Annotated in this window: 62 protein-coding genes and 2 pseudogenes (1 of these 64 running past the window's edge); 57 read left to right on the plus strand and 7 right to left on the minus strand. The window is 42.9% G+C overall.

Annotation, left to right across the window (positions count from 1 at the left end):
• Positions 1 to 228: 228 nt before the first annotated feature.
• From DXD06_RS03645 to DXD06_RS03735, 19 genes and pseudogenes are all read left to right on the plus strand, one after another.
• A complete protein-coding gene (locus DXD06_RS03645; protein WP_117830695.1) occupies positions 229 to 1,524 on the plus strand; it encodes a substrate-binding domain-containing protein in 1,296 nt (431 codons plus the stop codon).
• 67 nt (positions 1,525 to 1,591) lie between these two features.
• The gene (locus tag DXD06_RS03650; protein ID WP_022045918.1) at positions 1,592 to 3,100 is read left to right on the plus strand and encodes a sugar ABC transporter ATP-binding protein; all 1,509 of its coding nucleotides are present in this window, start codon (positions 1,592 to 1,594) and stop codon (positions 3,098 to 3,100) included.
• 15 nt (positions 3,101 to 3,115) lie between these two features.
• Entirely contained in the window at positions 3,116 to 4,762 is a 1,647-nt protein-coding gene (locus tag DXD06_RS03655) for an ABC transporter permease subunit (RefSeq protein ID WP_117830696.1), read from the plus strand.
• Between the two features lie 142 nt (positions 4,763 to 4,904).
• On the plus strand, positions 4,905 to 6,509 hold the full coding sequence (locus DXD06_RS03660; RefSeq protein ID WP_117830697.1) for a response regulator: 1,605 nt from the start codon (positions 4,905 to 4,907) through the stop codon (positions 6,507 to 6,509).
• Positions 6,490 to 8,295: a cache domain-containing sensor histidine kinase gene (locus DXD06_RS03665; RefSeq protein WP_117830698.1), complete on the plus strand. Its 1,806-nt coding sequence runs from the start codon at positions 6,490 to 6,492 to the stop codon at positions 8,293 to 8,295. Before DXD06_RS03660 ends, DXD06_RS03665 begins: the two co-directional genes overlap by 20 nt.
• Position 8,296: 1 nt before the next feature.
• Positions 8,297 to 9,265, plus strand: a complete 969-nt coding sequence (locus DXD06_RS03670) for a sugar ABC transporter substrate-binding protein (RefSeq protein ID WP_117830699.1) — start codon at positions 8,297 to 8,299, stop codon at positions 9,263 to 9,265.
• 14 nt (positions 9,266 to 9,279) lie between these two features.
• Positions 9,280 to 10,323, plus strand: coding sequence for a galactose ABC transporter substrate-binding protein (locus tag DXD06_RS03675; RefSeq protein ID WP_117830700.1), 1,044 nt, complete (start codon positions 9,280 to 9,282; stop codon positions 10,321 to 10,323).
• Positions 10,324 to 10,354: 31 nt separating this feature from the next.
• Entirely contained in the window at positions 10,355 to 10,534 is a 180-nt protein-coding gene (locus DXD06_RS17015) for a maltose acetyltransferase domain-containing protein (RefSeq protein ID WP_055263282.1), read from the plus strand.
• 61 nt (positions 10,535 to 10,595) lie between these two features.
• A complete protein-coding gene (locus DXD06_RS03685; RefSeq protein WP_330378121.1) occupies positions 10,596 to 10,841 on the plus strand; it encodes an acyltransferase in 246 nt (81 codons plus the stop codon).
• Between the two features lie 51 nt (positions 10,842 to 10,892).
• Positions 10,893 to 11,027, plus strand: a pseudogene (locus DXD06_RS17405) (DUF6061 family protein); the annotation flags it as partial.
• Positions 11,028 to 11,148: 121 nt separating this feature from the next.
• The gene (locus DXD06_RS03700; protein WP_117830702.1) at positions 11,149 to 12,306 is read left to right on the plus strand and encodes a hypothetical protein; all 1,158 of its coding nucleotides are present in this window, start codon (positions 11,149 to 11,151) and stop codon (positions 12,304 to 12,306) included.
• 97 nt (positions 12,307 to 12,403) lie between these two features.
• Positions 12,404 to 12,550 (plus strand): hypothetical protein, encoded by a 147-nt coding sequence (locus tag DXD06_RS17020; RefSeq protein WP_158569480.1) that lies wholly within the window; start codon positions 12,404 to 12,406, stop codon positions 12,548 to 12,550.
• A gap of 19 nt (positions 12,551 to 12,569) precedes the next feature.
• Complete coding sequence (locus DXD06_RS03705) at positions 12,570 to 13,121, plus strand: hypothetical protein (protein WP_147343603.1); 552 nt, start codon at positions 12,570 to 12,572, stop codon at positions 13,119 to 13,121.
• A 151-nt stretch (positions 13,122 to 13,272) separates the two neighbouring features.
• Positions 13,273 to 13,710 carry an Rrf2 family transcriptional regulator gene (locus DXD06_RS03710; RefSeq protein ID WP_117830704.1) on the plus strand — a complete coding sequence of 146 codons (438 nt, stop codon included), beginning with the start codon at positions 13,273 to 13,275 and terminating at the stop codon, positions 13,708 to 13,710.
• Between the two features lie 179 nt (positions 13,711 to 13,889).
• Complete coding sequence (locus tag DXD06_RS03715) at positions 13,890 to 14,285, plus strand: pyridoxamine 5'-phosphate oxidase family protein (protein WP_117830705.1); 396 nt, start codon at positions 13,890 to 13,892, stop codon at positions 14,283 to 14,285.
• 78 nt (positions 14,286 to 14,363) lie between these two features.
• On the plus strand, positions 14,364 to 14,972 hold the full coding sequence (locus tag DXD06_RS03720; RefSeq protein WP_117830706.1) for a 4Fe-4S binding protein: 609 nt from the start codon (positions 14,364 to 14,366) through the stop codon (positions 14,970 to 14,972).
• Between the two features lie 2 nt (positions 14,973 to 14,974).
• Positions 14,975 to 15,919, plus strand: coding sequence for a Sir2 silent information regulator family NAD-dependent deacetylase (locus DXD06_RS03725; RefSeq protein ID WP_117830707.1), 945 nt, complete (start codon positions 14,975 to 14,977; stop codon positions 15,917 to 15,919).
• Positions 15,916 to 16,695 (plus strand): protein-ADP-ribose hydrolase, encoded by a 780-nt coding sequence (locus DXD06_RS03730; protein ID WP_117830708.1) that lies wholly within the window; start codon positions 15,916 to 15,918, stop codon positions 16,693 to 16,695. The genes DXD06_RS03725 and DXD06_RS03730 overlap by 4 nt, the downstream gene beginning before the upstream one ends.
• Before the next feature lie 48 nt (positions 16,696 to 16,743).
• Positions 16,744 to 17,418, plus strand: coding sequence for an HAD family hydrolase (locus DXD06_RS03735; RefSeq protein ID WP_022045928.1), 675 nt, complete (start codon positions 16,744 to 16,746; stop codon positions 17,416 to 17,418).
• Here DXD06_RS03735 and DXD06_RS18075 read toward each other — a convergent pair.
• Positions 17,415 to 17,525, minus strand: a complete 111-nt coding sequence (locus tag DXD06_RS18075) for a hypothetical protein (protein WP_117830709.1) — start codon at positions 17,523 to 17,525, stop codon at positions 17,415 to 17,417. The two genes, DXD06_RS03735 and DXD06_RS18075, sit on opposite strands and share 4 nt — an antisense overlap.
• Before the next feature lie 42 nt (positions 17,526 to 17,567).
• Here DXD06_RS18075 and DXD06_RS03745 point away from each other — a divergent pair, with 42 nt between their 5' ends.
• From DXD06_RS03745 to DXD06_RS03765, 5 genes are all read left to right on the plus strand, one after another.
• Positions 17,568 to 18,227, plus strand: a complete 660-nt coding sequence (locus DXD06_RS03745; RefSeq protein WP_117830710.1) for a sugar O-acetyltransferase — start codon at positions 17,568 to 17,570, stop codon at positions 18,225 to 18,227.
• Positions 18,228 to 18,279: 52 nt separating this feature from the next.
• Complete coding sequence (locus DXD06_RS03750; RefSeq protein WP_117830711.1) at positions 18,280 to 18,591, plus strand: hypothetical protein; 312 nt, start codon at positions 18,280 to 18,282, stop codon at positions 18,589 to 18,591.
• 64 nt (positions 18,592 to 18,655) lie between these two features.
• Positions 18,656 to 19,312, plus strand: a complete 657-nt coding sequence (locus DXD06_RS03755; protein WP_117830712.1) for a hypothetical protein — start codon at positions 18,656 to 18,658, stop codon at positions 19,310 to 19,312.
• 53 nt (positions 19,313 to 19,365) lie between these two features.
• Positions 19,366 to 20,259, plus strand: coding sequence for a hypothetical protein (locus tag DXD06_RS03760; protein ID WP_330418140.1), 894 nt, complete (start codon positions 19,366 to 19,368; stop codon positions 20,257 to 20,259).
• Between the two features lie 51 nt (positions 20,260 to 20,310).
• Positions 20,311 to 21,087 (plus strand): sulfite exporter TauE/SafE family protein, encoded by a 777-nt coding sequence (locus DXD06_RS03765; protein ID WP_117830713.1) that lies wholly within the window; start codon positions 20,311 to 20,313, stop codon positions 21,085 to 21,087.
• A 41-nt stretch (positions 21,088 to 21,128) separates the two neighbouring features.
• Here the strand turns inward: DXD06_RS03765 and DXD06_RS03770 are convergent, their stop codons facing one another.
• Genes DXD06_RS03770 through DXD06_RS03785 form a run of 4 tightly spaced genes read right to left on the minus strand, consistent with a single transcriptional unit; the run spans position 21,129 to position 24,050 of the window.
• Positions 21,129 to 21,434, minus strand: a complete 306-nt coding sequence (locus DXD06_RS03770; RefSeq protein ID WP_117830714.1) for an AzlD domain-containing protein — start codon at positions 21,432 to 21,434, stop codon at positions 21,129 to 21,131.
• Entirely contained in the window at positions 21,431 to 22,177 is a 747-nt protein-coding gene (locus DXD06_RS03775) for an AzlC family ABC transporter permease (RefSeq protein WP_117830715.1), read from the minus strand. Before DXD06_RS03775 ends, DXD06_RS03770 begins: the two co-directional genes overlap by 4 nt.
• 20 nt (positions 22,178 to 22,197) lie before the next feature.
• Complete coding sequence (locus tag DXD06_RS03780) at positions 22,198 to 23,148, minus strand: serine O-acetyltransferase (RefSeq protein WP_117830716.1); 951 nt, start codon at positions 23,146 to 23,148, stop codon at positions 22,198 to 22,200.
• Positions 23,145 to 24,050 carry a DMT family transporter gene (locus DXD06_RS03785; protein ID WP_117830717.1) on the minus strand — a complete coding sequence of 302 codons (906 nt, stop codon included), beginning with the start codon at positions 24,048 to 24,050 and terminating at the stop codon, positions 23,145 to 23,147. Before DXD06_RS03785 ends, DXD06_RS03780 begins: the two co-directional genes overlap by 4 nt.
• Before the next feature lie 213 nt (positions 24,051 to 24,263).
• Here DXD06_RS03785 and DXD06_RS03790 point away from each other — a divergent pair, with 213 nt between their 5' ends.
• The 23 genes from DXD06_RS03790 to DXD06_RS03900 all read left to right on the plus strand — a co-directional run bounded on the left by DXD06_RS03790 (position 24,264) and on the right by DXD06_RS03900 (position 47,099).
• Positions 24,264 to 24,800, plus strand: a complete 537-nt coding sequence (locus tag DXD06_RS03790) for an RNA polymerase sigma factor (protein ID WP_055260711.1) — start codon at positions 24,264 to 24,266, stop codon at positions 24,798 to 24,800.
• Positions 24,790 to 25,920 carry a hypothetical protein gene (locus tag DXD06_RS03795; RefSeq protein ID WP_117830718.1) on the plus strand — a complete coding sequence of 377 codons (1,131 nt, stop codon included), beginning with the start codon at positions 24,790 to 24,792 and terminating at the stop codon, positions 25,918 to 25,920. The genes DXD06_RS03790 and DXD06_RS03795 overlap by 11 nt, the downstream gene beginning before the upstream one ends.
• Before the next feature lie 242 nt (positions 25,921 to 26,162).
• On the plus strand, positions 26,163 to 26,831 hold the full coding sequence (locus DXD06_RS03800) for a response regulator transcription factor (RefSeq protein ID WP_117830719.1): 669 nt from the start codon (positions 26,163 to 26,165) through the stop codon (positions 26,829 to 26,831).
• A complete protein-coding gene (locus DXD06_RS03805) occupies positions 26,828 to 27,841 on the plus strand; it encodes a sensor histidine kinase (RefSeq protein WP_117830720.1) in 1,014 nt (337 codons plus the stop codon). Before DXD06_RS03800 ends, DXD06_RS03805 begins: the two co-directional genes overlap by 4 nt.
• Positions 27,842 to 27,952: 111 nt before the next feature.
• Complete coding sequence (locus tag DXD06_RS03810) at positions 27,953 to 28,720, plus strand: ABC transporter ATP-binding protein (protein WP_117830721.1); 768 nt, start codon at positions 27,953 to 27,955, stop codon at positions 28,718 to 28,720.
• On the plus strand, positions 28,710 to 30,917 hold the full coding sequence (locus DXD06_RS03815) for an FtsX-like permease family protein (protein WP_117830722.1): 2,208 nt from the start codon (positions 28,710 to 28,712) through the stop codon (positions 30,915 to 30,917). Before DXD06_RS03810 ends, DXD06_RS03815 begins: the two co-directional genes overlap by 11 nt.
• Before the next feature lie 209 nt (positions 30,918 to 31,126).
• Positions 31,127 to 31,687: an RNA polymerase sigma factor gene (locus DXD06_RS03820; protein ID WP_117830723.1), complete on the plus strand. Its 561-nt coding sequence runs from the start codon at positions 31,127 to 31,129 to the stop codon at positions 31,685 to 31,687.
• Entirely contained in the window at positions 31,684 to 32,421 is a 738-nt protein-coding gene (locus DXD06_RS03825; protein WP_117830724.1) for a hypothetical protein, read from the plus strand. Before DXD06_RS03820 ends, DXD06_RS03825 begins: the two co-directional genes overlap by 4 nt.
• A gap of 1,759 nt (positions 32,422 to 34,180) precedes the next feature.
• Positions 34,181 to 35,209: a sulfate ABC transporter substrate-binding protein gene (locus tag DXD06_RS03830; RefSeq protein ID WP_199535196.1), complete on the plus strand. Its 1,029-nt coding sequence runs from the start codon at positions 34,181 to 34,183 to the stop codon at positions 35,207 to 35,209.
• Positions 35,187 to 36,038, plus strand: a complete 852-nt coding sequence (cysT, locus tag DXD06_RS03835) for a sulfate ABC transporter permease subunit CysT (protein WP_117830725.1) — start codon at positions 35,187 to 35,189, stop codon at positions 36,036 to 36,038. Before DXD06_RS03830 ends, cysT begins: the two co-directional genes overlap by 23 nt.
• Positions 36,039 to 36,087: 49 nt before the next feature.
• Complete coding sequence (locus DXD06_RS03840; protein WP_117830726.1) at positions 36,088 to 36,930, plus strand: sulfate ABC transporter permease; 843 nt, start codon at positions 36,088 to 36,090, stop codon at positions 36,928 to 36,930.
• Between the two features lie 11 nt (positions 36,931 to 36,941).
• The gene (locus DXD06_RS03845; RefSeq protein ID WP_022046731.1) at positions 36,942 to 38,000 is read left to right on the plus strand and encodes an ABC transporter ATP-binding protein; all 1,059 of its coding nucleotides are present in this window, start codon (positions 36,942 to 36,944) and stop codon (positions 37,998 to 38,000) included.
• A gap of 19 nt (positions 38,001 to 38,019) precedes the next feature.
• Entirely contained in the window at positions 38,020 to 39,717 is a 1,698-nt protein-coding gene (locus tag DXD06_RS03850) for an adenylyl-sulfate reductase subunit alpha (protein WP_117830727.1), read from the plus strand.
• A complete protein-coding gene (locus tag DXD06_RS03855; RefSeq protein ID WP_022046733.1) occupies positions 39,701 to 40,015 on the plus strand; it encodes a 4Fe-4S dicluster domain-containing protein in 315 nt (104 codons plus the stop codon). Before DXD06_RS03850 ends, DXD06_RS03855 begins: the two co-directional genes overlap by 17 nt.
• Before the next feature lie 11 nt (positions 40,016 to 40,026).
• On the plus strand, positions 40,027 to 40,926 hold the full coding sequence (cysD, locus tag DXD06_RS03860) for a sulfate adenylyltransferase subunit CysD (protein WP_022046734.1): 900 nt from the start codon (positions 40,027 to 40,029) through the stop codon (positions 40,924 to 40,926).
• 1 nt (position 40,927) lies between these two features.
• Positions 40,928 to 42,628 carry a sulfate adenylyltransferase subunit 1 gene (locus DXD06_RS03865; protein ID WP_117830728.1) on the plus strand — a complete coding sequence of 567 codons (1,701 nt, stop codon included), beginning with the start codon at positions 40,928 to 40,930 and terminating at the stop codon, positions 42,626 to 42,628.
• A gap of 161 nt (positions 42,629 to 42,789) precedes the next feature.
• Positions 42,790 to 44,022 carry an O-acetylhomoserine aminocarboxypropyltransferase/cysteine synthase family protein gene (locus tag DXD06_RS03870; RefSeq protein WP_117830729.1) on the plus strand — a complete coding sequence of 411 codons (1,233 nt, stop codon included), beginning with the start codon at positions 42,790 to 42,792 and terminating at the stop codon, positions 44,020 to 44,022.
• A gap of 36 nt (positions 44,023 to 44,058) precedes the next feature.
• Positions 44,059 to 44,919, plus strand: coding sequence for a 4Fe-4S binding protein (locus tag DXD06_RS03875; RefSeq protein WP_117830730.1), 861 nt, complete (start codon positions 44,059 to 44,061; stop codon positions 44,917 to 44,919).
• Positions 44,912 to 45,157 (plus strand): sulfurtransferase TusA family protein, encoded by a 246-nt coding sequence (locus DXD06_RS03880; protein ID WP_022046738.1) that lies wholly within the window; start codon positions 44,912 to 44,914, stop codon positions 45,155 to 45,157. The genes DXD06_RS03875 and DXD06_RS03880 overlap by 8 nt, the downstream gene beginning before the upstream one ends.
• Before the next feature lie 18 nt (positions 45,158 to 45,175).
• On the plus strand, positions 45,176 to 45,493 hold the full coding sequence (locus DXD06_RS03885; RefSeq protein WP_117830731.1) for a thioredoxin family protein: 318 nt from the start codon (positions 45,176 to 45,178) through the stop codon (positions 45,491 to 45,493).
• A gap of 12 nt (positions 45,494 to 45,505) precedes the next feature.
• Positions 45,506 to 45,715, plus strand: a complete 210-nt coding sequence (gene thiS / locus DXD06_RS03890; protein ID WP_117830732.1) for a sulfur carrier protein ThiS — start codon at positions 45,506 to 45,508, stop codon at positions 45,713 to 45,715.
• On the plus strand, positions 45,715 to 46,521 hold the full coding sequence (gene thiF, locus DXD06_RS03895) for a thiazole biosynthesis adenylyltransferase ThiF (protein WP_022046741.1): 807 nt from the start codon (positions 45,715 to 45,717) through the stop codon (positions 46,519 to 46,521). Before thiS ends, thiF begins: the two co-directional genes overlap by 1 nt.
• Before the next feature lie 164 nt (positions 46,522 to 46,685).
• Positions 46,686 to 47,099, plus strand: a complete 414-nt coding sequence (locus DXD06_RS03900) for a M67 family metallopeptidase (protein WP_117830733.1) — start codon at positions 46,686 to 46,688, stop codon at positions 47,097 to 47,099.
• A gap of 152 nt (positions 47,100 to 47,251) precedes the next feature.
• Here the strand turns inward: DXD06_RS03900 and DXD06_RS03905 are convergent.
• A pseudogene (locus DXD06_RS03905) lies at positions 47,252 to 47,380 on the minus strand (magnesium transporter); the annotation flags it as partial.
• A gap of 189 nt (positions 47,381 to 47,569) precedes the next feature.
• Here DXD06_RS03905 and DXD06_RS16945 point away from each other — a divergent pair.
• From DXD06_RS16945 to DXD06_RS03935, 5 genes are all read left to right on the plus strand, one after another.
• Complete coding sequence (locus tag DXD06_RS16945; protein ID WP_138344995.1) at positions 47,570 to 47,845, plus strand: hypothetical protein; 276 nt, start codon at positions 47,570 to 47,572, stop codon at positions 47,843 to 47,845.
• A 65-nt stretch (positions 47,846 to 47,910) separates the two neighbouring features.
• Entirely contained in the window at positions 47,911 to 48,825 is a 915-nt protein-coding gene (locus tag DXD06_RS03910; protein ID WP_117830734.1) for an NAD(P)/FAD-dependent oxidoreductase, read from the plus strand.
• Positions 48,826 to 50,191: 1,366 nt separating this feature from the next.
• A complete protein-coding gene (locus tag DXD06_RS03925; RefSeq protein WP_158569482.1) occupies positions 50,192 to 50,701 on the plus strand; it encodes an NUDIX domain-containing protein in 510 nt (169 codons plus the stop codon).
• A gap of 114 nt (positions 50,702 to 50,815) precedes the next feature.
• Positions 50,816 to 51,433, plus strand: coding sequence for a GTP pyrophosphokinase (locus DXD06_RS03930; protein WP_117830738.1), 618 nt, complete (start codon positions 50,816 to 50,818; stop codon positions 51,431 to 51,433).
• Positions 51,434 to 51,537: 104 nt separating this feature from the next.
• Entirely contained in the window at positions 51,538 to 52,503 is a 966-nt protein-coding gene (locus DXD06_RS03935) for an SseB family protein (protein WP_022044844.1), read from the plus strand.
• A gap of 44 nt (positions 52,504 to 52,547) precedes the next feature.
• Here the strand turns inward: DXD06_RS03935 and ybaK are convergent, their stop codons facing one another.
• Positions 52,548 to 53,030: a Cys-tRNA(Pro) deacylase gene (ybaK, locus tag DXD06_RS03940; RefSeq protein WP_022044843.1), complete on the minus strand. Its 483-nt coding sequence runs from the start codon at positions 53,028 to 53,030 to the stop codon at positions 52,548 to 52,550.
• 107 nt (positions 53,031 to 53,137) lie between these two features.
• Here ybaK and DXD06_RS03945 point away from each other — a divergent pair, with 107 nt between their 5' ends.
• The 5 genes from DXD06_RS03945 to DXD06_RS03965 all read left to right on the plus strand — a co-directional run.
• A complete protein-coding gene (locus tag DXD06_RS03945) occupies positions 53,138 to 53,746 on the plus strand; it encodes an HdeD family acid-resistance protein (protein WP_117830739.1) in 609 nt (202 codons plus the stop codon).
• The gene (locus DXD06_RS03950) at positions 53,727 to 53,957 is read left to right on the plus strand and encodes a hypothetical protein (RefSeq protein WP_171029094.1); all 231 of its coding nucleotides are present in this window, start codon (positions 53,727 to 53,729) and stop codon (positions 53,955 to 53,957) included. Before DXD06_RS03945 ends, DXD06_RS03950 begins: the two co-directional genes overlap by 20 nt.
• 14 nt (positions 53,958 to 53,971) lie before the next feature.
• The gene (locus DXD06_RS03955) at positions 53,972 to 54,538 is read left to right on the plus strand and encodes a TetR/AcrR family transcriptional regulator C-terminal domain-containing protein (protein ID WP_117830740.1); all 567 of its coding nucleotides are present in this window, start codon (positions 53,972 to 53,974) and stop codon (positions 54,536 to 54,538) included.
• Between the two features lie 159 nt (positions 54,539 to 54,697).
• Entirely contained in the window at positions 54,698 to 56,776 is a 2,079-nt protein-coding gene (locus DXD06_RS03960) for an efflux RND transporter permease subunit (RefSeq protein ID WP_117830893.1), read from the plus strand.
• A 12-nt stretch (positions 56,777 to 56,788) separates the two neighbouring features.
• Positions 56,789 to 57,671: the start of a hypothetical protein gene (locus tag DXD06_RS03965; RefSeq protein ID WP_117830741.1), read on the plus strand. It continues 1,277 nt past the right edge of the window; the window shows 883 of its 2,160 coding nt (coding positions 1-883); it begins with the start codon at positions 56,789 to 56,791; its stop codon lies beyond the right edge, outside the window.

A 57,671-nucleotide genomic window follows, 5' to 3' on the forward strand; every position in this document is an offset into this window, starting at 1 on the left:
ATTTGCCGGAATTGGCGTTTCTTATATTAGGGACTTATTTTACAGCCCCTTTTTTTAGTACAAATAAACGGCAAAGTGACGGAATGACAAAGAAAAAATATGAAAAAATTGAACAAATAACGGAAAAATATGAAAATTTTTAATGTGAATCAAAAAATATTCTATAGTTTATGAGATGAAAACCTCTTATACTAGCATTACAAACAAAACAAGAAGGGGGAAATTCTTATGAAAAAGAAAATTGTTGCAATTATGATGATGGCAGTATTGGCACTTTCAACTGCTGCATGCGGAGCAGATGGGGGCAACTCCGGCAAAGACACACAGACAGGAAATACAGGGGGAGGCACTTCTACCTCAACTGTCGCAAATAAGGATAAACCATTGGTATGGTTTAACCGTCAGCCGTCAAACAGTTCCACAGGAGAGCTTGATATGACAGCACTCAATTTTAACAAAGATACTTATTATGTAGGGTTTGATGCAAATCAGGGTGCAGAACTTCAGGGTACCATGGTAAAAGATTACATCGAGAAAAATATTGACAAGATTGACCGTAACGGAGATGGCGTGATCGGTTATGTTTTAGCAATCGGTGATATCGGTCACAATGATTCCATTGCCCGTACAAGAGGTGTCAGAAAAGCACTTGGAACAGCAGTGGATAAAAACGGCGAGGCAGACAGTGCACCGGCAGGAACCAATACCGATGGAAAAGCATCACAGGTTCAGGACGGAAGCATTGAAGTAGGTGGAAAAACCTATGTGATCCGTGAACTTGCTTCTCAGGAAATGAAAAACTCAGCAGGTGCTACATGGGATGCAGCAACAGCCGGCAACGCGATTGGTACATGGTCATCTTCTTTCGGGGATTCCATTGATGTCGTTGTATCCAACAATGATGGAATGGGAATGTCAATGTTTAATGCATGGTCAAAGGATAACGGTGTACCGACATTCGGATATGATGCAAACAGCGATGCAGTTGCAGCAATTGCAGAAGGCTACGGTGGAACGATCAGCCAGCATGCAGACGTACAGGCATACCTGACACTGCGTGTTCTTAGAAATGCACTGGATGGTGTAGATGTTGACACGGGTATCGGAACTGCAGACGATGCAGGAAATGTATTAAGCAGTGACGTTTATGTATACAAAGAAGACGAGAGATCTTACTATTCCCTGAACGTGGCAGTAACCGCTGATAACTACAAAGATTTTACAGATTCTACCGTTGTATGGGAACCGGTATCCAAACAGTTAGATGCATCTGCCCATCCGACAAAGAAGGTATGGCTGAATATTTACAATGCTTCTGATAACTTCTTAAGTTCTACCTATCAGCCGCTGTTACAGAAGTATGATGACCTTTTAAATCTGGATGTTGAGTACATTGGTGGTGACGGACAGACAGAGTCTAATATCACAAACCGTCTGGGCAATCCGGGACAGTACGATGCTTTTGCCATCAACATGGTGAAAACAGATAATGCAGCTTCTTACACAGCTCTTTTAAATCAGTAAAACAACTTAACTTCGGGGGGAGAAATACGGTTCTCTCCCCGAAAACAAAAGGATAGGAGCGGATAGTATGGGGGATCAGAGCAAAGATATTATCTTATCGATACGTGGCATGAGTAAATCATTTGGCCGCAACAGAGTACTTGATCATATCAACCTTGATGTGAGAAAAGGAACAGTTATGGGACTTATGGGAGAAAATGGTGCCGGTAAGTCAACAATGATGAAATGTCTTTTTGGAACTTATCAGAAAGACGAAGGAACTATATACCTTGACGGAAAAGAAGTGAATTTTTCCGGTCCGAAGGATGCACTTGAAAATGGGATTGCAATGGTGCATCAGGAGTTAAACCAGTGTCTGGAGAGAAATGTTGTGGATAATCTCTTTCTTGGCAGATACCCGGTAAATTCCCTTGGGATGATCGATGAGGGAAGAATGAAAAATGAAGCCTCGGAATTATTCCGGAAACTGGGAATGACGGTGAATCTGGATCAGCCGATGAGAAATATGTCCGTTTCCCAGCGGCAGATGTGTGAAATTGCAAAGGCAATCTCATATAATTCGAAAGTAATCGTATTGGATGAGCCAACATCATCACTTACCGTACAGGAAGTGGATAAACTTTTTGATATGATGCGGATGCTTCGTGACCAGGGCATCTCCCTTATTTATATTTCCCATAAAATGGATGAAATATTTGAGATCTGTGATGATATTTCCGTACTCCGGGATGGAAATCTGGTCATGACAAAAAGTGCAAAAGAAACAAATATGAATGAACTGATTACTGCAATGGTAGGCCGTGTGCTGGAAAACCGTTTTCCACCGGTGGATAATCAGCCGAAAGATGTTATTTTATCAATCCAGCATTTGTCCACAAAATATGAGCCGTATTTACAGGATGTTACATTTGATGTCCGTGAAGGGGAGATTTTTGGCTTATATGGCCTTGTGGGAGCCGGACGGACAGAATTGCTGGAAACCATATTCGGTATCCGCACAAGAGCCGCAGGCCGTGTTTATCTGAACCATAAGCTTATGAATTTCAGCTGTGCAAAAGAGGCAATGGATTATGGATTCGCGCTTATTACGGAAGAACGGAAGGCAAATGGATTATTCCTGAAAGGGAATCTTACATTTAATACAACCATTGCAAATCTTAATGCATATAAAAAAGGCGCGGCACTTTCAGAACCGAAAATGACAAAGGCTACCGCAAATGAAATTAAAGTCATGCATACCAAATGTCTGGGACCAAACGATATGATTTCAAGTCTTTCCGGAGGAAACCAGCAGAAGGTTATTTTTGGAAAGTGGCTCGAGCGTGAACCGAAGGTGTTTATGATGGATGAACCGACAAGAGGAATTGATGTCGGCGCAAAATATGAAATTTATGACCTGATCATACAGATGGCAAAACAGGGAAAGACCATTATCGTGGTTTCTTCTGAGATGCCGGAAATCCTTGGTATTACAAACCGGATCGGTGTCATGTCGAACGGACGGCTTGCGGGCATTGTCAATACAAAGGAAACGAATCAGGAAGAATTACTTCGCCTCAGCGCGAAATATTTATAGGCAGGGGGGACAGATATGGCAAATAGCAAGATTCTTACAGCGGAGCAGGAAAAAACACTGCGTCAGCCGATTGAGGAATATGTCGGAAAAATACAAAAAGAGATTGATGAACTCAGAAAAGATGGTACGGCAAAAGTCATTATGTACCAGAGCAGGATCGAAAACGTAAAAAGAGATAAAACACTTTCCAAAGGGGAAAAAGATTCTGAGATTGCATCCTGCCAGAAGGAGCTTGAACAGGCAAAAGCGGTAGAGGCACAGAACAAAGACCAGATCGCAAAACTGATCGGGAAAGCAGAAAATTATCTCAAAAATAATTTTGACAAGTATTATAATGCAGTTAAGGCAAGTTGTATAGCGGAAAAGGAACAGGCACTGCAGGAGCATCAGCAGAGACTTGCAAAGATTGAAAAGGAACACAAAGAAACTCTGGCAAAGACTTCCGCCCAGGCCGAGGTCAAAGAAGAAAATTATGTATATAAGAACCGTGTTTCCAATGAAAAGATTGAACTGGAAAAAGAGTATCAGAGGATTAAAGACCGGAAGCATGATGCGTACAGTTACAAGTATCATCTGATTGATCTGCTCCGGTTGTCCAAATTCACATTTGCAGAAAATCAGGCACAGAAATGGGAAAATTATAAGTATACATTTAACCGGAGAACATTCCTTTTACAGAATGGACTCTACATCGCGATCATTCTTATTTTTGTTGCGTTATGTATCATAACTCCAATCAAAAAAGGAACGCCGCTTCTTACGTATAATAATATTTTAAATATTCTCCAGCAGGCATCGCCTAGAATGTTTTTAGCACTTGGAGTTGCAGGTCTGATCCTTCTTACAGGAACGGATCTTTCCGTTGGACGAATGGTTGGTATGGGAATGACAACCGCAACCATTATCATGCATCAGGGTGTAAATACAGGTGGCGTGTTCGGACACATCTTTGATTTTACGAAAGTACCGACACCGGCAAGAGTCGTTCTTGCACTGGTAGCATGTATTGTATTATGTACGTTCTTTACAAGTATAGCCGGATTTTTTACAGCGAAATTCAAGATGCATCCGTTTATATCGACCATGGCAAACATGCTTGTCATTTTTGGTCTGGTCACCTATGCGACAAAAGGTGTTTCCTTCGGAGCGATCGAGCCGACCATTCCGAATATGGTAATTCCAAAAGTCAATGGATTCCCGACCATCATTCTCTGGGCAGTTGCAGCAATTGTCATTGTATGGTTTATCTGGAACAAAACAACCTTTGGTAAAAATCTTTATGCAGTCGGAGGAAATCCGGAGGCAGCAGCTGTTTCAGGAATTTCTGTCTTTGCAGTAACACTTGGTGCATTTATTATGGCAGGTATCCTTTACGGATTTGGTTCCTGGCTTGAATGTACCCGAATGGTAGGATCTGGTTCTGCCGCTTATGGACAGGGCTGGGATATGGATGCCATTGCAGCCTGCGTTGTCGGTGGTGTATCATTTACCGGTGGTATTGGTAAGATTTCCGGTGTTGTTACCGGTGTATGTATCTTTACAGCATTAACATACTCCCTCACAATCCTGGGTATTGATACCAACCTCCAGTTCGTATTCTCGGGTATTATCATCCTTGTTGCAGTAACACTGGATTGTCTGAAATACGTTCAGAAAAAATAAAACATATACTCTCCTCTATAATGAAAAAGCAGGGATGCCGGTGATGCATGAAACATGCAGGGCATCTCTGTTTTATGTTGGAAAGGTTTTACTTTATCTGGACAAATTGCTATAATAAATAAAATAACATGGGGGAAGAGGTATGTATACATTATTGCTGGTGGATGATGAAGAAGAAGTCATTGAAGCCATCGTTAAAAAAGTTAAATGGGAGGAACTCGGCTTTCAGGTTGCCGGGCATGCAAACAACGGATTTAAAGCAATGGACATGCTTGAAGAAATGCAGCCGGATGTTGTTATGACGGACATCCGGATGCCATATATGGACGGACTGGAATTGTGTGCACATATAAAAGCAAAGTATCCGGCAACAAAAATTCTGCTTTTTACCGGGTTTGATGATTTTGAATATGCAAAAGAAGCCGTGCATCTTGAAATTGAGGAATATATTTTAAAGCCGCTCAATGCTGTGGAAATAACAGAAGTGTTTGAGCGTCTGAAAGAGAAACTGGACTATGAGATCAGTGAAAAAAGAAATACGGATCTTTTGAAAAAATATTATGCGGATTCCCTTCCAATGCTGCAGGCGAATTTGTATACAACGCTTATTGAAGGACGTATTCCGGAAGAGGAGATGCCGCATTATTTTAAGGATTACCAGATTGCTTTTACAGGCCCGTGGTATTGCTGCCTGATCATACACACATCGGCAAGCCAGATTCCGGAGGGCATGGATATACGGCTGCTTTCGGTATCGGTAGACCGGCAGGCAGGGGAGAACCTTGGGGAAAAATGGAACGCGAAGCGTTTTCGCTATCTTGGGGATACCATTATGATTATGCAGTTAAAAAGTGAGGAAGAAATTTCAGAACTAACGGATGCCTGTGACCGTTTCTGTAAATATATCCATCATATTATGGGGGCAAAAGTAACCATAGGGATCGGTCAGGTATGCGGGCACATCGCAAAGATTGCAGCATCCTATCAAAGTGCCAGGGAAGCGGTTTCCTATCGTGTTTTATATGGAAGCAACCGGGCAATAAATTTAAAAGAGATTGTTCCGCAGAGAAAAATCCAAAGGGATGCCGGAGAGGGAACAGAACTGTCCAATGTGTTTAAAAAGATCTGCCTTGGAGAAAATGAAGATATTGCAAATGCCATAGAAGTTTACGTGCAGCATAATTTCCATGATCTAAAATCATTGGAAAAATATCATGTGGCGGTTATGGAACTTATTGGTGAACTGTATCATTTTATGGTCAACAATGAAATGGATACCACAAAAATACAGGGAGGCATCAGTTCTTTGTATAATGAACTGTGTAATTTGGAACCGCAGGTTTTGCAGAAATGGCTTTTAAAATTCTGCTGTATGCTGCATGATGACATGGCAGATGCCCGGTACCATTCCAAGAAATCCCTGATCGGGAGGGCAAAAGAATATGTGCACGACAATTATCAGCAGGAAGATTTGGGGCTTGACGATATCTGTAAAGAACTAGGTGTGTCAAATTCTTATTTTTCAAGCATGTTCAAAAAAGAAACAGGGAATTCTTTTGTCGGATACCTGACGGAATACCGTATGGATAAGGCGGCACGCATGCTTGTGGAAACCGCGGAAAAAAGTTATATGATTGCAAAGAGTGTGGGATATTCCGATCCAAATTACTTCAGTTACGTGTTTAAAAGACAGTTTGGGGTGTCCCCTTCAAAATACAGGACAGCATATGAAAAAAATGAAAAATAAACCGGGAGATATCCAGTCAACCATCATGATTGCATTTTCCATAATATCAACCTTAATTATGGTCTGTATGGGTGTGATGGTATATTGGAGATTTTCGGGTATTACACAGCAGAATATTGTGGATAATAACCGAAAGATTATGGATCAGACGGTGGATTCCATAGAAAATTATCTTGTGAATATGAGACAGGTATCGGATGCTGCATATTATGATGTTATAAAGGAAAACGATATCCGGGAACAGAACGAATCCATCCACAAAGGGTTAAATCTTTTATATGAGGCAAATAAAGAGAACTTAAGGAGCATTGCAATATATAATGGATACGGAAGCCTTATGGCAGCAGAGCCGGTTGTTGCCCAGAAAGAAGAACCGGATGTGACCAGACAGGGATGGTTTATGCAGGCAAAAACACGTATGGAGAATATCCATTTTTCCACACCCCATGTCCAGAATTTGTTTGATGACGGTACCTGTCGGTATTACTGGGTGATTTCTTCCAGCCGTGTCGTGGAACTTACGAATGGGACAGATACACAGTTGGGAGTGCTGCTTGTGGATATGGACTATTCCGGGATTTCACGTATGATGGAACGGATTAATACGTCAGGAAAAGGACAGTATTTTTATCTGTGTGATGGTGAGGGAAATATTATTTATCATCCGCATCAGGCAAGAATTGACAATGGCATGGATACGGAAAGCAGCGTAAAGGCAGCTTCGTCCAAAGAAAAAATTTACGATGAATATTTGGAAAAAAATCACAGAAAAGTTATGGTGGGTGCAATCAGTTATACAGGATGGCGCCTGATCTGTGTTATGCCGTATGAAATATTCACAAATAAGATGGCCGATGTAAAGCAGTTTGTCCTGCTTATTTTACTGCTTATGGCAATGATGCTTGTATTTGTAAACCGCATGATTTCCGTGCGGATATCACGGCCGATTATGAAGCTGGATCACTCGGTGCGTGAATATCAGGAAGGGAAAGAAGAAAAGATTGCAATCGGAGGCTCAACAGAGATCCGGCATCTGGGACAATCCATTCAGGAATCCTACCGGCAGAATTCCGAACTGATGAAAAAAGTCATATGGGAACAGAATGAAAGAAGAAAAAGCGAATTTGATGTGCTGCAAAGCCAGATCAACCCGCATTTTTTATACAATACATTAGACTCCATCACCTGGATGATAGAAAGCGGTAAAAATGAGGAAGCTGCCTTTATGATCACACAGCTGGCAAAGCTTTTCCGGATCAGCCTTTCAAAAGGACATACGGTTATCCGCATAAGGGATGAACTGCAGCACGCACAAAGTTATGTTAATATACAAAAAGTGCGGTATAAAAACAAGTTTGAGGTTGTATTTGATATCAGTCCGGATATTCTGGATGATTGTATCGTGAAACTTGTGCTGCAGCCGATCCTTGAAAATGCGATTAATTACGGTGTAAGGGAGATGGATGACTGCGGAAAAATCCTCATTCGCGGATGGAAAGAACAAGAAAATATCTTTATGCAGGTATCGGATAACGGAATGGGGATTCCGGAAGAGGAGATTGACCTGCTATTGAAGGATACAAACCGTGTACATAAAAAAGGCTCCGGAGTCGGGCTTGTGAATGTAAATAACCGGCTTCGGTTATTGTTTGGAGAACCATACGGACTTCAGATAGAAAGTGAACTGGATGAGGGAACGACAGTGACAGTTATCATTCCTGAGATTGTTTACAGTGAGGAAAATCGCAGGAAATTTGAGGAACACCATATGCCGGAGGATTCTTAAAATGAAACATGGGAAAAAAACATTTGTGATAATAGAGGCAGTTCTGGGAATTCTCGTGATTCTGGTTCTCGGCTTTATCATCTATAAGCAAAACGGCCATGATCCGGAAACAATTGCGGTGATCATACCGGATGTGGATGAGAGCGAGTGGTCAGCGTTTAAATACGGACTGAAAATGGCAGCACGGGAATATGATGCAGATGTTGTGATCATCAGTAAGGACAATATGGAAACCGCCAATGATGAGATTGAGATTATGAATCAGGAAATTGCAAAAGGAGCAGATGCGGTGATCGTAAAACCGATTGCAAACCGGGATGGGCAGCAAAAGCTAAAACAGCTGGAAAAAAGTGTTCCCATAATGGCCGTGGGAGATACATTTCCCGAAGAACCGTCCGGATTGCATACAATAGAACCTGATCATTACCATATGGGTGCGGATCTTGCCCAAAAGCTTCTGGAAAATTACCGTGGAAATCTGATCGGGAAGAAGATTGGGATCTATTCGCAGCATGCCACTTCAGAAGCAGTGATAAAAAGAAAGAAGGGGATTTGCGATACATTAAAGGGGAGTGGCGCAGAAATTTTATGGTCTGTATCAAAAGAAAATGATTCGAAAGAGAAAATCAATTTACAGACACAAAGAAAGGTGGATATCGTGATGGCTTTGGATAATGCAAGCTTTGTGGAAGCCGGGGAGGCGGCAAAGGATAATGACCTGTATGGGGCGGTACTCTATGGAATTGGAAATTCAACGGAGGCAGTTTATTATCTGGATGCAGGATGGGCACAATGTCTGGTTGCTCCGGATGAGTTTGACGCAGGTTATGAAAGTGTTGCAGAACTTATTAAAAAACGACATAATTTTTTCTATAAAATGAAAGACCGGCAGATTACATATACCGTTCTCACACGGGAAAATCTTTTTTCGGAGGAGAACCGGAACCTGCTGTTTACAATCAGCCGGTAAAATCAGGGGTTATCATGGATAAAAGAAAAATAAAAAACGCTATGGCATTAATTGGTCTGATGGGATTTCTTTTGTATGGTGCATGTGGAAGCGAAAAAAAGGAAATACCGAAACAGATTTATATTGGGGTCGCATGTTATGACCAGAGAGATACCTTTCTGGGGGAACTTCTGGAGAATTTTAAAAGGGAATGCAGGACACTGGAAAAAAGGGGATATGATATCAGCCTGACCATTATGGATGCTGCAAATTCGCAAAGAACGCAGGACGATCAGGTGCAGGAAATGATCGGCAATGGTTGTGATATTCTGTGCGTCAACCTGGCAGACCGGACGGATCCGTCACAGATCATTACAGCCGCGCAGGAACACGATATTCCCATTATATTTTTTAACAGGGAACCGGTGGAAGAAGACCTGATGCAGTGGGATCAGTTATACTATGTCGGAGCAGAAGCAAAACAATCCGGACAGATGCAGGGACAGCTTGCAGCAGCTTATATCAAAGAACATCCGGATGTGGACCGCAATCATGATGGGAAAATCCAGTATGTGATACTTGAGGGGGAAATGGGGCATCAGGATGCCATTATTAGAACGGAAAGCGTTGCGGAGAGCCTGAAAGAACAGGGGATTGCACTGGAAAAACTGAGTTATCAGATTGCAAACTGGAATCGTGTGCAGGCACAGAACCGTATGATGCAGCTGATCGGACAATATAACAACCGGATGGAAGTTGTTCTTGCCAATAATGATGCAATGGCACTCGGTGCTATGGATGCTTATGAAAAGCTCGGGTATACGGAAACAAACCGGCCGGTATTTTTTGGAATAGATGGGACAAAAGAAGGGCTTGAAGCGGTAAAAGACGGAACACTTGCAGCAACCGTATATAATGATAAAGAAGGGCAGGCAGCAGCAATGGCAAACCTTGCATTTTCGATTGCTACAGAGGATGAAAATAATCCAAATCCGTTTAAAAATTATAAATATATATATCGCGCATATCAGAAAGTTACAAAAGAAAATGTGCAGACATTTCTGGAGAAAGAAGAATAAGGTACGCGATCCCAAAAAAGGAGAAACAGACATGAATAACTGGGAAAGAATGAAAGCCGGCAGACTCTACAATGCCGACAGCAAAGATCTGGAAAAATACCATTCGTTTGGGATGGAAACCTGTGATAAATTCAACCGCACACCGCTGTGGATGAAGAAAAGAAAGCAGCGTCTGCTGGAAAAAATGATTCCATCCGTTCCTCCCGGATGAGCGCCTGCCGCAGCAGTATCCGGATGGTTTCCATGACCTTGAGTATGCAAAGCCGATCCACATCGGAAGCGGAAGTTGGATCTGTTCGAGCGCGACGATCTGTGGTGGGGTGACCATCGGAAAAAACTGTATTGTAGCGGCAGGGGCAGTCGTAAACCGTGATGTTCCGGATAACTGCATCGTGGCAGGTGTTCCGGCGAAGGTATTGCGAAAGCTGGATGAGCAGGATCGGATGCAGGTGTGGGATACTTACATGAAAAACGAAGTGCCGTTGTCGGAGCGGGAAAGTGGGAGAAGTAGATCATGAATTCGTGGATGGATCTTGCAATGCGCGTACAGAGTATTGCGCAGGCAGGGATTGATGACCACACCTAATTCTCAGTGTGCATTAAATGCTCTTGCCATTGACAACCCTATTGAGTATGCCAGGTTGGCTTTGACGGGTGAGATGCAAGATTGGGTGAATGCGGAAGATAATCTAGAAGTATGGTAATTTTATGGGTGGATTGCTATGTATGGCAGTCCACCCATAAAATCTTTAGAAAAACATAAGTGGAATATAAGAATTGTGCGTGCTAAAATAAATAGTGAGAAAATTGAATTGGAGACCAGCTATGAGAAATCTAATGAAATTTAATAGATTCGTGATGCCCTTACTACTAATTATATTTTCTGCTTTGCTACATGGATGCACTTTGAATGAAAATGTTTCTTATAAAAGTGCTTATGCAGATAATAATTTAAGTGTAAAGAATGAGAACATTAACGGTGCCATTGTGAAAGTAAATGATAAATACATTTATCACGATGAAATTAATGAAATTTTTCTGCAACAGTTTGGAAAAGTAGGTGTATCATATTCGGATATTGTTGAAAATAGCATAGATGAAATAGTGGCAACATCATATGCAGAAAAATTAGGAGTTTTTGTTTCTGAATCCGAAATTGATAATGCTATTTGCGAGTATGAAGCCATTAACAAAGAAGTCTATGATAAAGCTCTTAAAATCTATGGGGAAACGACTCTGAAACAAAAATTAAAAGATAGATTGTTGTTTGTAAGTACAAAAAACAAAGTGTTAGAACAAGAAGTGAAAATAGACGCCAATCTTATCGAATCTTTTAAAAGCCAGAAAGAGCTTCATGGAGAATTAGACAAATATTCAGACTCTGAGCTAATGAAACGGATGAACAAAGAGATAAAAGATTATGCATTTGGGTTATGGGTCAAGGAAAAGAGAAAGGAATCGAAAATTGAATACTTAAAGCTATATGATAAGTATAAAAAAGATTGTTTAGTATTTAATGATAATCAAATGTCGATGCCTAAAATAGATGCTAAAGAAGTAGCATTAGATGGAGATGAAGGGAAAGAAATTTTAGCATCCTTGTCAATATTTGAAAAATATAATCCAGTTTCTGTGTATGAAATTTTAGTAAAACCAAATAATAAAGACGATTATACAGAGCGTGCATATATAAAAGTCCATTTAGTAAATGAAGATAATAACGATAAGATTCTTGATGTTATTATCGCTGACAAGAACGAAACCGGCATTGATTATGGGTTAAAGGATTTAAAAATGTCGACATTATGTGGTGTTAATGTGAAATTATCTAAGTCTGAAAATTTAAATGTTGATGACAAGATAATAACAAGAGCTGTTTTTAAGCTTAACAAACATACTTATGTAATGGATGGCATCAATATTGAGCCTTTTGAATTTACAGAAATGGTTTCAGAATTACTCTCTAAATTAACTAATAAATAAATAGAATATATAACTGAAAATTGAAATGAAAAGGCTATTTATCTGAAAAGGTATTTAGCCTTTTTCTTTGCCCAAAATATGAAAGGAGATGATTTTTATGAACAATAAAACAGAATTAGAAAAGGTAAAAGCAGAGATTGAAAGCAAGAAAGAAGAAAAAGAAAAATATGAAAAGCAATTATCTCAGCTTAAAAATCAAGAGAAGAAATTAAAGAATAAAGGAACAAGGTGCCTGACACAATAAAATTATTGTGTTGCTGCTTGTGACAGCTTTTGCACTTCAGATGTTTGGATGCGGTTCCAAACAGGAGGCATCTTCCGAAACCGGGACGCATCTGAACATTGCCATTCAGCCGGTTCCCGGCTATGTATCGCTTTACGTTTTGCGGGATAAAGGGTGGCTTACCGATGCATTAAAAGAGGATGCAGTAGACATCAACTTTACGGAGTTTGAATCTGAACCACCGGAAAATAAATCGTTCGCGGCCGGGCAACAGGACATCGGAGTAATGGGAAATGTGCCTTCGATTTCAGGGATTGCAGCCGGACAGAACCGTTCTATCATTGGAATTTCCTATAATGGGGAGCAGGCAACGGCACTGACGCAGGGACAGGTGGATGCTGTCACGACCTGGGAACCATCCATCACCAAAATTCAAAGCAGTGGGGACACACAGATTTTAGCAGATGGAACGGACCTATTCAAAGGAAAAAATACGATTGTGGCGGATCTGCAGAAAACTGCCGATTTCTTATATGAAAGTGGAACGATTTCACAGCAACTGCAGATCAAAGATTCTGTTGTAAAGCCGTAGAGAGATTTTATAAGTTCAATTCAAATGACGATTTTTACGGTTCACGCAACACCTGAATACTTTGTTGTTCAGGCACTGAGTGAACAGTAACGTAACCATTGCAATTACATTCGTAATCTGATAGGATAAACACGGAAAAGAGGTGCAGATCATGCAGATTTCAAGCAGATTTACGATGGCAATTCATATGTTTGCCTGTATAGATACATTTACAGATCAGAAGATGACCAGCGATTTTATGGCGGGCAGCATTGGTACGAATCCGGTCATAATACGAAAAATATTGCAGCAGTTAAAGGCGGCAGGGCTGATTGAGGTGTCAAGAGGAACCGGTGGAGTTACGATTACCAGACCTTTGGAGCAGATTACCTTTCTCGATATATACAAAGCGGTAGAGTGTACACCGGAGGAACAATTGTTTCATTTTCATGAGAATCCGAATCCGAACTGTCCGGTAGGGAAAAATATTCACCGTGTTTTGGATAACCGATTGCTGGAGGTGCAAAAGGCAATGGAAGAAAAACTTTCCCAGATAACGCTTGCGGATGTGAAAAACGATGTTGCCTCATGTATAGAAAAAGAGCAGTAGAAAGGAAGCTTCAGATGATAAGTCTGGGGCTTTTATTTTATAGGAAAAAATCAGATGTAACCAAAAAAGCTACAAAAATTCTGATGTAACCATTGACGTTACATTAAAACCATGTTATAGTACAACCATCAGATGTAACAACAAGAGATACAACAAAACAATTCAGGAGGTACTATTTTATGCAGAAAGTAGTAGAATTTTTACAGGCAAACCCAGTACAGTATTTAGCAACCGTAGGACGTGACGGAAAGGCAAAGTGCCGTCCATTCATGTTCTGCTTTGAGCAGGATGGAAAGCTCTGGTTCTGCACAAACAACACAAAGGATGTTTACAAAGATATGCTTGCGAATCCGGAAATCGAAGTATCCGTTTCTTCTCCAGAGTATGCATGGATCCGTCTTCATGGCAAGGCTGTATTTGAAGACAACATGAGTGTCAAGGAAGGCTGCATGAACAATCCAATCGTTAAGGGACAGTATCAGACCGCAGATAACCCGATTTTTGAGGTATTTTACCTTGAAAATCCTCACGGTGTGATCGCTGATTTCTCAGGAAATCCACCTTACGAATTCTAATTTTTATGAAACCCTGACATGTAGCACCAGCCCTCGCTTTTCGCGGGGGTTGCTGTTTAATAAAGGAGAAGTTTTGAAATGGCACATATGGATTATTTAAAGTTTTTGGTTGAAGAAATTCACTCCACCACAGTTGCAACAATCGGTTCAGACGGACATCCGCAGACAAGAATTATTGATATGATGTACTACGATGCGGATGGGGTATATTTTCTTACTGCAAAAGGAAAAGCATTTTACGAACAGCTTATGGAGCAGCAGTATGTGGCAATATCGGCGACAAAAGACAAGCGTGCAGTATCGCTTCGCGGAAACGTGAAAAATATCGGAAAGAAGAATCTTACTCTCATGTTTGAGAAAAATCCCTACATGAAAGAAATCTATCCGGGGGATACGTGGGAAGCACTCGAAGTATTTCAGTTGTATGAAGCGCAGGGGGAATACTTTGATATCAGCAATCCGTCAAAGATCGTAAGAGATACGATCCTGATAGGGAAAGGAGAGAAAATCCAAACCGGTTATTTCGTGGGACAAAAATGTATTGGCTGTAAACTCTGTTATTCTGTTTGTCCACAGAAATGCATTGACGTGTCTGGGAAGCCGGTTGTAATCGATCAGAATCATTGTCTTCATTGTGGAAGATGTGCAGAAATTTGTCCGAAGCAGTGCATTCAGAAAAGAGGTTAAGTATGATCTTTAAAAAAATCAGAAAAGGGCATGTAGACTGGAATAAATTTTTATGCGGGATTCCGGCAAAGGATTATGTGTTTCAAAAGGATGCATATGAGGATCAGATCAAAAATGCAGCAAAACTCCTAAAGGATGCCGATGCGGTGATCATCGGTGCCGGTGCGGGAGCTTCCACGGCGGCAGGACTTGCGTATGGTGGAAAGCGGTTTCGGGAAAACTTTGCGGAATTCATCGGAAAATATGGTGGTCAGTATATGACCGATATGTATGCAGCGGGTTTTTATCCATTTCCTTCGGAGGAAGCAAGATGGGGCTACTGGTCCAAACATGCGCTGATCAACCGGTTTGATCCACCGGCATTGCCGCTGTATCAGGAATTGTTTGCCATGGTGCAGGATAAGGAGTATTTTGTACTTACCACGAATGTCGATCATCAGTTTTACAAAGCAGGATTTTCGGCAGACCGGATTTTTGCAACACAGGGCGATTATGGAGAAATTCAGTGTCAGCGCGGCTGTCATCCAAAGGTGTATGATGCAAAAGAACTGTTTGAAAAGATGGATGCTGCCAGAAAAGACTGTCTGATCCCATCCGAACTTGTGCCCAAATGTCCGGTATGCGGAGGAAAAATGGCAATGCATCTGCGCTGTGATAGTTACTTCGTAGAAGATGAGGCATGGCATGAGGCTGCCGACAGATATGCGGATTTTCTGGAACAGAACAAAGATAAAAAGGTTGTACTTTTAGAACTTGGAGTCGGATTCAACACACCAATTATTATCCGGTTTCCGTTTGAGAAAATGGTACGTGAAAATAAGTCATACAGCCTGATTCGATTGAATAAAGATGAGGCGATAGTGCCGGAAAGCTTTAAAGAGCGCGCAATTGGGATCGGCGGTGATATGGCAAAGGCAATTACTGCGATAAGAGGGAGTGTATTATGACACAGGAAGAAAGAAGATGCTGCCTGATTCAATATCTTCTGAAAGAGGAAATCCGTTTTCGGAAGCAAAAGATTCCTAAAGATAAACAGAGACAGGAGAATTTGCTCCGTTCCCTGATGAATACCAGATTGCCAAAACCAATCCCGGCAGATTTCTTAAGGATTCAGGACGAATATCTTATCGAAAGAAACAGGGAGCGAGGGATCACAGACATTGCAGACCTGACACCGGTAGCATCTGATCCAAGGCTTTATATCTGGCAGGGAGATATCACAACCTTAAAATGCGATGCAATTGTCAATGCCTGTAATTCGCAGATGCTTGGATGTTTTTCCCCGATGCATGCCTGTATTGACAATTTTATCCACACATATGCAGGGATGGAACTTCGCCTGAAAATGTATGAAATTATGAAAAAGCAGGGACATGAAGAAGAAACCGGAAAGGCAAAGATTACGTCCGGTTATAATCTTCCGGCAAAATATATTCTTCACACCGTAGGACCGATCATACAGTGGGAGGTTACAGGAAAAGAGGAAGAATTGCTGGCAAGCTGCTACAGAGAATGTCTCAAACTGGCGGCGGACACGGGAGCAGAGTCCGTAGCTTTTTGTTGTCTGTCAACGGGGGTGTTTCGTTTTCCACAGCAAAGGGCGGCAGAAATCGCTACCGAGACGGTAAAGAATTATATCAATGAGGACAGCAGAATAAAAAAAGTCATATTTAACGTATTCAAGGACGATGATCTGAGAATCTATCATGCACTAATTGGATAAATCGTGTTAGAATAAAATTGTCACGTAAGACAGAAAGGAAATTATTCTATGGAAAAGAAAACCGGTTACGATGCAGTTGTATTTGATATGGACGGTGTGATTTTTGATTCTGAGCGGGCTGTGATGCAGTGCTGGAAGGAGCTTGCAGATAAATACCAGATTCCAGATATTGAGAAAGCGGTGCTTTCCTGTACGGGGACGACGATGAAACGGACGCGGGAGATTATGCTGGAAATTTATGGGGAGGATTTTCCGTATGATATTTATGCGAAAGAGTCCTCTGCTATCTATCACAGCAGATACGATGGCGGCAGGCTTCCGATGAAGCCGGGGGTTGTGGAACTGCTCACCTTTTTAAAAGAAGATGGAAAGAAAATTGCGCTGGCATCTTCGACACGCAGACAGACCGTGACAAACCAGTTAAAGGATGCTGGAATTTTGAATTTTTTTGACAATGTGATCTGCGGGGATATGGTGGAGCACAGCAAACCGGCACCGGACATTTTCTTAAAGGCCTGCGCAGAACTTGGGGTTGCACCGGAGCGCGCGTATGCGATTGAGGATTCCTACAATGGGATTCGTGCGGCACATGCAGGACATTTGCTTCCGATCATGGTTCCGGATCTGCTGCCTGCAAATGAAGAAATGCAGGAAAAAGCAGAGGTGGTGTTACCGGATCTATTCGAAGTGATCGCCTATTTGAAGGGAGAGGGAGCATGTTAACCGAGCAGTTTGATACATTTTTTTAGCCAGTCAATCATCATTTCCTCGCGCATAATAGCACCTAAGAGAACCAGATAGTCACCAAACTTCAGTTTCCTATATTGCAAAAGTTTGTTATACTAAAGGAAATAAAAAAGAGGGAGATAAACATGAATAACTGGGAACGAATGAAAGCCGGCAGACTCTACAATGCCGACAGCAAAGATCTGGAACAATATCATAAATTTGGCATGGAAACCTGTGATAAATTCAACCGCACTCCGCTGTGGATGAAAAAAAGAAAACAGCGTTTGTTAGAAAAACTGATTCCATCTGCAAAGGATGGAGGAGCAGCCATTTTTGCCCCATTTTACTGTGAATATGGCGTCAATATCCATTTTGGAAAAGGCTGTTTTGTCAACTATAAATGTACATTTTTGGACTGTGCGCCGATTACGCTGGAGGATGGTGTGTGGGTAGGCGCAAATGTGACCATTGCAACCCCGTGTCATCCGTTTCTTTCCGATGAGCGGCTGCCGCAGCAGTATCCGGATGGTTTTCATGACCTGGAGTATGCAAAGCCCATCCATATCGGAAGCGGAAGCTGGATTTGTTCGAGTGCAACGATCTGTGGCGGGGTGACCATCGGAAAAAACTGTATTGTAGCGGCAGGGGCAGTCGTAACCCGCGATGTTCCGGATAACTGTATTGTGGCAGGTGTTCCGGCAAAAGTTTTGCGCAAACTGGATGAGCAGGATCGGATGCAGGTGTGGGATACTTACATGAAAAATGAAGTCCCGATGTCGGAGAGGGAAAGAGGGAGAAAGTAATTGCAAGTGTGCACAAAGAATGCTACACTGATATCTATGAGGTGATGAAGGTATGGATATCGCAACAACAATGGCAGCAGTCAATTATTTCAATATGGTAAATACATGGAATATGCTGGCAATGCAGGATACTGAGCTGTTTACAGTGACAGAAAATGGGAAGGAAGACGAAATGATGAGTGGTTCAATTTTAGATGCTTATATAGGAAAAGATTGTGCGGTAAGTTTATTTAATGATGTGGGTGGTATCAAAGGAAAACTGATGGACGTGGATGCGCAGTGGGTGAAGATCGAGACACCGAAAAAGGGGACACAGATCATCAACCGTAACATGATCCGCAGTGTTAATTTTGAAAATAAGTAGTAGTATTTCAGAAGCCATTTTCGCAGGAGAGAATGGCTTTTTTTTAAAGAGAAGGAGGACGGAAATGAAGAAAATCCAAGAGCATTTGGGACTTGTTTTTTTGATTATAATTGCTATTTTTGCAGTTGCAATCGGTGGATATTTTACGCTGCGAAAAGGCGTTTTTATTGGGGATGATTTTTATTACAAAGTCCGTGCAGATAAGTTTGTGCACAACACAGTCAACTATGTTGAACGAACAAAAGATGATACTTTTTTACTTGTGGCAGATGGAAAAAAACAGAATGTTTCCTATACCATGAAAGGGGATCAGGTCACGTTTTCATTTGCGGATGATACGATAAACGGCACATGGACGGGGGATCAGTTACTCGCGGCAGATGGAAGCCCTGTGGGCTGGGATGAAATGCAGATTATAGCAGGGAATGAAAAGCCTGTCATCAGTGATGAAACATACAGCAATGCATTGGGACACATCCTTTACGGCAATCTGGAGTCGATTTCATTTTGGGGATTTACGGTACTGGGAGTCCTTATTTATGTACTTGGAATCGTACAGATTTATTATCCGGATAAGGTATATTTTTTTATGCGCAGATGGCAGTTTCAGAATGCGGAATTATCGGATGAAGGAAGAACAGTGACGATCATTGGAGGTGTGATTATCTGTATTATCGGAATCGGGGTAATGTCCGGGTTGATTTTGTATTTAATAAAGTAACTATTCTGAGGTGGTCTGAATCGTTATGATAAAAAATGAGAGGAATGTACAGAATGGTAAAAGCGTATTATCACCTTCCGGGCTTGTTTGAATTTTATGAACTATACCGCGTGTTTCTTCCGTTATATCGGGAGCACAGGGACTGGTTTTATGACTGGTGTGAAATCGGTTCGATCTATGGAGCTCCGGCAGATTGTATCTGGGGCGGCGGACGTGCCGGTTTTGGAGAGAATGATCCGAAAGAAGTTCTGGCACTGATGCAGGAGTATGGAATATCCGCGCGGCTGACCTTCAGCAACTCTCTTTTAAAAGAGAAGCATCTTTCTGACCGGAAATGCAATGCGCTCTGTGCTTTACTGGAAGAAAATAAAGATGTGCAAAACGGTGTGATTGTCCATTCGGATCTGCTGTTGGAATATCTGAAAAAACATTATCCGCACCTTTATTTTGTTTCGTCCACCACAAAAGTAATCACGGATTTTAAGCAGCTGGTAGAGGAAATACGACGTGAAGATTTCCGGTATGTTGTTCCTGATTTTCGCTTAAATAAAGCCTATGACCGATGGAAGACACTGTCTTGGCCAGAAAAAGACAAGGTGGAATTTTTGTGCAATGAATGCTGCTGGTTTGGCTGTAAGGACAGGAAAGCCTGTTATGAAGCGGTCAGCCGCAAGAATCTTGGAGAAAATAGGGAACATCACTGTACGGCACCGGAATCTGAGCAGGGATATCGCTTTTCCAAAGCCATGCAAAATCCGGGATTTATTGGAATAGAGGCAATCCAAAATGTTTACTTTCCAATGGGATTTTCTAATTTTAAGATCGAGGGACGGGGACTTGGAAGTGCACTGATTTTAGAGTTTCTGCTATATTACATGACAAAGCCACAATATCAGCTGCATGTCCGGGAAGAAATTTATCTGGATAACATGCTGGATTTGTTTTGAAAAATGTGCTAGAATTACTTGTTATCTGGAACAAAGGAGAGATACAGGAGAATGAAAGTATTATTTACGATTCTAGTAACATTTTTTGCAGGTATGGGAGCCGGACTTGGAACCGGTTTTGCCGGGATGAGTGCGGCAGCGGTTATCAGCCCGATGCTTATCACATTTCTTGGGATGGAGCCGTATATGGCGGTCGGGATTGCGCTGTCTTCTGATGTACTTGCCAGTGCAGTGTCTGCGTATACCTATGGAAAAAATAAGAATCTTGATGTGAAAAATGGTCTGATCATGATGGTTAGTGTCCTTGCATTTACCGTGGTGGGAAGCTATGTTTCAAGCCTTGTACCATCTGCCACAATGGGAAATTTTTCTGTCTTTATGACATTTTTGCTTGGTATCAAATTTATTGTTCGCCCGGTTATGACAACCAAAGAGACCATGCAGAGGGTATCCGCACAAAAGCGTGCCATCCAGTCGGTCATAAGCGGTATCTGTATCGGATTTATCTGTGGATTTGTCGGTGCTGGCGGCGGCATGATGATGCTTCTTATCCTGACTTCTGTGCTTGGGTATGAACTGAAGACAGCAGTCGGAACCAGTGTATTTATTATGGCATTTACTGCGTTTACAGGGGCAGCGTCCCATTTTGTTATTGGCGGAAAACCGGACGGGCTGGTGTTTACGCTGTGTGTGATTTTTACCCTGATCTGGGCAAGAATTGCTGCGGTATTTGCAAATAAAGCCACACCGAAAACACTTAACCGTGTGACGGGCGTGGTTCTTGTTATTCTTGGAATCGTAGTATTTTTATTTTCACTTTGGGGATAGAAAAATGCCTGAATCAAAAAATGATTCAGGCATTTCTTCTATTAAAAAATCAGTCCGCCAAGGTAAGCGATGATGCAGCAGGCGATCGCAACCGGGAAAAGTCCGAGTCCCTTCCATGCCATAAAGATGCCGACAATTAGAGCAAGCGCTCCGGCAAGCGGTGTGGCGGTGGCATCGATGATTGCCGGAAAGGTCATAACCGCAAGTGTGACATAGGGTACATAATACAGGAAAGAACGGATAAACCGGTTTTTGATCGGCTTGCGGATCAGCGTCAGCGGAAGCACGCGGATCAGATAACTGGTGATCGCTACAATGGCAATGTAGATATAAATGTTTCCACTCATACGTCCGCCCCCTGTTCTTTTTGTGTGTCAGCATTTTCCGGAGTGATCTCCGTCTGCGGAGGGAAACGCCATGCGGCGATTCCAGCGATGATCAGTGTCAGGATGATCGTGCGCGTTCCGCTGGAAATGTCACGGATGACCGGGAGACGGCTGCACAGGTAACTTGCTGCAAAACTGATGATGATCAACACCAGCACGACTTTGTCTTTTCTGGCAGGCGGGATGATGATTGCCAGAAACATACCAAACAAAGAAACGCTGAGTGCTTTTACCATATCACCCGGCAGCAGATTGCCGGCGATGACACCGGCGGCGGTTCCGATGGACCAGCCCGGAAGTGCGACAAGAAACGCACCGTAACTGTAGTAGGGATTGAGATATCCGGGACGCCCGATGGCAATGCCGAACAGCTCGTCCGTCAGGTCAAATGCGACAAGAAACCGGTGGATCATAGGGGTATCCGGTGAAAACCGCTGGCTCATGGCACAGCTCATCAGAAGATAGCGTGCATTGGCGATGATTGTCATCAGACACAGTTCAATATATGTGGCACCGGCACCGATCAGAGTAAATGCGATGTATTCGCCGGCCGATGCATTTTCCAGAAAGCTGGTCACGAACCCCTGAAGCGGAGTCAGACCAGCCTGTTTTGCAGAAATACCTAAAGAGAAAGAAACAGCGAGGTATCCAAGTCCGATGGGAATGCCATCGCGGAATCCTTCCCGGAAAGCTTTTGTATCCATAAAATCCCCTTTTGTAACTATCAGATAATGTAAAACCAGGATTCATCCTGTTCTTTGTGGTGAAGCGATTCATCACCACTGTGGTAGATCAGTTCCTGGTTGCGGACACTGACCTTGGTGCCTTTTTTAATGGACTGGGTAATAAATGAGTTACCACCTATTACAACCCCCTCCTCAATGACAGTTTCCCCACCGAGGATGGAAGCACCGGAGTAGATTGTTACATTGTCGCCGATGGTTGGATGACGACGCACATCGCGCAGTTTCTGACCGCCTTTGGTGGAAAGGGCACCAAGTGTAACGCCCTGATACAGTTTGACATGGCAGCCGATGATGGTTGTTTCACCGATCACGATGCCGGTACCGTGGTCAATAAAGAAATATTTGCCGATGGTTGCACCCGGATGGATGTCGATACCGGTTTTGCTGTGCGCCTGTTCCGTCATCATACGCGGGATAAGCGGAACACCCAGCAGAAACAGCTCATGTGCCAGACGGTATACGGTGATGGCATAAAGTCCCGGATAGGAAAATACGATCTCATCTTTGCTGCGGGCAGCAGGATCACCGTCATAGGCAGCCTGCAGATCTGTCTCCAGGTATTCACGGACTTTTGGAATCCGCCGCATAAAAGAAACGGTTGCTTTCTGTGCAAACTGTTCCAGTTTTTCTTCCTCATTGTCCCCGAATTCTTTTGTATATTTTAAGACAACACAGATCTGTTTGTTCAGGTGGAACATTACATCTTCGATCATGGTAGACACACTGTGTTCAATATTGTAGATTTTGTGGGTTTTATCGCGGAAAAATCCCGGATAAACAATGGAAAACAGACGGTCAAGAATGTCCATAATTTCGGTTTTATCCGGCTGGTTGTAGATATCCATCTTATCAACCGCGCGTCCTTTTTTATAATCGTCAAGGATATCTGTCAGGATGGCCCCGACTTCGTTTTCAATGATATTTTTCATGAATTAATCGACTCCTTTTCTTTTCCTTTTATTTGTACAAGAATAATGGCGGCAAACATCAGTACACATCCGGCAAGCTCGCGACCGTTCAGCATCTGGTGCAGGATGAGAAAACCCGCCAGAAGTGAGAATACGGATTCCATGCTCATTAGCAGAGAGGCTGTAGAGGCAGGAAGTCCCCGCTGTGCAAAAAACTGCAGAGTGTAGGCCACACCGTTGGAGAGTATGCCTGCATACAGGATCGGCAGCCATGCCGCAAGAATCAGATGTATCCGTGGCTGTTCCAGCAAAAACATCGGGATCAGGGAACAGATGCCACAGGTGAAAAATTCGATGCATGCCAGTATCGCATTATCCGCAATCGGTGCATAGTGATCCACGGCAAGAATCTGCAGGGAAAACATGAGCGCACAGCAGAGAGTATACAGATCTCCGCGCTGCAGACGAAAGGAACCTCCGGTCATACATAAAAGATACAGTCCGCATACAGCAAGTGCCACAGAGATCCACACGCGGATACCGGTTTTCTTGTGAAAAAATATACCGAGTACCGGAACGAGCACGATGTACATTGCTGTGATAAATCCGCTTTTTCCAACTGTCGTATACTGGATACCGATCTGCTGCAGGTTCGATGCGATACACAGCAGAACACCGCAGATGATGCCTCCGGGCAGTGCCTGTTTCCAGGAAGCGGATTTTTCCTCAGAAGTCCGGCCGGTTTTCTGCGCCCGGATAAAAATAAACGGAAGCAGTACGATCCCCCCGATCAGTGAGCGGGCAGCAGTAAATGTAAAAGGCTGCACATAGTCCATTCCAACACTCTGTGCAACAAAAGCAAATCCCCAGATAGCTGCGGTCAGAAGCAGCAGAAGGGAATACCGCAGGGTATTCTGTTTCATAAAATTTCCTCGTAATGTGTAATAAAAAGCCAGATGCGATTGGGATACATCAAAAATGCATCGCAGAGCACAGGCTTTCTACTTATTATAAAGTATTCAACTTATTTGTTCAAGTGCCAATAAATCCGGAAAACTTTTTGAAAATTTATTACAATATCATTATGTAAGAGAGAAATCTCATGGACGTCTTTGGGGAATAGAAAGGAATTACACGTGACAAAACAAAAGTTTGATGAGTTTGTGCTTGCGCACGGGAGAGATATCCTGTGGTTTTGCAGGATGACTGCAGGAAATGCCCATGAGGGTGATGAACTGTATCAGGATACCATGCTTACGCTGCTGGAACATTTAGACCGGCTGGATGAGAAAAATAACAGTAAAAGTTATGCACTTTCTGTGGCAATCCGGCTCTGGAAAAATCGCAGACGAAAATTTGCATGGCGGATGCGGATTGCACCACAGGAGAGCTACGAAGTACATATACAAAACGGCGGGGAAGCATCGGAAACCCGGAATGCAGATCCGGAAGTACAGGTATTGCAGGAGGAAACAATACATGAAGTTCAGAAACTGGTGCAGCAGCTTCCCGAAAAATACCGGCTGGTGGTGTATCTGTATTATTCGGCGGATATGAAACTGACAGAAATTGCGGAGTGTCTGCATCTTTCTGTCAATACTGTTAAAACCCGTCTGCGCAAAGCAAAATCACTTTTAAAGGAAAAACTGGAGGTTATCGGATATGAACGATGAGCAATTAGATAAGATTTTAAAAAAGGCCCTTACACCGCAGCGGGAGATCAAAGAGGAGGAAATTGTACTCAAAAAGAGACGAAAGGAGGAAAAAATGATGAGAAAAAAACGAATGAAAATGGCCGGTATTGCAGGTACCGTGGCGGCTGCACTGGCACTTGCCTGCATTGTTCCACAGACATCTTTTGCGGAGCAGCTAAAAAAGATGTTTCAGGGGTATTGGGGACAGCGAAGTGAATTGTCCGATTACGTTACAAGAGGAGTATTCAGTGACCAGGATGAACATATGATTTTTTCGGTAGAGGAAATCCTTTCGGATGAAGTTGTTGTAAGTGCAGTTGTGCGCTATGAGGCAAAGGATGAAACCGGCGAAAAATGGCTGGCAACCAAAGGACCGGCGGGATCGGAAAGCTATGATGAGAATGGAAATCTTCGTTCGACAAGACAGTTGCGTCTTAAGCAGAACGTGTATGAAGAGCGTTTTGAATCTTCACCTATTTTTCTCAGAACACAAAGTGATAAGAATGTGCAGTATTTTGAAATGGACATGGATTTTCGACAATGGGTCCCATCGTCAATGAATTTGACATTGTGTTATGATTTGCCTACAAAAACGAATAATACTGCGACACTTGACGCGAGTTGTAATGTTCCTGTTTATGAATATACGTTGAAAGCAAAAAATCAGGAGCAGATCAGCCCGAAGTATTATGAGCCAAAGCGGATGCGGATAACACCATTGAGTGCTGTAATTTATGGAACAACTACAGAGTATTATAGAAAAATGCAGAAAAATGCTGAATGGTCATTTGGATTAGAGAGATGGGGAAAGAATCAGGAAAGTGTGGGAGAGGATCTTGGAAAAACCTCTTTGATTTACAAGGATGGAACGCGTAACTGGAATATTGCAGATCCTTATCCGATGGATATCATTAGTGATTCAAAGGCAAAGAAAACCTATTCCGACTGCAATGCAGTGTTACAGTCAGGAGCTTTCTATAGGGTGACCTCTTATCTAGGATTACAGGTGGCAAATAAAATTAATCTGGAAGATGTCAGAGGGATTGTTATGCGAACAAAGAACAAGGAGGTGACATATGAATTGATCAGGGAAGAGTGATGGAAACTTCTTTTGATAAATTATAATTTATATAATTATTCCTCTAACTTCCCCCATTTACAGGCTTCTCTCTTTTCCGTTGGGATAAACTCCCCCGAAGAAAAGCAAATCGAAGAAGGATTGCAAATGCTCAGATGTTGGACTTTTGCAGGGAGCATATGTTGGACTTAGGTGTTATTTAGAATCGTGCCTTGAGAGAACCTCTCTGATACAGTACAATAAAGTATCAGGGAGGTATCTTTATGAAGGAAAAAATACTAATCATTGAAGATGATTTTACGATACAAACACAGCTTAAAACTCTTTTGTCTGGGAATGGATATGAAGTATTTGCAGTTACGGATTTTTCCCAAACAGTAGAGCAGTTAAAAGAAGCTGCGCCACATCTGGTTATTCTGGATATAAAACTTCCGGGGAATAACGGTTTTGAAATATGCTCTCAAATTCGCACCTTTTCAGATATTCCGATTGTATTTGTAACAAGCAGCAATACAGATATGGACGAACTGAACAGCATTATGCTGGGTGGAGATGCGTTTATCACAAAGCCTTATAATCCCGCTATTCTTCTTGCTAAAATTGCGGCATTGTTAAAGAAAGCCTACCGTTCCCCGCAAACAGAAATTTATATGTGGAAAGAAGCTACCCTACATTTGGAGAGTAGTATGATAGAGTACAAAGGACAGAAAGCAGAATTGACAAAGAATGAATTGAAAATCCTCTACTACCTTTTTAAGAATGCCGGAAAAATCTGTTCCAGAAATGATATTGTGGATTTTCTTTGGGACAATCAGCTTTATGTTGATGATAATGCCCTAAGTGTCAATATGACCCGTATTCGTGACAAACTGGCGACAATCGGCCTTGTAGATTTTATTAAAACAAAACACAGGCAGGGATATACATTATGAGTGAAAAACAATATCTAAAAAATCAACTCCCCGTTATTTTAATCAATCTGCTGGGTATGCTTGCCCTTGCCTTGTTCCTGATTGCAAGCGATAATCCTATCCAAACAGTCCTGTTTATTCTTGCGGTCTGGTCGATTGTCCTTGTTTTATCTTTGCTGACTTTTTATTTCTCACGAAAAAAGTATCTGAATAAATTGCTCAATATGACGGAGCAATTAGAAGAACGATATTTATTGCCGGAAATCATGCAAGTGCCGGAAAGGGCTGATGAACAGGTTTTTTACCAGATTATGAAAATGGCTGAAAAATCTATGTTGGAACGGATTGGCGAAGTACAGAGGGAACGCAGGGAATATAAAGAATACATTGAACAATGGATACACGAAGTAAAAACACCAATTACAGCCATGAAGCTGCTGTGTGAGAATAACCGTTCTCCCTTTTCCAGAGAGGTATTGGCAGAGTTAGAGAATATCAACCAATATACAGAACAGGCTCTTTACTATGCCCGAAGTGAACATGCTGAAAAAGACTATTCTATTCGTGAGGTCAATTTATGTGATATTGTGCATAGTGCAATCGGAGATAATAAGTATCTTTTGCGTCAAAGCAATATGACGATTCAGATAGACGATATAGAAACAAAAGTTTACACTGATGAAAAATGGGTGCGGTTCATCTTAAATCAGATTATCGGTAATGCAATCAAATACCATGCAGAGCAGCCTATTTTGCACTTTGGGGCGACAGAAACAAATGACGGGATTGTGCTATCTATCCGTGACAACGGGATAGGTATTCCTAAAAGTGATTTACCCCGCATTTTTGAAAAAGGATTTACAGGTCAGAATGGGCGAATCGGGAAAAATTCTACTGGAATTGGATTATATCTTTGCAAGCGTCTATGTGATAAACTGGGAATAGGACTTACTGCTTATTCCGAAAACAGAGGAACAACGATTTCACTTATCTTTCAAATGAATGATTTTATTATCGGAGTGCAGGGCTGATAGGTTCTGCACTTCTTACATTTTTGTAAGAACTGTGTAAGAAAACTTGATACAAAAAATGAGATACTCCATTTACAATAAAGATATGGAACAGTTAAGGAGGTTTATCAGATGAATACGATTTTGAAACTGGAACATATCCAGAAATATTATGGCAATGAAGGGAATATTACCAAAGCCATTAAAGAAATTAGCTTTTCTGTGGAAGCTGGGGAATTTCTCGGAATTATGGGGGCGTCCGGTTCTGGAAAGACAACACTGCTCAACTGTATTTCTACGATTGATACCGTAAGTGCAGGGCATATTTTTTTAGAGGGAACAGACATAACGGAAATCAAACCAAAATCCCTTGCCCGTTTTCGCAGGGAGAATTTAGGGTTTATATTTCAAGACTTCAATTTGCTGGACACATTGACGATTTCAGAAAATATTGCACTGGCATTAGCAATCAATAAAGTCCCTGCCAGGAGTGTAGAACCCCGCATTTGGGATATAGCCGGAAAGCTGAATATCAGCGATATTCTAAACAAATATCCTTATCAGGTATCGGGCGGTCAAAAACAGCGTTGTGCCTGTGCAAGAGCAATTATCAACAATCCGAAACTCTTATTGGCAGATGAGCCAACAGGAGCATTAGACAGCCATTCCTCACAAATGCTGCTGTCTACCATTCAAAGTATCAATGAACAGCTTAGGGCGACAATTCTCATGGTAACCCATGACGCTTTTACCGCCAGCTATGCCAGCCGTATTCTTTTTTTGAAAGACGGAGAAATCTTTATGGAACTGCGCAAGGGCGACGACAGCAGAAGTGCTTTTTTTGGTAAAATTCTGAATGTCCTTACCATGATCGGAGGGGGACAGAGCCATGTATGCTAAACTTGTTTTCAGAAATGCAAAGAGGTCTGTAAAAGACTATCTGGTTTACATTGTCACAATGACAATCTGTGTTACCTTGTTTTATGCGTTCTTGTCTATTTCCAGTAGTTATTATAACCCGGATATAGGCAGCGAGTATGATTTTACTCTATTAAGTGACGGAATGAAAATTGCAATCTGCATGATAACCTTGCTATTGTTATTTTTAATACGGTTCGTCAATCATTATATGCTAAGACGGAAGCAAAAGGAATTTGCTGTCCAGTCCATTATGGGAATGGAACAAAAAACTATTGGCAGGATTTTCTTTGCAGAAACACTGATTATGGGTATATTTTCCATTTTGATTGGTATTTTTTGCGGTGTATTTTGCTCTCAATTCATTACCGCAATGCTCCTTACTGTTTATGGAAAGCCTTATGAAATCTCATGGACATTGTTCCCGGACACCGTTTTGTTGACAGTGGTATTTTTTGTGGCAAGTTTTTTTGTGGTAGGAATTTTTAATACCCGTACCATTCAGAAAACAAAAATTATTGATATGCTTTCCGCAGAGAAAGAGAACGAACCAGAGCTAAAAAAGAGCCGCTTCATTTCTGTTGTAGTAGTCCTCTTTGAAGTATTTACCGTATGGGGATTGATTACAGGAATACAAAAGGTCTGGTTTTATTATGACACCCGCTTTGCGTTTCCGGTGCAGCTTATGTTTTGGGGAAATATTTTTTTTCCGCTGCTTACTTTGCTGTGGTCGATATTTTGCATAATTAGAAAGAAAAAAAGAGAATGTTTCATTGCTGGTTTGCTGATATGTTCTGTATTGAATGCTTTTACAGCAGCCAGCGTTGCAGCATTAACAAATAAATATTATCTGTCTTTAGGTGGTGGAACGCTCAATCAATATCTGCTTTTTGTTGTGATTGACTTACTTTTCTTCATTTGTGCCTTCATTTATCTTACCAGTGGTTTGATTGTAGCATGGAAAGTAAAATCGCCGGAACATAGATACAAGGGAGAAAACCTGTTCTTTTTCGGGCAAATTATATCAAAACTAAATACAACCAGCAAAACAATGACGCTGATTTGTATAACCCTTGTCCTTGCAATCTTCATGTTTATTGCCGCCCCTATTTTGACGGGCTGGGCTTCAGGTTATTTGGATATACGCTCTATGTATGATGTACAGGTATATTCAAGATACAATAATGTTTATGAAGAAGAAAATCTGCCACAGAACAGTTATGAAATCATTACTGATTTTCTGACAGAACATAAAATAGATACAGACTATGATTGCACGTTCAATCTATATCTGCCAGAGAAAGACGATTTTCACAACAGACAGAAATATGATTTTCCGATTGTAGCAATTTCTTTGAGTGATTATAACACTATACGGGAAATGCTGGGTTACGAACAGATTTCTCTGGAGGAAGATGAATTTACAACACAATGGAAAGCAATCGCCACCGAGGAAGAACGGGATAACTTTTTGAAAGAACACACCAGCATTATGACAGACGCAGGAGAATTGACTCTTTCCGGGCAGTCCTATTATGAGGATCCGATTGGAGAAACAGCGTACAATTCCTATACAAATGTATTGTATGTACTTCCAGACAATATTTGTGAAAAGCTGTTGCCAGTAATAAAAAACCGATATATTACAACAACGGAAAATATCTCCTATGAAAATGCAAGGAAACTGGAAAAACTTTTTGCAGAGAAATATCCCGAGAAGGCAGAAACCGGGGCTATTTATGGCGTGCGTTTTAGCACACTGCAAATCAATAGTTCCATAGCAAATAACTTTATTTTACAGACTGCAATGATTTATGGTGCTGTCGTACTGATGGTTATATGTCTTACGGTACTTTCCCTGCAACAGCTTTTAGACGCAGGACAATATAAGTATCGTTTCTCTGTACTCCGAAAATTAGGTGTAGAGGAAAAGCATATAGGAAAGCTTATCTTGAAGCAATTAAGCGTTTGGTTTGGGCTGCCAATTATCGTAGCAATCATTGTAGCTGCTGTTGTAATCACTTATTTTATTCAAACCGTATCAGCAGAGATTTCAACCTATATTGGATTCACTGCATTGATGTTACAGATTGTGGCAACCGTGGGAATTTTGCTACTTTTATTGATTTGTTACTTCATAAGCACATGGGTTATTTTTAGGCGTTCTGTCAATCCATAGAAAATATGTAATCATTACATTTCGCACATTCTTTAAAAGAGGGATAGCACTCTTAATGAATCAGAAGCAGGACTATCATTCAGAAATGAGTGGTAGTCCTATTTCTGTGTGCGGGAATGGTGGCAATATGGTATTATGGGAGAGAAAAACATTTTTTAATGAGTGTCAGATTTTTGTCTGGAAGTTGTGTATATACGAGGAGGTATAGTATGGACGATAATGACATAATCCAGCTCTATTGGGATAGGAATGAGCAGGCCATTCGTATAACATCCGATAAATATGGTCACTACTGCAAAGCCATAGCAAGGAACATACTGAACAATGAAGAAGATGCAGAAGAATGTGTCAACGATACCTATCTGAACGCATGGAATTCTATGCCAACACATTGGCCGAAGCAATTGGAAACATTCCTTGGCAAAATTACACGAAACTTGTCATTTAACAAGTATAAACACGACCATGCTGAAAAACGGGGCAGCGGTGAGATTACACTTGTTTTAGATGAACTGACTGATTGTGTATCGGATACTGACAATGTGGAACAGGTACTTGACCACCAAGAACTGATAAAGGCGATCAGTTCATTTGTGAGAAGCTTTTCAGAAAACAAGCGGAATCTGTTTGTACGACGCTATTGGTATGCAGATTCAGTTTCAGCTATTGCAAATGACACTGGAATGTTGCAGGGAACTGTATCAAAGACGCTGGAGCGTACACGGAAACAGTTAAAAGCATATTTGACAGAAAGGGGCTTTGAGATATGAGGAAAGATGATTTCTTTGAAATCCTTGGTGAACTTGACGACGACATCGTGAAAGGGGCTAAAACAACTATGAAAAAGAAGCTAAATTGGAAAGTTTGGGGAACAATGGCAGTTTGCCTGTGCCTTATTGTTGCAGGCACTACTGCTCTTTTACAGCAGAATTCTTCAACAACACCCGGTGGAATTTCGATTCCCGGTACTGGCAGCACTGCTGGAATTGATGCTGGAAACAGCGATGGGATGACATCGACATACAGCGTTGCCGTATATCCTGGTACCGAGAGCGAAGAAAATGTTGAATCGGCAGAAGTAGTAAGCCTGACAGAAGCAGAAACCTTGGTCCATCCATTAGCGGAACACCTTCCCAAGCAGTTGCCAGACGGCTTTCACTATGGGCGCGGAAGCGTTTATAACACAACGATGAAAGACGGAACCCAATACAATATGCTGAGAATTGAACACATTACTGGTGAGATACCGGAACAGAAATTTGCGGAGGATGGCGGGGAGGTTGTACCCGATCCGGAACAGATTGGAGATACTTTTACCGTTTGTGTTATGAACTACGAACCAAAAACCGATAGGAGCATTTATTCCAATCAGGAAGAAATAACAGGACCGCTTTTGGGAGAAACCGGTGGGGTCTATTTTCGCTCTGGTGATTGCTTCATTGGAGTGTTTACCGAAACAGCGGAACTGACAGCTGTTTTGGATGCGTTGAGAAAGATTGAGTGACCACAGACGCGGGTTGGAAAGAGATGTCCTCTGGCATCTCAAAGTGGACTTTTGCGGGAAATAGTATCAGAAGAAAGCTGCTCCGATTTTGGGGCAGCTTTCTTCTTAGAATCTGCACACCCACTATAGACAAGGTGGATTTGAATAACTCTGGAGATTGGATGAGTATACACTGAAAAACCGGATTGAGAGCATTGGGAACACAAAAGGGAATTGGGAGTTTCAAAACTATGCACGCACCTGTAATCAACGACACCAATAGCAATCCATAACACAAGAGTACAAATCATCGCTATAATAGTTTTCTTCTTTTTCATACAATCTCACCTCTAAATTGCGAGTTAACTGCGTGGTCTGGGGCCTTTTGTTTTTCAGAGGGACGGATTTGCGGGGACTGTTCTAAATATAAGTTTTTTCGATGCGACGGAAGAAGGGGGGACATTCTCTTTCTACAGAAAAATTTATAAGTTAGCGCCGATGGTGATTTCAGGCTGGTTTTGCAAAAGTTTTACTTTTATGCTATTAACGTTACATGATGGAACTACGGCGCAGTTGTAAATTTGTTCTTCCGAAAGAAATGTCCCCCTTCTTCCTGTGGATTGGAAAGCCATAAGTAAAAGAATGATGTCCGCAAATCCTGTCTGTGGAACAAACATAAAGGCACCAGAACCTGCAGTTAAAGGGACGCCTCAAAAGCAGCTACGAATCCCATGAACTGGAATAAGCATAAAAATACCCTGTTAAATCACTTGATGATACGACTGGATATCTATAGATAAAAAATTACAGGTTTAGGTGACAGTTTTCCGAAATTTTAAGGTTTAAAATCAGGAAATGTCACCTATATAGTAAAAATTGCTTTTCCAGATACCGGTTTTTTAGAAAAAGCGGTATCTGGAAAAGCAATTTTTGATCTATAGAGACTTTCCAGTATCTGAATATTAAATTTTCAATATATAGGTACCGCAATGGTATCTTTTACGTGAATTTTATTTGCATAGATACCACGGTGGAATTTTTTACGGAATTTTATTTGCATAGATACCACGATGGCATTTTTCCTATGAATTTTGATTATATAGCCCCCATCTTTCATTTATAAATTCATAATGCCTGATCATATAAAAGCTTCAATAGAACGATTGTTTCACAAAATACCAGCAATGAAATTTTCACTTATTTGCATGTTAAGTTTCCCAAACATTTATCACTTTACCGTAAACATTCATTACACGCATTACCTTCCGGGAGCACCTTTAACTGCAGGTTCTGGCGCCTTTATATTTATTCAACAGACAGGATTTGCGGAAATATGTTTCTCAATTATATTTTTTCCAGCTAACAGGAAGAAGGGGAACATTTCTTTCGGAAGAACAAATTTGCAACTTGCTCTGGCACTCACAACCCATAGTGAATTGCGCAAACTGAAAAACTTTACTCCACGTACCTGAAACCAACGCCAGAGCTAACTTGTAAATTTTTCTGGAGAAAGAGAATGTCCCCCTTCTTCCGTCGCATCGAAAAAACTTATATTTAAAACAATCCCCGCAAATCCGTCCCTTCTGCCAAATCCCAAAGACTCCCAGACCATGCCGTTAACCAGCCATTTCATTGTCCATAAAAAATTCCGCATTGAGATTCAAGTAAAATTCAATTTTTCCATGGTACTATAAAAAGAAAGGAAAATTATTCCTACAATACCTATTGACATGATAGGAATTAAGGGGTATGATAAACGAAAGTCAAGGGAGGCGGGAGCATGAAGCGAAAATCATTTTCAATGGTAAAGAAAATAGCGGTACTGTCCATGGCGGCAATTCTGTTGATTGGATGTACCGGATGCGGAAGCAAAAAAAGTCATGTACGGACAATCACCAACGTCTCCTACGATCCGACAAGAGAATTTTATGAAGCATATAATCCGCTGTTTGAGAAATATTATAAGGAAAAAACGGGAAAAGAAGTGGATATTATTCAATCCCACGGAGGTTCCGGTGCACAGGCACGCTCTGTTGTGGAAGGATGCAATGCTGATGTCGTTACACTGGCACTGGAGCATGATATCACACTGATCGAGCAGACCGGACTGATTGAAAAAGGCTGGGAACAGGAATTTGCCGATGACAGTTCCCCATACACTTCGACGATTGTTTTCCTCGTTCGGAAAGGCAATCCGAAACAGATCAAAGACTGGGACGATCTGGTGAACAAAAAGGTTGAGATCATCACCCCGGACCCGAAGAGCAGTGGTGGTGCCTGCTGGAACTTTTTAGCAGCACTTTCCTATATAAAGGAGCAGACCAGTGATGAGAATAAGCAGAAAGCATTTCTGCAGAAACTTTACTCGCAGGTTTCCGTCATGGATTCCGGAGCACGCGGTTCCACTACCACATTTGTGGAAAACCAGAAAGGGGATGTGCTGATCGCGTGGGAAAATGAGGCAATTACCACGATGAAAAGTTATCCGGATGAATATGAGATGATTACGCCGAGTGTCAGTATTCTGGCACAGCCGAGTGTGGCGGTTGTGGATGACAATGCGGATGCCAACGGCACGCAGGAAGTCAGCAGGGAATATTTGAATTATCTGTACACGGATGATGCGCAGCGGCTGGCGGCAGAGTATGGTTACCGTCCGAGCAATGAATCAATTCTGAAGGAATTTTCCGACCGTTTTGACCTGAATGTGAAATTATATACGATCAAGGATTACGGCGGCTGGAACGAAGCATATAAGAACTATTTTGACGATGGAGCAATGTTTGATGAAATCTACGGCAACGAATAAGACAAAAAAAGTACGTGTGATACCGGGGTATCACCTCACATTGGGAATTACAGTGACAATGCTTTCCCTGATTGTGCTGATCCCGCTGGCATCTGTGATGGTTTCCGCATTAAAACTGCGTCCGGCAGAGTTCTGGTCCCTGATCACGAAGCCGACCGTGCGGCATGCATTTGCGACCAGCATCGGATGTTCGTTTATTGCGGCACTTATAAACAGTGTGTTCGGTGTGATCATTGCCTGGGTGCTTGTAAGATATGAGTTTCCGGGAAAACGTATCCTCGATGGCTGTATTGAGCTTCCGTTTGCACTGCCGACTTCGGTAGCAGGTATCACACTTTCTAAAATGTATTCCGAAAACGGAATCCTCGGGACTCCGCTTGCAAAACTTGGCATCAAAGTATCCTACACACATCTGGGACTGGTCATTGCACTGGTGTTTGTCGGAATTCCGTTTGTCATCCGTGCCGTGCAGCCGGTACTCGAAAAACTTGACGGACAGTATGAAGAAGCAGCATTTATGCTTGGAGCCAACCGGTTTCAGACCTTCCGCAGAGTGCTTCTTCCGGAGATGATGCCCCCGGTTTTAACCGGATTTGGGCTTGCCTTTGCCAGAGGAATTGGTGAGTACGGAAGTGTCATTTACATATCCGGAAACAGTGCAAGGGAACATACGCAGGTGATCTCCTATGTGATCATGCAGAAGCTTGGATATATTGATTATGCGAGTGCCACGGCAATCGCACTGGTAATGTTGATTTTGTCGTTTGTTTTACTGCTTGCTGTGAATATCGTACAGATGAAACAGGCAGCCAGAACCAACAATGTGTAAGTGCAACAGGGAACCAACCAATTCGTTTTAAGAAAGGGAGTTCGTTTTTATGGAACAAAAGAAAAGTACGAAATACATCTTAATAGCCATCAGCGTTCTTTTCATATTTGTTATGCTGATTCTTCCCCTGTTTTCGATTCTCTTCAGTGCATTGAAAGAAGGATTTGCTTTTTACATACAGGCGGTCACAACCGAATATGTGCGTTCGGCTCTTTTGGTCACATTGCTTGCAACCGTGATCGCGGTAGTTGTCAATACGTTTTTTGGAATCGTGGCGGCATGGCTTTTAACGAAGTTTTCCTTCCGTGGGAAACAGGTGCTTGCCACGCTGATCGATATCCCGTTTTCAATCTCTCCCGTCATTGTAGGTCTTGCCTTTTTGATGACCTTCGGACGGCTCGGCTGGACGTATCCGGCAATCCGGGCGATCAACCAGTTTTTCGGAACAAACATCCGCGTTACGTTTGCGTTACCGGGTGTGGTGCTTGCCACAATTTTTGTCACTTTCCCGTTTGTATCGCGTGAGATCATCCCGATCTTAAATGCACAGGGAAAGGATGAGGAAGAGGCGGCGGCGCTTATGGGGGCAAACGGATTTACCATTTTCCGGAAAATTACCCTTCCGCAGATGAAATGGGGGCTGATCTATGGTATCATTTTATGTACGGCGCGTGCGTTAGGCGAGTTTGGAGCAGTCAATGCACTCTCAAAGACCAGAGGGCAGACATTTACCCTGCCGCTGGAGATTGATGCCTTATATATGTCGGGGACGGATACTTCCATCACCTCCGCATTTGCGGTATCTTCCATTCTGGTCATTATTGCGGTGATCGTGCTGATACTCAGAAACATTTTTGAATACAGAAGCAAAAACAGTAAAGGCATACAGTAAGGAGTCAGGCTATGTACGTGGAAATGAGAGATATTTGTAAAAATTACGGAAACTTCCGGGCTTCCGACCATGTCAGCTTTGGCATTGAAAAAGGAAAATTAGTCGCACTGCTTGGACCTTCCGGAAGCGGAAAGACCACACTGCTTCGCATGATCGCGGGGCTTGAGACACCAAACAGCGGCGATATCTATATTGACGGGCAGCGTGTCAACGATGTGCCGGCGGCAAAACGAGGCATCGGTTTTGTATTTCAGAACTATGCATTGTTCCGTTATATGACCGTCTACGACAACGTAGCTTTTGGTCTCGAACTTGCCAAGGTGCCGAAAAAAGAAATCAAAAAGCGCGTGACCGAACTGCTGGAACTGACCGGATTAAGCGGAATGGAAAAGCGTTATCCGAACCAGTTGTCGGGCGGGCAGCGTCAGCGAGTGGCATTTGCCCGCGCACTTGCACCGAATCCGCAGGTACTTCTTCTCGATGAGCCGTTTGCGGCAATCGATGCAAAAGTCCGCACCGAACTTCGCAACTGGCTTCGCGAGATGGTTGTAAAGCTTGGCATTACAAGCATTTTTGTCACCCACGATCAGGATGAAGCCGTCGAGGTGGCCGATGAGATTATCATCACAAACCATGGACATATCGAGCAGATGGGAACGCCGATGGAAATTTATAAATCACCGGACACCCCGTTCGTGGCACAGTTTATCGGCCGTTCCTCGATCGTAGAGCATTATGAGCGTCTGCTTGGATTTGATCCGGTCGAGGGCGCAACCCACGCAGTTATCCGTCCGGAATTTGTCCGCATGTCCAGAAGCGAGCCACCGCAGCACATGAGTGCCGCCGAGCGTGGAATCGTAAAAGATGTGATATTCCGGGGAAATCATCTGGATGTTGTCGTTGATGTGGGAGGTATCCCGATCGTCACCGAGCGCTCACTTGAAAAAGATCCGGTTGAAATTGGAGAACAGGTATATGTCTTAATTTACCGCCTGTATATATTTGATGAAAACCAGACCTATCTTGTAGAAAATAAGGAAATGCAGGAAGGCGAGGTCTTCTACATTTAATCACAAGGAAGGATTACTTATGAAAATCGAGGGAAAAAAAATACTCCATACGGATGTCCTCATCATCGGCGGCGGCACAGCAGGCTGCTACGCGGCAATGACCATCCGTGAACAATCCGATTATTCCATAATCATAGCAGAAAAAGCCAACATCAAGCGCAGCGGCTGTCTGGCAGCCGGAGTCAACGCGCTCAATGCCTATATCACCAAAGGTCATGTTCCGCAGGATTACGTGGACTACGCCACAAAAGATGCCGACGGCATCGTCCGGCCGGATCTGCTTTTGACCATGTCCGAAGGACTCAACCGTGTGACCGCCAAAATGGAACAGCTTGGTCTGGTCATCTTAAAAGACGAAAACGGCGAGTATGTGGCAAGAGGAAATCGCAATATCAAGATCAACGGCGAAAACTTCAAGCCGCTTCTTGCAGATGCTGTCAGCAAATTAGACGATGTGACCGTCATCAACCAGTTAAACATTACCGATTATCTGGTAAACAATCATAAGATCGAAGGAGCCGTCGGTTTTTCCATTGCAGGCGGTACGGCCTACGAGATCCGCGCAAAGAAAGTGCTGATTGCAACCGGAGGAGCCGCAGGACTTTACCGCCCGAACAATCCTGGCTTTTCCCGTCACAAAATGTGGTATCCGCCGTTTAACACCGGAGCCGGATATGCCATGGGAATTGAAGCCGGAGCCGAGATGACCACATTTGAGATGCGCTTTATCGCCCTGCGCTGTAAAGATACGATCGCTCCGACCGGAACGATTGCACAGGGTGTCGGAGCAAAGCAGATCAACGCACACGGAGAAGTGTATGAGACAAAATACGGTCTGACTACTTCCCAGCGTGTGTACGGAACTGTTGAAGAAAACGTACAGGGACGCGGACCATGTTATCTTCGCACCGAAGGCATCTCCGCAGAGCAGGATGAATCGCTCTTAAAAGCATACTTAAACATGGCGCCGGGACAGACCCTCAAATGGGTGGAATCCGGGAAAAATCCAAGCGAACAGAACGTGGAAATCGAGGGAACCGAGCCGTACATCGTAGGTGGTCATACCGCCAGCGGTTACTGGGTAGACACCGAACGAGAGACAACGATCCACGGGCTCTATGCTGCCGGAGATGTGGCAGGCGGCTGTCCACAGAAATATGTAACCGGCGCACTGGTGGAGGGCGAGATCGCAGCCCATTCCATCGTGCAGAAATTAAACGAAGAACAGGTGGCAGATACGGCGGCTTCTGATGAAGAAGCGGTTCTTGAACATAAAATTGCCGAGTATGATGCATTTCTCACAAAGCAGGCCCCGGCATTTACCGTTGAGGAACTCGAGGAAGCCATGCAGAAAGTCATGGACCAGTATGCAGGCGGAATCGGAACCCATTACCAGTTCAACGAAAAGCAGCTTGCCATGGCGGAAGAAAAAATAAAGAAACTGCAGATCCTTGCAAAAGGACTTGCGGCAGCCGATATGCATGAGCTGATGTTTATCTATGAGCTGAAAGAACGCCTGACCGTGTGCTTGACTGTGATCGCACATCTGCGTGCACGCAAGGAGACACGCTGGCACAGTTTCGCGGAGAATCTGGATTATCCGGAGAAGAGTGATGCATGGCTCTGCTATGTAAACTCGAAAAAGAACGGGGACCAGATTACGATGATCCGCAGAGATCTGGTGAAAGGAGGAGAAACCTATGAGCATCGCGATTGATTCCATGAAATGCAGGGCATGTGGAAAATGTCTGGATGTCTGTCCGGGAAGCCTGATCGTGCGCGGCGAAGACAAAAAAGCCGTGATCCGGTATCCGAAGGACTGCTGGGGATGTGCCTCCTGTATCAAGGAGTGTCCGTTTGAGGCAATTTCCTATTACCTGGGTGCCGACATCGGCGGCATGGGAAGCCAGATGACCGTTCATACGGAAGGAGATCTGTTACACTGGCGAATTAAAAAAACAGATGGTACAATAGAAACAATTGTTGTGAATAAAAAGGATTCGAATAAATATTAAGGAGGAAGATCATGAGTCAATTATCTCATCTTGATGCACTCGAAGCGGAAGCAATCTACATTATCCGTGAGGTAGCGGCAGAGTGTGAAAAACCAGTAATGCTTTATTCCATAGGAAAGGACAGTTCGGTAATGCTTCATCTTGCCATGAAAGCATTTTATCCGGAGAAGCCGCCATTCCCATTTTTACATGTGAACACGACATGGAAATTCAAGGAAATGATTCAGTTCCGTGATGAGACGGCAAAGAAACTTGGGATTAACATGATCGAGTATATCAACGAGGACGGTGTAAAGCGTGGCATCAATCCGTTTGATTACGGCAGCCAGTACACCGACATCATGAAGACACAGGCATTAAAACAGGCGTTGAATAAATACGGATTTACTGCAGCATTCGGCGGCGGACGTCGTGATGAGGAAAAATCCCGTGCAAAAGAGAGAATTTTCTCTTTCCGTAATGAGAATCATGCATGGGACCCGAAGAACCAGAGACCGGAGATGTGGAAACTTTATAACTCCAAGATCAACAAGGGTGAGAGCATCCGTGTGTTCCCGATTTCCAACTGGACGGAGACGGATATCTGGGAGTACATAAAGAGAGAAAACATCGATATCGTGCCGCTGTATTTTGCAGCAAAGCGTCCGGTGATTGAGCGTGACGGACAGATTATCATGGTGGATGATGATCGTCTGAAACTTCGTCCGGGTGAGAAAATTGAATACAAGAATGTGCGTTTCCGTACCTTGGGATGCTATCCACTGACCGGTGGAATCGAATCCAACGCGACCACATTAGATGAGATTATTGACGAGACCTTGAGTGCTGTAGAGTCTGAGCGGACCACCCGTGTCATTGACAACGAGGCAGCCGGCAGCATGGAACGAAGAAAGAGGGAGGGTTATTTCTAAAATGAGCGGATTATTGAAATTTATTACCTGCGGTAGTGTAGACGATGGAAAGTCCACACTGATCGGACATATTTTATACGATTCCAAACTGCTTTACGCAGATCAGGAGAAAGCGTTGGAGCTGGATTCCAAAGTAGGAAGCCGCGGCGGTGCGATTGACTATTCCCTTCTTTTGGATGGACTGATGGCAGAGCGTGAGCAGGGTATCACCATTGATGTGGCATACCGTTATTTTACCACCGAAAAGAGAAGTTTTATCGTTGCAGATACACCAGGACATGAGGAGTACACCAGAAACATGGCAGTCGGTGCTTCCTTTGCAGATCTGGCAGTTATTCTTGTGGATGCCAAGCAGGGCGTGCTTGTACAGACCAGAAGACATGCCAGAATCTGTGCACTGATGGGAATCCGTTACTTTGTATTTGCTGTAAATAAGATGGATCTTGTCGATTACAGTGAGGAGCGTTTCAAGGAGATCGTTGACCAAATTCAGGAACTTTCCAAGGAACTGCATTTAGCAAGTGTCAAGATCATTCCGGTATCTGCAACCGAGGGTGACAATGTCACCACCCATTCCGACAATATGCCATGGTACACGCAGGAGCCACTGCTTGCTTACTTAGAGAATATCGATGTGAGCGAAAAGAAGCAGGAGGAAGGCTTCTATATGCCGGTACAGCGTGTCTGCCGTCCGGATCACACGTTCCGTGGTTTCCAGGGACAGATCGAGAGTGGCGCTGTATCGGTCGGTGATACAATCGTGACTCTGCCAAGCAATGAGCATGCAAAAGTAAAGAGCATTTTAGTCGGAGATAAAGATGCACAGACTGCAGATGCAGGCCGTCCAGTTACCATCCAGCTTGACAAGGAAGTGGATGTATCCCGCGGATGTGTTCTCGCAAAAGATACGAAGCTTCCGGTCAGCAAGAAATTTACCGCAACAATCCTCTGGATGGACGATGAGGAACTGACCGTCGGCAAAGATTATCTCGTAAAACTCGGTACACGTACGATTCCGGGTATCTTAAAGAATATCCAGTACAAGATTGATGTCAACACCGGTGAATTTATTCCGGTTGGCCGCCTGCGCAAGAACGAGATTGCGGTCTGCGATCTGGTATTGCAGGAAGAGATCGTCATTGATGCTTTTGCAAAGCATAAGACATTGGGAGAACTGATCCTGATCGACCGTATTTCCAACATGACCTCCGCATGTGGTGTTGTGGAAAATCCAACGCTCGATGAGACGAAAGACTTAAAATGCGCATTTGCCCACGGAAATCTCAAGGCAAACGGAGATATCTTCGAGGAATATTACTATGACCTTGAGGCTATGAACGTCTTTAAGGTACAGCCTTCCGATAAAACTTACACGATCGGTGATGTGATTCCGGTCAAGGGTGAGACGTATCAGTATCCGGACAGCTTTGATGTGGTTGTTCTGCGTGAGCAGGTAGTGGTATCCATCCGTGACCAGAAGGTTACTGCAATTATTCCGCTTGCTGACTTTGCATACAACGATGTGCCTGTCATCAACGGCCGTGGATTTGCAGTTCATGTAACAAGTGCCGCAGATGTGGATGCGTTCAAGAAGGAGCTTTCCGCAGAGGGCAGTGAGATTTCTGAGAACTTCTTTAATAAGTGGGTTGATTTTGAGACTTACCGCCGCATCGTATTTAAGGATGAGCACTGGACAGAATAATAATTTTATTATGAGAATGGAATCCCTGCTGGTTTTCACCAGTGGGGATTTTTTTGGTGGAAAAATAAGTGGAAATAAAAGGTTGACAATAGGGTATGATTGCGGTATATTAACTATAACATATTAAACCTATTAGATAAGTATGAATTAGGGGAAATGAAATGGGATTCAACACAGAACTACTACATGGTACAAAAACCGGAGATCCGGTGACCGGAGCCACACTTACCCCGGTGTACCAGTCCAGTGCTTTCTTTCAGCCATCGGCAGAGCAGCATGAGAAGCTGTTTCACAACAAAGCTGCTGGATATTCTTACACAAGAATCAATAACCCGACCATCGCAGCATTTGAAGAACGCATGACGGTTCTGGAAAAAGGTGTGGCATCCGTTGCCTGTGCATCCGGCATGGCGGCAATTACCAATGCCCTTCTGAATATCGTAGGAAGTGGTGATGAGATCATCACAAGCACCAGCCTGTATGGAGGAACGATTGATCTTTACCACGATCTGGAAGCGTTTGGAATTACAACAATTTTTGCAGATACGAATGATCTGGAAGATCTCGAATCAAAGATCACGGATAAGACGAGAGTCATCTTCGCGGAGACGATTGGAAATCCAAAGCTGGATGTGACCGACATCCCGGCACTTGCAGGGATCGCAAAGCGGCACAATCTTCCGCTCATGATCGATAATACGGTAGCTACCGCGTTTCTCGTTCGTCCGCTCGAACTTGGCGCAGACATCGTAATCAATTCCACATCCAAATACATCAACGGCAACAGCAGTGCCATCAGTGGTGTGATCACCGATGCGGGAAGATTCAAATGGGATCTGGAGCGGTATCCGGGCATGAGAGACTATAAAAAGTTTGCAAAATTTGCCTTTACTGCAAAACTGAGAAACGGATTGTTCCGCAACATGGGAGCCTGTATGGCGCCGCAGACTGCATACTATAATCTGCTTGGTATGGAGACACTGGGGCTTCGTATGGAGCGGGCGTGTGACAACGCAATGCAGCTTGCGGCTTATCTGGAAACCATTCCGGGAATCAGCGTAAACTATCCGGGACTTGCATCGAGTCCGTGGAACGGTGTGGCAAAGCAGTTGCTGGATGGAAGATTTGGAGCAATTTTAACCATTCGCGTGGGAAGCAAGGAACGCGCTTTTGCAATCATGAATGCGCTGACGATTCCACAGATCGTATCCAATATCGGAGATACCAAGACACTGATCGTGCATCCGGAATCCACACTGGCGGCACACTCAACCGAGCAGGAAAAGATTGACGCTGCCGTATTTGATGATATGATAAGAATAAGTGTCGGTATTGAGGATATCGAAGATCTGAAGCAGGATTTTACAGCAGCAATCCAAAATACCGCCGGATAAACAAAGAAAAATACACAAGGTTTAAAGGAGAGAGTAATGGCTGTTGATTATGCTACATTGAAAAAAGGCGGATTTATGCGCCAGAAACAAAAAAATAATTTTTCCCTGCGGCTGGCTGTGGTAGGTGGAAATCTTACAGCAGAGAATTTACAGATTATCGCAAAGGTTGCAGAAAAATACGGAGACGGACACGTACATCTGACTTCCCGTCAGAGTGTGGAAATCCCATTTATCAAACTTGACGATGTAGAAGAAGTTAAGGAAGTGCTGGCAACCGGGGGATGTAAGCCGGGTGTGTGTGGACCGCGTGTCCGTACGATTACAGCCTGTCAGGGATCGGCGGTATGCCCTAGTGGAAATATTGACAGTTATGATATTGCAAAAAAACTGGATGAGCGTTATTTTGCAAGAGAACTTCCGCATAAGTTTAAATTTGGTGTAACCGGATGCCAGAACAACTGCTTAAAGGCAGAAGAAAATGATGTCGGAATCAAGGGTGCATCTATTGTGGAATGGGAGGAAGCAGCCTGCATCAACTGTGGGATCTGTGAGAAGATCTGCCGCGTGGATGCAATCAGCACCGTGGACGGAAAAATCGTTCTCGATGAGGAAAAATGTAACAACTGCGGACGCTGTGTAAAGGCCTGTCCGACCGATGCATGGAAAGCGACACCTGCATTTGAGGTATCTTTCGGTGGACTGTTTGGAAACCGCGTATACAAGGGCGAGAATTATCTTCCGCTTGTGACATCCGAGGAACAGTTATTCCGCATTACCGATGCGGCAATCCAGTTCTTTGATGACAATGCCAATCCGGGAGAGCGTTTCCGCATGACACTCGAGAGAGTGGGACTTGATAAATTTGAAGAGAAGATAAAGGAGGCATACAATGGCTGATTTTACAATTGATGAAACTGTAGATATTACGGATGTGGTCTGCCCGATGACGTTTGTCAAGGCAAAGGTGGCCATGGAAGAGTTAGAGATCGGACAGGTGCTTTCCGTACATATGAATGATGGAGAGCCGGTGCAGAACGTACCGAGAAGTTTCAAGGAAGAGGGACAGCAGGTATTAAAGCTGATCGACAATGAAGATGGAACTTATGACCTTATTGTAAAGAAACTCGAAGAGTAGACAAGAGAGGTTAAGCGTATGGCAGCAAGAGTAAGTAAAGATAATTTTGAAGCGGAGGTTTTGCAGGCTTCTACACCGGTACTGGTGGAGTTTTATTCCGATTCCTGCATTCCGTGCAAACAGATGTCACCGATTCTTGGCGATATCGAAGATGATTATGAGGATCGCTTAAAAGTGGTCAAAGTCAATGCAAATTTTGACGGGGAACTGGCAGAACAGTATTCCGTTATGGTTTCTCCGACCATCCTGTTTTTCAAAGATGGAAAGGAAGCAGAGCGTGTGCGCGGTCTGATTAAGAAACCGGAACTGGAAGAAATTGTGAAAAAATATATTTAGGAGGAGTTACCGATGAAAGTAACAATCGCAGGAAACGTAAAAGAGATTAAAGAGGGAACAACACTGGCACAGCTCGTTGTTGACGAGAAAGTGGAGAATCCGGAATATGTGACCGTTACCGTAAACGATGATTTCGTAGAAAATCATGATCTTGCAAACGTAACATTAAAGGAAAACGATGTAGTTGAGTTCTTATACTTCATGGGAGGAGGAAGCTTCTAATGGCATTTACCAATGAGCAGATGGAGCGTTACAGCCGTCACATCATCCTGCAGGAGGTTGGTGTCAAGGGTCAGAAAAAGCTCCTTAACGGAAAAGTTTTGATTATCGGTGCAGGCGGACTTGGTGCACCGGCAGCAATGTATCTTGCCGCAGCCGGTGTGGGCACCATCGGTATTGTGGACGCAGATGAAGTGGATCTGTCCAACTTACAGCGTCAGATCATTCACGGCACCGCAGATGTAGGAAAAGCAAAGGTAAAATCTGCAAAAGAAACCATGAATGCAATGAACCCGGATGTAACGGTAAATACATACCGTGAGTTTGTTACTTCTGAAAATATTATGGATCTCATTAAAGATTATGATTTCATCATTGATGGAACCGATAACTTCCCGGCAAAATTCTTAATCAACGATGCCTGTGTAATGGCAAAGAAGCCATTCTCCCATGCAGGAATCATCCGTTTCAAGGGTCAGCTCATGACCTATGTTCCGGGAGAAGGACCATGCTACCGTTGTGTATTCAAGAATCCACCACCAAAGGATGCAGTTCCGACCTGCAAGCAGGCTGGTGTCATCGGCGCAATGGGCGGTGTCATCGGATCCTTACAGGCGATGGAAGCCATCAAATATCTGATCGGTGTTGGCGATCTCTTAACCGGAAAGCTTCTGACTTTTGATGCGTTAAAGATGGAATTCCACACGATCAAACTGCCAAAGGCAGATCATAAGTGTGCCATCTGTGGCGATCATCCGACCATTACAGAACTGATCGATTACGAGCAGATCGAGTGCCCGGATCATTGAGGTATCGCGTAAGCGATATCTCCTACGCAAATCGCCTCTGCGAAGCAGACTTTATATGCGAACTGCTCCACATGAGGTATCGCGTAAGCGATATCTCCTGCGCAAATCGCCTCTGCGAAGCAGACTTTATATGCGATTTGCTCCTTGAAAAGGAGGAAAATTTTATGCTTACCATGAAAAAAGCAGACTATGAAAAAATCTTAGCTCATGCGAAGGAAAACCTTCCGGAAGAGGCATGTGGTCTGATTGCAGGTACCAAAGATGGTGATAAAAAAATCATTGAGAAGGTGTATCTGTTAGAAAATGTTGATCACACCAACGAGCATTTTTCTATGAATCCGAAGGATCAGCTTGCTGCTGTCAAAGATATGCGTGCAAACGGTCTGGTGCCGCTTGGCAACTGGCATTCCCATCCGGAATCGCCGTCACGCCCGTCCGAGGAAGATAAGCGTTTGGCATATGATCCGACGGTCAATTACCTGATTCTTTCCCTGATGGATAGGGATCAGCCGATGCTTAAAGCTTTTGACATTGACAAAGAGAAAAATGTGACGATTGAAGAACTGGTTATTCAGTAAAGGGTATCCGTCTGCGGATAGATTTTCTATCTGGGGTATCTCGCGTAAGCGATATCTCCTATGCAGCTTAGAAATTGTTGAATAGAAATGCTGCCTGTAACATATTGTTGTCAGGCAGCATTTTTCGGTAGTATGGTGCAAAGATTATATTTTTACATGATCAGTAACAAAAATGCCAGACCGTAATAAGTCACAACAGCCACAAGGTCATTGACGGTTGTAATGAGTGGACCGGATGCAACCGCAGGATCAATTTTTATCTTATGAAAAAACATGGGAATCTTTCCATGCAGTCATCAATTTTTTCGTGATCGGTTACCTATGGATAGGAGTGGACGATAATATCATCAAGCACATCATGTGCAACAAAAGCTACATCATGCTGCGGATATGCACAATAGAAAAGGGCTCAGGTATACAGTTTTATATATTCAGGCACAAAAAAAGCACCTACCAGTGCTTTAAACATCATGAATCGGCAAAATTCATTTTCCAGTGAAAACGATAATTTTGCCAGTGAAAAAAGCATCGGTATTCAAATGTCTACTTCGCCCAAAACTATCGCTACTGTCCATGAATTTCACCTCCATTACTCAGATTTTTATGATTGTGGATTTAAATCCTTGGTTATGGTAGCATTTGTAAATGGATTTTTCAACCCTGAATCACGTAAAATTTTTGTAAAAGGAGCATATTTTGTTATTATTGGAGAAAAGAAAATAGCGCATTGTATAGGGGTATGGTAAAATAGGAAAGAATAAAAATGCCATTATTTATGAAATAGATTTTTTTGAAAATCAGGAGGAATAACATGTACGATTTAGTCATTATAGGAAGCGGTCCGGCAGGACTTTCGGCAGCTGTTTACGCAAAGCGCGCCTGTTTGGATGTGGTTGTTTTAGAGAAAGAGCCGATGGGTGGCGGACAGATGATTTATACACAGGAAGTTGATAATTATCTGGGACTGCCGGAAACCAATGGGTTTGATCTGGCGCAGAAATTTGAGCAGCATGCAAAAGCACTGGAGGTTCCGTTCATCAGCGATGAAGTGGATAACGTAGAAAAAAATACAGACGGAACGTGGAAAATCACCGGTGCTTCCGGAACTGTTTATGAGACAAAAACAGTACTGCTGGCAACCGGAGCCGGACACCGGAAACTCGGGGTGCCGGGAGAAGAAACACTGGCAGGAGCCGGGGTGTCTTACTGTGCAACCTGTGATGGAGCTTTTTTCCGTAACAAGACAGTGGCGGTTGTCGGCGGTGGAGATGTGGCACTGGAAGATGCCCTGTATCTGGCAGCCGGATGTGAAAAAGTGTATCTGATTCACCGCAGACAGGAACTGCGTGGTACGAAAGTATTGCAGGAACAGGTGGAAAATGAGCCGAAGATCACCTTCCTGCCGGATACTGTGGTGAAAGAAATCTGTGGGGAGCAGATGGTCGATCATCTGGTAATTGCAAACACCGGAACAGGAGAAGAAAAAGAACTGCCGGTCAGCGGTATCTTTATCGCAGTCGGTATGAATCCGCAGACCGATGCGGTGGCTTCTGTGCTGGATTTAGATCATGGCTATGTGCGTGCCGGAGAAGACGGGGTGACGGAGCAGCCGGGGCTTTTTGTGGCAGGAGATGTCCGCACCAAGAAGCTGCGTCAGATTGTGACCGCGGTGGCGGATGGTGCCAACAGTGTGACAAGTATTGTGGAGTATCTCAAAACTTTATAAATTGCTGGTTAACTGCGGGGTCTGGGAGCCTTTGGGTTTGGCAAGTGGGACGGATTTGCGGGGGAGTTGTTTTAGATATAAGGTTTCTCTATGCGACGGAAGAAGGGGGACATTCTCTTTCTACAGAAAAATTTACAAGTCAGCGCCGATGTTGATTTCAGGTTGGTTTGGCAAAGGTTTTACTTTTATGCTATTAACGTTACATGATGGAACTACGGCGCAGTTGCAAATTTGTTCTTCCGAAAGAAATGTCCCCCTCCTTCCTGTGGATTGGAAAACCATAAGTAAAAGAATGATGCCCGCAAATCCTGTCTGTGTGACAAATATAAAGGCACCAGAACCTGCAGTTAAAGGGACGCCTCAAAAACAGCTACGAATCCCATGAACTGGAATAAACATAAAAATACCCTGTTAAATCACTCAATGATAAGGCCGGGTATCTATAGACGAAAAATTAAAGTTTTAGGTGACGGTTTTCCGAAATTTTACTGTTTGAAATTAGAAAATGTCACCTATATAGTAAAAATTGCTTTTCCAGATACCGGTTTTTTAGAAAAAGCGGTATCTGGAAAAGCAATTTTTGATCTATAGAGACCTTCCGGTATCTGAATGTTAAATTTTTAGCGTGTAGGTACCACAATGGTATCTTTTACATGAATTTTATTGGCATAGATACCACGGTGGAATTTTTTACTGAATTTTATTGGCATAGATACCACGGTGGAATTTTTTACTGAATTTTATTGGCATAGATACCGCGATGGCATCTTTCACATGAATTTTGATTATATAGCCCTCATCTTTCATTTATAAGTTCATAATGCCCGAGAATATAAAAGCTTCAATAGAACGATTGTTTCACAAAATACCAGCAATGAAATTTCCACTTATTTGCATGTCAAACTTCCAAAGTATTTATCACTTTACCGTAAGCACTCATTGTATGCATTTCCTTCCGGGAGCGCCTTTAACTGCAGGTTCTGGTGCCTTTATATTTATTCAACAGACAGGATTTGCGGAAATATGTTTCTCAATTATATTTTCACCAGCCAACAGGAAGAAGGGGGACATTTCTTTCGGAAGAACAAATTTGCAACTGCGCCGTAGTTCCATCATATAAAGCTAATAGCATAAAAGTAAAACCTTTGCCAAACCAACCTGAAATCAATATCGGCGCTAATTTGCAAATTTTTCTGTAGAAAGAGAATGTCCCCCTTCTTCCGTCACATTGAGAAAACTTATATTTAAAACACTCGCACAAATTCGTCGCATTGAAAAAACTTATATTTAAAACATCTGCACAAACCTCCGTGATAGTGCTATAATGATACAAAATTGTATGTCGGAACAGCAAAGGAGAAATGCCGTGCAGATACTTTTAACATTAGATAAAAAAGATTATGAAGAGGGAATGCCCGTGTTCGAAAAATACTCGACACGCGGCGTGATTATTCGTGATGGAAAAATTGCAACACAACATGGCAGTGCCGGAGATTATAAAATTCTCGGCGGAGGTGTGGAACCGGGCGAGAAGCTGGAAGATGCGCTGATTCGTGAAGTGGGGGAGGAGTCCGGGCTTATTGTGATTCCGGAATCCATCCGTCCGATTGGAGAAATTGTGGAGCGGCGGCGAGATCTGTTTGAAAAAAACAAGATCTATGTCTGTCACTCCTGCTTTTTTTTCTGTGATGCAAAAGAAGAAATGACACAGACGCATATGACCGAAAGCGAGATTGCGAAAGGATTTCATCTGGAGTGGGCAACCGCACAGGAGATTATCGATGGGAACGAACCATTTTGTGCGACGCAGCCATGGAGTTTCCGGGATCGGGAATTTGTTAAAATGCTTGTGGAAAAAAAGATTCTCACCACATAGTTTTTACAAACAATTTACATAGGAAAGAAGTCTGTATTTACATGCCCCTGTTATCCTGTAGAAAAGTGGAGAATAGAATAGGATAGATATAACAGAAAGCAGGGAAGGTAAGTTATGGATGAATTAGAAAAACTCCGGAAGCACTGGGAAGATGATAATTTTCAGAGAAAACATGCACTGGCAAGAGAGATTGTGGTAAACCGGCTGCGGGAACTGAACCGGGAATATGAAGAAAAAACAGGACAGGGATTTGTACGTTTTATCGAAACACGGATGAAGACACCGGAGAGCATTGCAGAAAAGCTGCAACGCAAGGATTATGACGTGGATTTTGATACCGCAGTTACTGCACTGAACGATATTTCCGGGATCCGCTGTATCTGCTACAGTGTCAAGGAAATCTACTGGATTGCGCGGCAGATCGGAAAAACAGACACATATACCGTAGTAAAGGCAAAAGATTACATTCGAAAACCAAAGAAAAATGGGTATGAGAGTTACCATATCGTTCTGGATATCCCGATGTCTTACAAAGGAAAGACAACTGTGGTTCGTGTGGAATTGCAGCTGCGGACGATGATCATGGATGCGTGGGCAGGAATGGATAACCGGGTTTCTTACAAAAAAGGAGTTCCGCCGGAAATGGAACGCCGCATTGAAAAATATGCCAGGATCGGAAGAAGACTTGATAAACTGATCCAGAAAACGCTTGATGATTCAAAAACCGTATAAAGGTATGGAATCTCCTCAAAATATGTGCTAAAATGCTTTTATATCATGAGCACAGGGATTAACCTGTACAATACCGACAGCATGGGGTTAGGAGATATACACAGATGATCGACAAAAAGAAGTTAAAAGATGTCATGAAGAAGCAGGATCTTAAGCAGGAGAAACCAACAGATCCAAGCATGACACTTGATGTAAAAAATGAAGATGTGGAAGCACAGATAGATCTATATCTGAAAGAAAAAACCGGTGAGAATTTAAATGCCCTGATCGAGCTGATGCGAACCAGACGTGTGCTTGTTCCGGCAAATTTAAATGATGAAAAGAAGCCGGTTCCGTGTCTGATCAACAGTCCGAAAAACGGAATGTTTCTTCCAATTTATACAAGTAAAAAGGAGATTCCGGAATCTCCGAGGAGTGAAGCAGTTATAAACATGCCGTTCCTTGCAACGAATAACATGGTTTTTCAGCAGGATGAAAAGGTATCCGGAATAGTGATCAATCCATTCACACAGAATCTGATTTTTAAACGTGCACTGGTGGAAAAAATCGAGGAAGTGGAAAAGAAGCGTAAAGAGGGAGCGCAGCCAAAGAAGATGCAGCTTACACAGGAACAGTATCTGTTGTTTGAACGTAAGCAGTTTGAATTTGGTTTTATGCCAAAGCGCTTTTTTGCGCAGGGCAAACAGATGATGGATGACCTCTGCGAGAAGAAAGAAGAATATATGGATCAGTTTTTTGAGGAATGTTATCAGCAGAAACGTATGTATCCGTATCTGCCGGAAGATTTCTCCGTTATGGTTATGGATTTGTCCGACAGTTTACTGATTGTCCGTGTGGATCTGCCGGTACGCGATATGGGAGTTCCATCCTGTTTCCGTGTATATTTTGCATGGAATGACGAAACGCAGGAGGGCAGATATTTTACGATTGAACGGACCCAGGATCCGGGAAAACATCTGCTTGGAGAATTCAAAAAAGACTGGAAGCATGTTGACTATGGAGAGGCTCCGGCAGAGGGAGCCGAGTTGCAGCGTGTGCTGGATATTATCCGGCAGCCGGGCGAAAATTAAAAGAAAAAGTGTGTCAGGGAAATAAATCTGGCACACTTTTCTTTTTATGGTCTGGCAAGAATATCCGCAAAAGTAGCGCGGACAACCCGTGCCAGATCCTGAGGGTCAAGCCGGATGCTGGTTCCGATACGGCCGCCGCTTACATAAATTTCAGAATATTGCCTGGCAGAGGCATCGATAACGGTTGGAAATGCTTTTTTCATGCCAAGAGGACTGCAGCCTCCACGGACATAACCAGTGATTGCAGTTAAATCTTTGACATGGATCATTTCTACGGATTTCTCGGAAACTGCACGCGCGGCAGCTTTCAGATCAACCTCTTCGGCAATCGGAATGACAAATACGTAGTATTTTTTGCTTTTGCCCTGCATGACAAGTGTCTTGTAAGTCTGGGCAACCGGGGTGCCAGTGGCTTCGGCAGAATGAATTCCATCTATAAATTCGTCACATTCATAAGTCAGCAGTTCATAGGGAACCTTATTTCGTTCCAGAATACGCACGGCATTGGTTTTTACTTCTTTTCCCATGATATTCACCTCCGCGCACAGTATATCATTTTTAGAGGAAAAGTTGAACAATAAAAAAGGAAATGTTATAATGTTGCAAAAGATATTTCAAAAGGGGGCGTCATTTCATGAGAGAATTTTTGAAGCGGGCAAAGGCGGATTATCTGCTTTCTTCTGTTTTGTGTATTGTGCTTGGAATTATTTTTGTTGTGTGGAAAGGCGGAGTTATTGATGTGATCGGAACACTTCTTTCGATTGCAATGATCATCGTTGGAATTATTTATCTGGGAAGCTTTATTTTGAGCCTTGCAACATTTGGAGCTTCAACGATTGTCGGAATTCTGGTACTTGCAGTTGGAATCTGGTTTCTCATCCAGCCGTCGCTGATTGTCAGTCTGGTTCCGGTTATACTGGGTGTAGGACTTGTATTTCATGGAATTCGTGCGGTGACGGAGGCTGTGAATGCCAAAAAATACGGATATGAAAAGTGGGGCATGGATCTTGTATTTGCTATCATCTGTCTGGTCTGCGGTCTGGTCTGTGTTTTTTGTCCGCTTACCGTATTGAAACAGTTTATTATGCTGGTAGGAATCGTGCTGATTATCAACGGAGCGCTGAATCTGTGGATTGCTGTCACAGCAACGCGTGCAGCGAGGGATTACAGACGGCGCACAGAGACTGTTGATACAGAGTTTGTGGAAAATGAAGGTGACCGTGATGAGACAGATGGAATTTAAAATGGAACGTCCGGGACTGACCAAAGCAGGGGATCATCTGAAGGTGACAGAGGGAAAACTTCCAACTTCCTATTATTATACCATTGAGCATGCAATAGCCATGTCAGGAAATTATGCGGTAGGCGAACGTTTAAAAAGCCGGGAAGGCGATGTGATTGATGTGAAGGAGACAGAAAAAGGGTACTTTGTGACCATGGAATTTGACGAATAAGGATAACAGACGAAATGGCAATACAGGGCAAAACCGATATTGACCAGCTGCTTGCAAAAAGTTTGAAAGAGATTGCTGTCAGGCGGCCGGTAGAAAAAATTACAATTAAAGAGATAACTGATAAAGCAGGGGTCATCCGGCCAACGTTTTACAATCATTTTCAGGATAAATTTGAGCTTATTGAATGGATCATCCGGACAGAACTGTTAGAGCCGGTAGAACCTCTGATCCGGAATGATATGATTATAGAAGCAATGGTTCTGCTGTTTACCAACATTGAAAAGGACAAGGCATTTTATTCACAGCTGGTAAAAATGGAGGGACCGGTCAAATTTCACGATATCGCAAAAAAATGTGTGCGGGAAGTATTGCTTGAATTGATTCAAAACGAAAGCAGCGGAAGGGTTTCAAAACACAAATGGCTGACGCCGGAGGTGATATCTTCCTATTATGCACAGTCCATGTGTTTTGCAACAGAGGAATGGATCAGCATGGGAATGACCATCTCGCCGCGCGAAATGGCCGAAGCATATCAGTATATGCTGACCCGGTCTCTGACCGACATCATCAAAGAATTATAAAAAGAATATGCGATGACATTTTGAATGATTTGTATACGAATTCATACAAATCACTCAAAATGTATAATCATGCAGTACATGACGAAAAGATTGAATATTTTCATATTCGGTCTTTTTTTTTATGATAGGCTGAGAGAAAAATAGAGGATGGTGAAAAAAATGATTAAATTTGGAAAAGGAGTCGTTAAATGTCGGTTTCTGATTTTGATCCTGGCTTTTTTACTGCTGATTCCATCCGCGATCGGCTATATGAAAACCAGAATTAATTATGACATTTTGTCCTATCTGCCGGGACAGATTGAAACGATGAAAGGGCAGGATATCCTTCTGGATGAATTTGGAACAGGCGCGTTCTCTTTTGTAGTTGTTGAGGGAATGCAGGATAAGGATCTGCAGAAAATAGCAGATAAGATTGAGGATGTACCTCATGTAAAAAATGTTATCTGGTATGGTTCTATTATGGATTTTAGTATTCCAAGAGAAGCACTTCCGGATGATATCTACAACTTTTTCAATAACAAAGACGCAGACAGCCAGCTGATGGCAGTCCTGTTTGATGAGTCCATGTCGTCGGACGGCACCATGGATGCGATCCAGACGATCAATGATCTGGTTGGAAAGCAGTGTTTTGTCAGTGGTATGGCATCGGTGAACAATGATATCCGAAAACTGGCAGAGAATGAGAGTGTGATCTATGTTCTGATTGCCGTTGTGCTTTCTCTGATCGTATTATCACTTACGATGGATTCCGTAGTTGTTCCGTTCCTGTTTTTGATCAGTATCGGCATGGCAATTATTTACAATCTGGGTTCCAACGTATTTTTCGGGGAGATTTCTTATATTACCAAGGCACTGGCGGCGGTACTGCAGCTCGGTGTTACAATGGATTATTCCATTTTCCTGTGGCACAGTTATCAGGAGCAGAAGGAGCGGTTTGACGGAGATAAAAACCGTGCCATGGCACATGCGATTTCCAATACAATTACTTCCGTGGTCAGCAGCTCCATTACAACAGTTGCCGGATTTATCGCACTGTGTTTTATGAGCTTTACCCTTGGAAAAGACCTTGGTATCGTTATGGCAAAGGGGGTTGTCTTTGGCGTTATCGGATGTGTAACGATTCTTCCGTCCCTGATTCTTGTCTGCGATAAGGCAATCGAAAAGACCAGACATAAAGTAATTCTTCCGGATCTGGGAAGAATTGCAGGATGGATCACAAAGCATCATGTGGTATTTGTCATTGCGTTTCTGGTTGTGCTGATTCCGGCAATCTATGGATATACACATACCGGTGTATATTATGATCTGACGGGTACGCTGCCGGAGACTTTCAGCAGTAAAGTCGGAAATGATAAGCTGTCCGAACAGTATCATATGGGTGCCACCCACATGGTTCTGGCAAAAAGCAGTCTGTCCGAAAAAGACAGTATGAATATGATCGATGAGATCAAAAAAGTTGACGGGGTAAAACTTGCGGCTTCGATGGATTCCCTGACCGGACCGATGGTTCCGCAGGATGTCATTCCAGATGATGTGAAGGAGATCTTCAAGAGTGGGGATTATCAGATGATGGTCATTGTTTCGGAATATGCATCTGCAACGGATGAAGTAAATAAACAGTGTGATGAGATCAATGCGATTATAAAAAAATACGATAATACCGCAATGCTGATCGGTGAGGCACCATGTACCAAGGATCTGATTGAGATTACCGATGTGGATTTCAAAAATGTAAGTATTATTTCTATTGCAGCTATTTTTATCATTATTTTACTGACATTTAAGTCCATTTCACTTCCAATCATTCTGGTATGTGTTATTGAATTTGCAATTTTCATCAACATGGGTATTCCAGCATATACAGGAACGGTGTTGCCGTTTATTGCATCCATTGTAATCGGAACCATACAGCTGGGAGCTACGGTTGATTATGCAATTCTTATGACGAACAAGTATAAGAAGAACCGTTTCCGCGGTATGGATAAGAAAGAAGCAATTACCGATGCATTGAGCAAGTCCATTCAGTCGATCATTGTCAGTGCGCTCAGTTTCTTTGCAGCAACGTTTGGTGTGGGATTATATTCCAACATCGATATGATCGGTTCATTATGTATGCTGATGGCACGTGGTGCGATCATCAGTATGATTGTCGTAATCTTTATTCTGCCAAGCATGTTCATGGTATTTGACCGTGTGATCTGTGCATCAAGTGCAGGATTTCGCAACAAAATCAAATAGGAGGATGGAATTATGAAATTATCAGAGTTAAAAACCAGACTGAAAAATAAATATGTAGTCCGTATTGTGGCAGGTGTGCTGACCATTGCACTTCTTGGAAGCAGCATGACAGCAGTTGCCGTGCAGGCAGATCAGAAGAAAGATGCTGCAGTTCAGACAGAGCAGAAAGAGGATTCTTCCGATAAGAAGGATGATATTGAGGATCTGCTTCAGGTATCTGTCAGTGATAAAGAAATCGGAAAAGATGAAAATGTTTACCTTATTTCCGATGCAACGGGAAGTGTGTATGATACCATTGTCACCGATCATCTGATCAATAAAAACCAGTCCGCTACACTGGAGGATCAGTCCAATCTGACAGATATCAAAAATGTGAAGGGAAGCGAGGAGTTCTCACAGAACGGAGAGAAGCTGACCTGGCAGGCAGATGGAGCCGATATTTACTATCAGGGAAAAACAGACAGTGAAGCTCCGGTTTCTCTGAAAGTTACTTATTATCTGGATGGAAATGAGATTGCACCGAAGGATCTGGCTGGAAAATCCGGAAAAGTTACCATACATTATGATTACACAAATAATTCTTCTTATGAAGAAACCGTAAACGGAAACAAGCAGACGGTAAAGGTTCCGTTTGCAGCAGTAACGGCACTGGTATTGGATGACAGTTTCAGCAATGTGGAAGTGAAGAACGGAAAAGTTTCCCAGAACGGGGACAGCAATGTGGTTATCGGCTATGCATTGCCGGGAATCAAAGAAAGTCTGAATGTGAAAGATTCTGATTTCATCGATGATCTGGAACTTCCGGAAGATTTTGAAGTGACTGCCGATGTAAAAGATTTCAAGCTGGATACGGCAATGACGATCGTGGCAAATGCCGGAAGCATGATTTCCATGA

This window comes from Roseburia sp. TF10-5 (assembly GCF_003462365.1).
In the GTDB taxonomy this organism is placed as follows: domain Bacteria; phylum Bacillota; class Clostridia; order Lachnospirales; family Lachnospiraceae; genus Roseburia; species Roseburia faecis.

Coding starts and splice junctions, on each gene's coding strand:
- DXD06_RS03675 (WP_117830700.1), top strand. CDS start 9,280: ATGGATAAAAGAAAAATAAAAAACGCTATGGCATTAATTGGTCTGATG.
- DXD06_RS03845 (WP_022046731.1), top strand. CDS start 36,942: ATGTACGTGGAAATGAGAGATATTTGTAAAAATTACGGAAACTTCCGG.
- DXD06_RS03945 (WP_117830739.1), top strand. CDS start 53,138: ATGAGAGAATTTTTGAAGCGGGCAAAGGCGGATTATCTGCTTTCTTCT.
- DXD06_RS03955 (WP_117830740.1), top strand. CDS start 53,972: ATGGCAATACAGGGCAAAACCGATATTGACCAGCTGCTTGCAAAAAGT.
- DXD06_RS03865 (WP_117830728.1), top strand. CDS start 40,928: ATGAGCGGATTATTGAAATTTATTACCTGCGGTAGTGTAGACGATGGA.
- DXD06_RS17020 (WP_158569480.1), top strand. CDS start 12,404: ATGAACAATAAAACAGAATTAGAAAAGGTAAAAGCAGAGATTGAAAGC.
- DXD06_RS03850 (WP_117830727.1), top strand. CDS start 38,020: ATGAAAATCGAGGGAAAAAAAATACTCCATACGGATGTCCTCATCATC.
- DXD06_RS03810 (WP_117830721.1), top strand. CDS start 27,953: ATGAATACGATTTTGAAACTGGAACATATCCAGAAATATTATGGCAAT.
- DXD06_RS03815 (WP_117830722.1), top strand. CDS start 28,710: ATGTATGCTAAACTTGTTTTCAGAAATGCAAAGAGGTCTGTAAAAGAC.
- DXD06_RS03710 (WP_117830704.1), top strand. CDS start 13,273: ATGCAGATTTCAAGCAGATTTACGATGGCAATTCATATGTTTGCCTGT.
- DXD06_RS03840 (WP_117830726.1), top strand. CDS start 36,088: ATGGAACAAAAGAAAAGTACGAAATACATCTTAATAGCCATCAGCGTT.
- DXD06_RS03800 (WP_117830719.1), top strand. CDS start 26,163: ATGAAGGAAAAAATACTAATCATTGAAGATGATTTTACGATACAAACA.
- DXD06_RS03755 (WP_117830712.1), top strand. CDS start 18,656: ATGAAGAAAATCCAAGAGCATTTGGGACTTGTTTTTTTGATTATAATT.
- DXD06_RS03665 (WP_117830698.1), top strand. CDS start 6,490: ATGAAAAAAATGAAAAATAAACCGGGAGATATCCAGTCAACCATCATG.
- DXD06_RS03900 (WP_117830733.1), top strand. CDS start 46,686: ATGCTTACCATGAAAAAAGCAGACTATGAAAAAATCTTAGCTCATGCG.
- DXD06_RS03935 (WP_022044844.1), top strand. CDS start 51,538: ATGATCGACAAAAAGAAGTTAAAAGATGTCATGAAGAAGCAGGATCTT.
- DXD06_RS03735 (WP_022045928.1), top strand. CDS start 16,744: ATGGAAAAGAAAACCGGTTACGATGCAGTTGTATTTGATATGGACGGT.
- DXD06_RS03720 (WP_117830706.1), top strand. CDS start 14,364: ATGGCACATATGGATTATTTAAAGTTTTTGGTTGAAGAAATTCACTCC.
- ybaK (WP_022044843.1), bottom strand. CDS start 53,030: ATGGGAAAAGAAGTAAAAACCAATGCCGTGCGTATTCTGGAACGAAAT.
- thiS (WP_117830732.1), top strand. CDS start 45,506: ATGAAAGTAACAATCGCAGGAAACGTAAAAGAGATTAAAGAGGGAACA.
- DXD06_RS03785 (WP_117830717.1), bottom strand. CDS start 24,050: ATGAAACAGAATACCCTGCGGTATTCCCTTCTGCTGCTTCTGACCGCA.
- DXD06_RS03855 (WP_022046733.1), top strand. CDS start 39,701: ATGAGCATCGCGATTGATTCCATGAAATGCAGGGCATGTGGAAAATGT.
- DXD06_RS17015 (WP_055263282.1), top strand. CDS start 10,355: ATGAATAACTGGGAAAGAATGAAAGCCGGCAGACTCTACAATGCCGAC.
- DXD06_RS03820 (WP_117830723.1), top strand. CDS start 31,127: ATGGACGATAATGACATAATCCAGCTCTATTGGGATAGGAATGAGCAG.
- DXD06_RS03885 (WP_117830731.1), top strand. CDS start 45,176: ATGGCAGCAAGAGTAAGTAAAGATAATTTTGAAGCGGAGGTTTTGCAG.
- DXD06_RS03725 (WP_117830707.1), top strand. CDS start 14,975: ATGATCTTTAAAAAAATCAGAAAAGGGCATGTAGACTGGAATAAATTT.
- DXD06_RS03645 (WP_117830695.1), top strand. CDS start 229: ATGAAAAAGAAAATTGTTGCAATTATGATGATGGCAGTATTGGCACTT.
- DXD06_RS03870 (WP_117830729.1), top strand. CDS start 42,790: ATGGGATTCAACACAGAACTACTACATGGTACAAAAACCGGAGATCCG.
- DXD06_RS03730 (WP_117830708.1), top strand. CDS start 15,916: ATGACACAGGAAGAAAGAAGATGCTGCCTGATTCAATATCTTCTGAAA.
- DXD06_RS03875 (WP_117830730.1), top strand. CDS start 44,059: ATGGCTGTTGATTATGCTACATTGAAAAAAGGCGGATTTATGCGCCAG.
- DXD06_RS03745 (WP_117830710.1), top strand. CDS start 17,568: ATGAATAACTGGGAACGAATGAAAGCCGGCAGACTCTACAATGCCGAC.
- DXD06_RS03910 (WP_117830734.1), top strand. CDS start 47,911: ATGTACGATTTAGTCATTATAGGAAGCGGTCCGGCAGGACTTTCGGCA.
- DXD06_RS03655 (WP_117830696.1), top strand. CDS start 3,116: ATGGCAAATAGCAAGATTCTTACAGCGGAGCAGGAAAAAACACTGCGT.
- DXD06_RS03795 (WP_117830718.1), top strand. CDS start 24,790: ATGAACGATGAGCAATTAGATAAGATTTTAAAAAAGGCCCTTACACCG.
- DXD06_RS03930 (WP_117830738.1), top strand. CDS start 50,816: ATGGATGAATTAGAAAAACTCCGGAAGCACTGGGAAGATGATAATTTT.
- DXD06_RS03650 (WP_022045918.1), top strand. CDS start 1,592: ATGGGGGATCAGAGCAAAGATATTATCTTATCGATACGTGGCATGAGT.
- DXD06_RS03830 (WP_199535196.1), top strand. CDS start 34,181: ATGAAGCGAAAATCATTTTCAATGGTAAAGAAAATAGCGGTACTGTCC.
- DXD06_RS03770 (WP_117830714.1), bottom strand. CDS start 21,434: ATGAGTGGAAACATTTATATCTACATTGCCATTGTAGCGATCACCAGT.
- DXD06_RS03750 (WP_117830711.1), top strand. CDS start 18,280: ATGGATATCGCAACAACAATGGCAGCAGTCAATTATTTCAATATGGTA.
- DXD06_RS03760 (WP_330418140.1), top strand. CDS start 19,366: ATGGTAAAAGCGTATTATCACCTTCCGGGCTTGTTTGAATTTTATGAA.
- DXD06_RS03775 (WP_117830715.1), bottom strand. CDS start 22,177: ATGGATACAAAAGCTTTCCGGGAAGGATTCCGCGATGGCATTCCCATC.
- DXD06_RS03700 (WP_117830702.1), top strand. CDS start 11,149: ATGAGAAATCTAATGAAATTTAATAGATTCGTGATGCCCTTACTACTA.
- DXD06_RS03825 (WP_117830724.1), top strand. CDS start 31,684: ATGAGGAAAGATGATTTCTTTGAAATCCTTGGTGAACTTGACGACGAC.
- DXD06_RS03950 (WP_171029094.1), top strand. CDS start 53,727: ATGAGACAGATGGAATTTAAAATGGAACGTCCGGGACTGACCAAAGCA.
- DXD06_RS03880 (WP_022046738.1), top strand. CDS start 44,912: ATGGCTGATTTTACAATTGATGAAACTGTAGATATTACGGATGTGGTC.
- DXD06_RS03660 (WP_117830697.1), top strand. CDS start 4,905: ATGTATACATTATTGCTGGTGGATGATGAAGAAGAAGTCATTGAAGCC.
- DXD06_RS03780 (WP_117830716.1), bottom strand. CDS start 23,148: ATGAAAAATATCATTGAAAACGAAGTCGGGGCCATCCTGACAGATATC.
- DXD06_RS03960 (WP_117830893.1), top strand. CDS start 54,698: ATGATTAAATTTGGAAAAGGAGTCGTTAAATGTCGGTTTCTGATTTTG.
- DXD06_RS03715 (WP_117830705.1), top strand. CDS start 13,890: ATGCAGAAAGTAGTAGAATTTTTACAGGCAAACCCAGTACAGTATTTA.
- DXD06_RS03765 (WP_117830713.1), top strand. CDS start 20,311: ATGAAAGTATTATTTACGATTCTAGTAACATTTTTTGCAGGTATGGGA.
- cysD (WP_022046734.1), top strand. CDS start 40,027: ATGAGTCAATTATCTCATCTTGATGCACTCGAAGCGGAAGCAATCTAC.
- cysT (WP_117830725.1), top strand. CDS start 35,187: ATGAAATCTACGGCAACGAATAAGACAAAAAAAGTACGTGTGATACCG.
- DXD06_RS03805 (WP_117830720.1), top strand. CDS start 26,828: ATGAGTGAAAAACAATATCTAAAAAATCAACTCCCCGTTATTTTAATC.
- DXD06_RS03670 (WP_117830699.1), top strand. CDS start 8,297: ATGAAACATGGGAAAAAAACATTTGTGATAATAGAGGCAGTTCTGGGA.
- thiF (WP_022046741.1), top strand. CDS start 45,715: ATGGCATTTACCAATGAGCAGATGGAGCGTTACAGCCGTCACATCATC.
- DXD06_RS16945 (WP_138344995.1), top strand. CDS start 47,570: ATGAATCGGCAAAATTCATTTTCCAGTGAAAACGATAATTTTGCCAGT.